The sequence below is a fragment of the Pseudomonas sp. VMV1 genome (genome assembly GCF_056790235.1).
In genome coordinates, this window is the sequence record NZ_JBXGSE010000002.1 from 167,747 (window position 1) to 223,774 (window position 56,028).

The following is a 56,028-nucleotide window of genomic DNA, read 5'->3' on the forward strand; positions in this document are numbered from 1 at the left end:
CTGCTCGCCGCGCAGCTGCCAGGGGCTGACCAGGCCGTCGGCCTGGCGAAAGCCGATGCACTGGTGATCGACCAGGTCGGTCGGGGTCTGGGGTCGGCCATGCTGGGCAAGATAGGCCGGAGCGGCGCAAAAGACCTGGCGCTGGGTACCGAGGAAGCGATGCCCCAGGCTGGCCGGCCAGGCATCGGAGCCGCCGATGCGCACCAGGATGTCGATGCCCTCGTGCACCGGATCGACGAAGCGATCGGCGAACGACAGATCCGGTTGCAGCAGGGGATAGCGGTGCAGCAGCTCCAGGATCAGCGGCAGTACGTGCAGGCGGCCATAGGAAGCGGGCAGGTCGATGCGCACCCGGCCATGGGGCTCGCCCTCCTGGGCGGTCAGCCCCAGCTCGGCCTGTTCCAGCTCGGCCAGCACCCCGGTGCAGGTGCGATAGAAACTGGCGCCGGCCTCGGTCAGGCTCAGGCGGCGGGTGGTGCGCTGGAACAGCCGCACGCCCAGCCGGCTTTCCAGTCGCGCCACGCTCTTGCCGACGGCCGAACCGGTGAGATTGAGCCGCTCGCCGGCGGCGGTGAAGCTGCCGAGATCGGCCACGGTGACAAAGACGTCGAGGCCCTTAAGACGTTCGGAAGAATACAAGGGCAGTTCCTTATTGTGGAATCTGATTCCGGTGAAAGAGGAATTTATACCCAGGATACGCCGTTAATTCTCCAATAGGCTGGAATCAACCCTGAGACAAGGCACTCCCTTATCTACAGCGCCTGCGACTGCCGCAGGCTCTCTCTCAACCCTATTGGAGGTTTCATGCGCAAGGGCACTGCTCTTATCGTTGGCGTTACCGGCATTTCCGGCTACAACCTGGCCCACACCCTGGTGGCTTCGGGCTGGACCGTCTATGGCCTGGCCCGTAAACCCGTGGCCCAGGAAGGCGTCATCCCGGTCGCCGCCGACCTGCTGGATGCCGAGTCCACCCGCCAGGCCCTGGCCGGCCTGCCGATCAGCCACGTGTTCTTCTGCACCTGGACCCGCCGTGACACCGAGAAGGAAAACGTCGAGGCCAATGGCGCCATGATGAACAACCTCTGCCAGGCCCTGGCCGGCGCGCCGCTGCAGCACCTGGCGCTGGTCACCGGCACCAAGCACTACCTGGGTTCCTTCGAGGAATACGGCAGCGGCAAGGCCGAGACGCCCTTCCGCGAGAGCGAACCGCGCCAGCCCGGCGCCAACTTCTACTACACCCTGGAAGACATCCTCTTCGCCGCCGCCGAGCAGCATGGCTTCGGCTGGAGCGTGCACCGCTCCCACAGCATGATCGGCCAGGCCAAGGGCACCAACGCCATGAACATGGGCCTGACCCTGGCGGTCTATGCCTCCCTGTGCAAGGCCACCGGCCAGCCCTTCGTCTTTCCCGGCTCCCGTACCCAGTGGGACAGCCTGACCGACGTCACCGATGCCGGCCTGCTCGCCGAGCAGCTAGAGTGGGCGGCCCTGGCACCGGCGGCGCGCAACCAGGCGTTCAACACCGTCAATGGCGACGTCTTCCGCTGGCGCTGGCTGTGGAGCGAGATCGCCGCCTTCTTCGACCTGGAGCCGGCACCCTATCCAGAGCAGCCCATGCCGCTGGAAGCGCGGATGAAGGACACGGCCCCGGCGCAGTGGCGCAAGCTGGCCGAGGAGCACGACCTGGTGGAAGCCGATGTCGACAAGCTCGCTTCCTGGTGGCACAGCGACGCCGACCTCGGTCGCGAGATCGAATGCCTCAACGACATGACCAAGAGCCGCGACCTGGGCTTCTTCGGCTATCGCGACACCCGGGCGAGCTTTCTCGACCTCTTCACCCGCCTCAGAGCCCAGCGCCTGATTCCCTGAGTCGCTCTGGATCGCCGGTTCCCGTGAACGCGGGCAGCCGGCGGTTTTCACGAGCCGTTCCGGGGGCGCAGAATGCGATTTCCTGTCGCAGGATGCGCTCCCATGCTCGAAACCCTCGCTGCCCTCGTTCCCGTCTTTAGCCCGCTCGACTGGCTGTTCATCGAAGCCATCGTGGTCCTGGCCTATCTGATCTTCGGCGTGGCCGGTTTCGGCAGCGCCCTGGTCGCAGGTCCCTTGCTCACCAGCTGGATGCCGCTGTCGCGCATCGTGCCGCTGCTGGTGATGCTGGATTTCCTCGCCTCCTTTCATAACTGGCTGCCGGATCGCCGCGCCATTGCCGGGCGCGAACTCAGGCGATTGCTGCCGATGCTGCTGCTCGGCGCCGCCCTGGGCACCTACCTGCTGATGCGCACCGATGCCCGGCTGCTGATGCTCTGGCTGGGGCTCTTCGTGGTCGCCTATTCCACCTACAGCCTGCTCACGCCCAAGGGTTTTCGCCAGCTGGCGCCGGCCTGGTCGATCCCCGCAGGTGGCGTCGGAGGCCTGTGTGGCGCGCTGTTCGGCAGTGGCGGGTTTCTCTATGCGCTCTATCTCAACGGCCGCCTGGAAGACAAGAACGCCATCCGCGGCACCCAGAGCTTTCTCATCGGCTGCAGCGCCTCCATTCGCATCGTCCTGCTGCTGATCGCCGGAGCCTACAGCGACGGCAGCCTGCTGCTACTCGCCGTCTGCCTGCTGCCGGCCATGCTGCTCGGCGGTTGGGTCGGTCGCCACCTGCAACGGCGCCTGTCCCGCGAACGCTTCACCCGGTTGGTGACCTGGCTGGTGCTGGTCTCCGGCGTGACCCTGATCGGACGGTATCTGGCGGGGTAGTCAGGCCATCCTGGGCGGAAGATCCGTAGGTTGGGGTTGAGACAGCTTCATCGTCGAAGCCCAGCGGGGCCGCACCGTGGAATGTTGGGCTTCGCTGCGCTCAGCGCCAACCTACGTCGCTGGAGACCCTGATCGGACGGTATCTGGCAGGGTAGTCAGGTCATCCCGGGGCGGAAGATCCGTAGGTTGGGTCGAGACAGCTTCATCGTCGAAGCCCAACGAGGCCGGATCCCCGCGTTGGGCTTCGCTGCGCTCAACCCAACCTACGTCGCTGATCGCGGCCATGCCGGTGCGCCGTAGCGACCGCTCCTACGGGAAACGGATACCCCCGTAGGAGCGGCCCATGGCCGCGATGCTCCTGGATCGCCATAGGATGGAAAACCTCCTGGCGTTTTCCATGACGCCTCGACGTCGGGAACTCCCAAGCCCACCTGAGTCTCCGCTCTAGAGCCCCTTTGCGGAGAACTCCCATGCTCACCTCCATCCAGGCAGGCGTATTGGACGTGACCTATCAGGTCCAAGGACCGGAAAATGGCCCGCCGGTCCTACTGCTGCACGGCTTTCCCTACGACATCCACGCCTACGATGAGGTGGCCAACGAACTGGCCGCCGAGGGCTGCCGGGTCTATGTGCCCTACCTGCGTGGCTATGGCGCGACGCGCTATCTGAGCGCCGACACCCCGCGCTCCGGCCAGCAGGCCGCCCTGGCCCACGACGTCCTGGCGCTGCTCGATGCCCTGGGGCTCGAGCGGGCGACCCTGGCTGGCTATGACTGGGGCGGTCGCGCCGCCGGTATCGTGGCCGCGCTCTGGCCGGAGCGGGTCGCGGGGCTGGTGCTGGGCGACGGCTATCCGATCCAGGACATCGCCACCGCCGCTACCCAGCCTGGCGCCCCGGAGGCGGAATTGCGCTATTGGTACCAGTACTACTTCCACGGTGAGCGGGGCCGCGCAGGCCTGGCGGCCCATCGCCGCGACTTCTGTCGCCTGCTCTGGTCACTGTGGTCGCCCAGCTGGCACTTCAGCGACACCACCTACGCGCTTACCGCCGCAGCCTTCGACAATCCCGATTTCGTCGACACCGTGATCCACTCCTATCGCCACCGCTACGGCCTCGCGCCGGATGATCCGGCCTATGCCGAGACCGAGCGCCGGCTCGCCATGCAGCCGCCCATCAGCGTGCCCACCACGGTATTGGCCGGCGCCGACGACGGCGTGACGAAGGTGCAGGGCGAAACCGTTGTAGCCCGGCATTTCCGTGGGCCTTTCCACTACGAGGTGCTACCCGACTGCGGCCACAACATCCCCCAGGAAGCGCCCGCTGCCTTCGCCGCCGCGGTAAGGGAGCGGCTTCCGTAGGTTGGCGTTGAGACGGTTCCACCGTCGAAGCCCAACGCCAGACCGCGCCGTGGACTGTTGGGCTTCGCTGCGCTCAACCCAACCTACGCTGAGAAAGGCACTCGATTCGTAGGTTGGGCTGAGACGGCTCCATCGTCGAAGCCCAACAGGTGCGGTAAAGCCAGAGCCGTGGAAAACGCCGCGCGGTTTTCCACCCTACGGAGATTCGAGCGTAGGGTGGATAACGGCGCAGCCTTATCCACGCGCACCCGGCCCTACCGTCCCAACACCTCCGGATTGGCCAGGCCGGTCGGTTCGCCGGCGAAGAAGCCCACCAGGTTGGCGAAGGCCTCGCCGAAATAGAGTTCGTAGCTGTGCTTTTCCACGTACCCCAGGTGCGGGGTGCAGAGCACCTGGGGATGGGCGAGCAGGGGATCGTCCGGCGCCACCGGCTCCTGCTCGAAGACATCCAGCGCCGCTTGGCCGGGATGCCCCCGTTCCAGCGCCGTGAGCAGGGCGCCGGGTTCGATCAGGCCGGCGCGGGCGGTGTTGACCAGCAGGGCGCTCTTCTTCATCCGCGCCAGGTCCTCGGCGCGCACGCAGCCGCGGCTGCGCTCGCTGTACCTGAGGTGCAGACTGATGACATCGGCCTCGGCGAAGAAAGACTCCTGGCTGGTCGCCGCGCGATGGCCGTCGGCTTCGGCGCGGGCGCGCGAGGCCTCGCTGCCCCAGACCAGCACCGGCATGCCGAAGGCCTGGCCGTAGCGCGCCAGGCGCTGACCGATCTTGCCGTAGCCCCAGATGCCGAGGAGCTGCCCGTCCAGCCGTTCGCCCAGGTTGACCTGCCAGCGTCCGGCATAGAGGGCGTCGATGGCCGGCTTGAGCTTGCGGCGGGCCATGAGGATCAGCGTCCAGGTCAGCTCGGCGGTGGAGACCGGCGAGCCACTGCCTTCGCACACCGCCACGCCCTGGCGAGTGCAGGCGGCCACGTCGAGGTGGGCAGTGGCCTTGCCGGTCTGGCTGATCAGCTTGAGCCGCGGCAGGTGCGCCAGCAGCTCGGCGTCGACGCGGGTGCGCTCGCGGGTCAGCACCAGGGCATCGGCGTCACGGAAGCGCTCCACCAGCACCTTGGGATCTCGTTCGGCGTCGTGGTAGAGCGTCACCTGATGCCCGGCGCGCTGGAGCAGGGGGTAGCAATCCAGGGTTTCGACGACGTGCTGGTAGTCGTCGGGGATGACGATATGCATGGCGGGCTCCGTTGTTGTTCTGGACCGCCAGTGGAGCACCTGCAAGGTCGTCCGACAAGATGGGTAGCGCGACGGTGGACAAGGCTGCGCCGTTGTCCACCCTACCGGTAGCCTGGAAAACCGCGCAGCGTTTTCCGGGACCTGTTTTTAATAAGGAATAACCAGCGGCGTACCCGCCAGGGGATTCTCGATCACCGCGCACTTGAGGCCGTACAGCGCCTCGATCAGCTCGGGGGTGACGATCTCCACCGGCGGGCCCTCGGCGAGAATCCGCCCGGCGCGCAGGGCGATGATGTGGTCGGCGTAGCGACAGGCCTGGTTGAGGTCGTGCAGCACCGCCACCAGGGTGCGGCCACCCGCGCGATTGAGGCGGCAGAGCAACTCCATCAGCTCCACCTGGTGGGCGATGTCCAGGAAGGTCGTGGGCTCGTCGAGCAGCAGCAGCGGTGTCTCCTGGGCCAAGGCCAGGGCGATCCATACCCGTTGGCGCTGGCCGCCGGAAAGGCTGTCCACCGCGCGCTCTGCCAGCTCCAGGGTATTGGTGGCTTCCAGGGCGTGCTGCACCGCCGCCTCGTCGGCATCCGTCCAGCCGGCGAAGGCCTGCCGATGGGGATGGCGCCCGCGGGCCACCAGGTCGCTGACCAAGATGTCGTCCGGGGCCACGGCGCTCTGCGGCAGCAGGCCGATGCGCCGCGCCACCTCGAGGGTGGGCAGGTCCTGGATCAGCCGGCCGTCCAGGCGCACCTCGCCGGCGCTGGGGCGGATCAGTCGCGCCAGGCTGCGCAGCAGGGTCGACTTGCCGCAGCCGTTGGGGCCGATGATGACGGTGAAACGGCCATCGGGCAGCCGCACGTCGAGATCGGCGCAGATCGGCTGGCCGCCATAGCCCACGGTCAGACGGTGGGCGGCGAGGCGGCTGGGGGAAGCGTCTTGGCTCATGAGGTCCGCCGCCATTCGCGGCTCAGCAGAAAGATCAGATAGAGGCCGCCCAGGGCGCCGGTGAGCAGCCCGACCGGAATCTGGAAAGGTGCCAGCAGCCGCTGGGCCAGCAGATCGGCGAGCGCCGTGAGGCAGGCGCCGAGCAGGGCAGGGGTGAGGATGCCCAGATCGGCGCTGCGGATCAGGCGCCGGGCCAGCTGGGGCGCCGCCAGGGCGACGAAGCCGATGGGACCGGCGGTGGCGATGGCCAGGGCCGCCAGGGCCACCGCGACGGCCAGCAGCAGATTCTGGCTGGGCAGCACAGCCAGGCCCAGGGCTCGGGCCAAGTCGTCGCCCAGCTCCAGCAGGCGCAGCCGGCGCGCCAGCCAGGCGGCCAGCGGCAGCAGCAACAGGCAGCCGGCGAGCAGGGTCAGGGTGCGGCTCCAGGTCATCATGTCCAGGCTGCCGAACAGCCAGAGCCGGGCTTCCTGGGCTTCATCCAGCTCGGCGCGGGTCAGCAGGTATTCGTTGAGGGAGGCGAGCAGGGCGCTGACGGCGATACCGAGCAGGATCATCCGTTCGCCACGGATGCCGGCCAGACCGGCGAGCCCGGCCACCAGCACCGCCGCCAAGAGACCGCCGGTGAGGGCGCCCAGCATCAGGGCCGCGCCGCCCAGTTGCAGCCAGAGCAGGGTGATGAGGGCGCCGCTGGCCGAGCCGACGGTAAAGCCCACAAGGTCCGGACTCGCCAGCGGATTGCGCGCCAGGCGCTGGAAGATGGCGCCACTCGCGCCCAGGGCCGCACCGACGCCAAAGGCTGCCAGCAGCCGTGGCAGGCGCAAGTCCAGCAGGATCAGGCGGGCCAGGGCATCACCCTGGCCCATGAGGGTGGCGACCACCCGGTGCGGCGTCGGGGCGAAGGCGCCGCCGCTGAGGGTCAGGGTGCAGATACCAATGGCTGCCAGCATGAGCAGCAACAGGCAGGCCTTGAAACGCGCCGAGCGCCGTGGCGCGAAACGATGGCGACTCAAGGGCGCACCCGGCGGGCGGAGCGGATGATCAAGGCGAGCAGCACCGGGGTGCCGAGCAGGGCACAGACGATTCCGGCCTCCAGTTCGCCCGGCAGGGCCACGCGGCGGCCCAGGGTATCGGCCAGCAACAGCAGGTTGGCACCGGCCAGGGGCGCCAGCGCCAGGATCCAGCGCCAGTTGGCGCCCACCAGCAGGCGCAGGGCGTGGGGCACCACCAGCCCCAGGAAGCCGATGGGGCCGGCCACCGCGGTGGCCGCACCGCACAGCAGCACGATGGCGACGAAGGCCAGCAGCCGTAGCTGCCCCGGCCGGGCGCCGAGGGCGCGACCCAGGTCGTCGCCCAGGGCCAGGGCATTGAGGCGGCCGCCTAGGGGGAGGCCCAGCAGCAGGCCGATCAGCAGCAAGGGCAGGATAGTGAGGGCGCCGCCCGGTGTCTGGCCGCTCAGGGCGCCTACCGCCCAGAAGCGATAGCTGTCGAACACCGCGCTATCGAACAGGGTGATGATGCCGGTGCAGGCGTTGAGACTGGCGCTGAGGGCGATGCCGGCGAGGATCAGCCGCAGCGGCTGGCCGCGAGCTGGCGCGCTGCCGCCGAGCAGATAGACCAGGCCGGCGGCCAGGGTTGCCCCCAGCAGGGCACAGGCCAGGCGCGTCGGGGCATCGTCCAGCCCCACCAGCGACAGCCCGGCCACCACGGCGAAGGCCGCCCCGGCGTTGATGCCCAATAGCCCGGGATCGGCCAGGGGATTGCGGGTCAGGGCCTGCATCAGGGCACCGGCCAGGCCTAAGGCGGCGCCCACCAGCAGCCCGAGTAGGGTGCGCGGCAGCCGCAGTTCCCAGAGCACCACGGCATCGGTGGAACCATCGGGCGCGAAGAGCAGGTGCAGGAGGTGCGCCGCCGACAGCGGCCGAGCACCTATGCCCAGGCTCGCCACCACCGCCAGCGCCAGGACGATCAGCAGCAGGAGCAGCACCAGGGCGCCTCGGGCAGAGGAGGCACCCTGGGTAACAGGCGTGACGCGGGCCGGCTGGGTCATGCCACCCCCAGAGCGGTAGCGACCGTCGTTACCACCTGGCGCGCGGCCAGAGGGCCGGCATTGAGGTAGAAGGCGTCGGTATCCACGCGAATGGCCCTGGCCTCGCGCACCGCTTCCAGCCGGGGCCACAGCGGCTGCCGCGCCAGGCTGGCCAGGGCGGTGCCCTGCTCGGCATAGAACAACCAGTCGGCGTCGGCCAGATCCAGCAACTCGGCGCTGACATCCCGCGAGGTACCCTTGAAGCGCTGGGCCGCCGGGCGCGTCACGCCCATGGCCTGCAGCAGCCCACCGGCGAAGGAGTCCGCCCCCATCAGGCGCAGCCGGGCACCACTGGAAAACAGCAGGGAGGCGGAGGGCGGCTGTGTCCCCAGGCGCTGCGTCATGCCGGCGAGATCCCGGTCCAGATCCGCCAACAGGCGCTCCGCTTGTTGCCGCCGCCCTAGGGCATCAGCCAGCAAGAGGAAGTCCGGCCGCCAGTTGCCACCGGTGCCGCGCGCCACCACCGTGGGGGCGATCCGCGAGAACAGCTCCAGGCCGCCGGCCTTGAGCACGGTGCGGTTGAGCACGATCAGATCCGGCGCCAGTCGCGCCAGGGCTTCGAGATCGGGCGCCTGGCGACTACCCAGGTCGACCATGGCCTCCAGCTCCGGCGCGCGGCTGGCAAAGGTGGTGCGCAGATAGCTGGGTGCCAATTCGCGATTGTCCACCCGAGTGGTGCCGGCCGGGATCATGCCCAGGCTCAGGGCGGCGTCCAGCTGGCCGGTGGAAATCACCGCCACCCGCTGGGGTGCGCGGAGGAGGGTGGTGCTACCCACCACATGCTCTACCTGTCGTGGAAACTCGCCATCGGCGACCGCCGCACGCGCGAACACCCGACCGGGCAGGCCGGCGAGCAGGGCGGTACCGGTGGCAAGCTGGAGAAAGGCGCGACGATCGAGCATGACGGGGACTGGCTGAAGACCGAAAGAGGCCCGCCAGGCGGGCCGAGGCGCCGTGACGGGGCGGCTAGGATAGAGCATCACCTCGGGGCTGGCACTCGCTACGGAAGCCAGGCCGCTCCGACCGGCCACCCTCCGCCCCTCTCTACATGGAAGAGGGTGGGGGTGACGGTAGGCTTCTAGCGGATCGCGGCCATGGGCCGCTCCTACAGGCGATGCATCCCTGTTCGTAGCGTGGAAAACCGCGAAGCGTTTTCCACGGGATTGCACATGGCGACCAGTGGCTGGGGCTGCGCCCTCAGCCACCCTAGGGGCAGTGCTCCTGCTTTACGCTTTGTCGCCCTCTCCCCCTGGGAGAGGGCTGGGGTGAGGGAACGGCCGATCAGAAACTCACCGTGGCACTCAACCGCGCTGTTCGCGGCTCACCCACCGCCACCTGCAGCGGGCTGTTGGCGCTCGACGGGTAGTACTCTTTGTCGAACAGGTTGTCGACGTTCAGCTGCAGCCGCGCCTGGTAGCCGGTCACCGGCAGGTCCCAGCGCAGGAAGGCGTCGGCCACGGTGTAGCTGCTCATGTAGAAGCTGTTGGCCGCATCGCCGGCCCGTTCGCCGACGTAGCGGGCACCGCCACCGAGGTGCCAGCCACCCAGGTTGGACGGCATCTGCAGGTGGTGGGTCAGGTAGAGGCTGCCGCTGTGCTTGGGCGCCTGGGGCAGGCGATTGCCCTCGTTGCTGGGATCGTCGAGCACCTCGGTGTGATCGTAGGCATAGGTGGCGATCATGTCCCAGCGCTCGGCCAGGCGACCGGTGAGATCCACTTCCACCCCGCGCGAACCCACTTTGCCGGCGGCCTCGCTGATACTCAGGCCTCCCACGGTGCGGGTGGTCACCACATTCTTTTTCTCGATGTCATAGAGCGCGACGTTGAGGTTAAGGCCCGGCGTCAGGTCGTACTTGGCGCCCACCTCGACGCTGCGGCCCTCTTCGGGCTCGAAGGTGGTGCCGCGGTCGTCGACCGTGGTGTTGGGGACGAAGGAGCGGCTGTAATTGCCATACAGCGACAGCTCATCGGTCGCCTTGAACACCAGACCGGCCAGCGGCACGACGGCATGATCGCGCTTGTCCAGGTTGACCACATGGGTGCTACCCAGGCCCTGGGCGGCATACTGGTCGAATTGCTGATAGCGGCCGCCCAGCACCAGGATCCAGCGGTCGTTCAGGTGCCAGTTGTCCTTGAAGTACAGGGAGGTCGAGTCCAGATCGCTGTCCTGATCGCTCTGGGCGGCGCTGAGCTGGCTGGGCGCCGCCAGGTTGCCGTACACCGGTGCGAAGATATTGATGTTGCGGCGAGACGCCGCGTTGTTGCGATAGGTCTTGCCGCGGTACTGGCTGCTTTCTTCGTGATCGATGCCGACCAGCAGGTCGTGGCGCTGGCCGAACAGCTCCTGGCTGCCGATGAAGTCCCAACTGGTGTACTGGGTCTCGTAGTCGTAGTCGGCGCCGTTGCCGGCGCGCAGCAGGTTGCCATTGGCGGCCAGGGAGATGGGCTGGGCGAAGTTCAGGCTGTACCTGTCATTGTTCCAGGCGTAGATCAGCCGGGTCTTCCAGTCGTCGCTGAGTTGGTACTCGAAGCGCGCACTGGCGGTCTCGGTGATGCCATCGCCCTTGGCCCATTTCTCATCCAGCCGCTTGTTGTAGTCGACGTTGGCCGGATGCCCGTCGACGAATACCGTGCCGCGATCCACCGGGCCGCTGTAATCGTTGTAGGAGTAGGCCAGGGTCAGGCTGGCACGCTCGCCGGTCCAGGACAGCGACGGCGCCACCAGGCTGTGCTGGCTGACACCATAGTTGCGCCAATAGTCCTCGCTCTGGCGTTCGGCGATCAGTCGATAGGCCAGGCCGGTGTCGCCGATCGGTCCGGTGGTATCCAGGCCCAGGTTGCCGCCACCCTCGCTGTAGGCCGAGCCGCTCAGGGTGGTAAGCGGCTGGTACTGCGGTTGCTTGCTGACCACGTTGATCAGGCCACCGGGTTCGAGGGCGCCATAGAGCAGAGAGGCCGGCCCCTTGAGCACCTCGACCCGCTCGGCAGTGGCGTCGAAGTTGTGCGACAGGCTGGAACGTACCCCGTCTCTCAGGATGGAGCCATCGGCATTGGTACCGAAGCCGCGCTTGACGAAGCTGTCCTTGGTGCCTGCCAGGGTATTGCTCTGGGTCACGCCACTGATGAACTTCATGGCGTCATCCAGGCTGCGCACCTCGAAGTCGCCGAGGGTCTCGGGCGTCACCACCTGCACCGACTGCGCCTCTTCCTTGATCGGCACGTCGCTCTTGCTCGCGGTCGAGGCGCGGGTCGCGCGATAGCCCTGGTCGGCCTCGCTGGCCCTGGCGGAGATGTCCATGGGGGCGAGGGCGGTGTCAGCCGCCGCCAGCAGATCCGAACTGGTCGCCAGGGCCAGGGTACTGAAAGCGAAGGGAGCGAAACGGCGAAGGGCTCTGGGCGGCGTGTTCAAGGGCGTTCTCGGGAGGGGCAGGAAAAGTGGCGGCGATTCTAAAGTGATAGTCATTCTCAAGTAAATCGAATCCTCCGACCGTTGGTGTCAGGCGCGTTGCTGCCCATCCCCAAGCGCAGGTATAATGTCGCGCTCCTAAATTTTCCCGCCCGGGAGCGCCCGCCATGCTGCGCATCAGCCAAGAAGCCCTGACGTTCGACGATGTTCTCCTCATCCCCGGCTATTCGGATGTCCTGCCGAAAGACGTCAGTCTCAAGACCCGCCTGACCCGTGGCATCGAGCTGAATATTCCCCTGGTGTCCGCCGCCATGGACACCGTGACCGAGTCCCGCCTGGCCATCGCCATGGCCCAGGAAGGCGGCATCGGCATCATCCACAAGAACATGACCGTCGAGCAGCAGGCCGCGGAAGTCCGCAAGGTCAAACGCTTCGAGGCCGGCGTGGTGAAGGACCCCATCACCATCGACGCCGACGCCAGCGTCCGCGATCTGTTCGACCTGACCCGCCTGCACAACATCTCCGGCGTCCCGGTGATCTCCGGCCGGGACCTGGTGGGTATCGTCACTTCTCGCGACGTGCGCTTCGAGACCCGTCTCGACGTGCCGGTGCGCGAAGTCATGACCCCCAAGGATCGCCTGGTCACCGTGCGCGAAGGCGCCGACAAGCAGGAAGTCCGCGAGCTGCTGCACAAGCACCGCATCGAGAAGGTGCTGATCGTCGACGAAGCCTTCGCCCTCAAGGGCATGATGACCGTCAAGGACATCGAGAAGGCCAAGGCCTACCCCAACGCCAGCAAGGACGATGCCGGTAGCCTGCGCGTCGGTGCCGCCGTCGGTACCGGTTCCGAGACTCCCGAGCGCGTGGCCGCGCTGGTCGCCGCTGGCGTCGACGTCATCGTGGTCGACACCGCCCACGGTCACTCCAAGGGCGTGATCGAGCGCGTGCGCTGGGTCAAGGAAACCTACCCGCAGGTGCAGGTGATCGGCGGCAACATCGCCACCGCCGAAGCCGCCAAGGCCCTGGCCGATGCCGGCGCCGACGCGGTCAAGGTCGGCATCGGCCCGGGCTCCATCTGCACCACCCGCATCGTCGCCGGTGTCGGCGTGCCGCAGATCTCCGCCATCGCCAACGTCGCCGCCGCCCTCGAAGGCACCGGTGTGCCGCTGATCGCCGACGGTGGCATCCGCTTCTCCGGCGACCTGTCCAAGGCCATCGTCGCCGGTGGCTACTGCGTGATGATGGGCTCCATGTTCGCCGGTACCGAAGAGGCCCCGGGCGAGGTCGAGCTGTTCCAGGGCCGCTCCTACAAGTCCTACCGTGGCATGGGCTCCCTGGGCGCCATGTCCCAGACCCAGGGTTCCAGCGACCGCTACTTCCAGGACTCCGCCTCTGGCGCCGAGAAGCTGGTACCCGAGGGCATCGAAGGCCGCGTCCCCTACAAGGGCCCGCTGGCGGCGATCATCCACCAGCTGATGGGCGGCCTGCGTGCCTCCATGGGCTACACCGGTTGCGCCACCGTCGAGCAGATGCGTACCAAGCCGCAGTTCGTGCGCATCACCGGCGCCGGCATGGCCGAATCCCACGTCCACGACGTGCAGATCACCAAGGAAGCGCCTAACTACCGCGTTAGCTGATTCCTAATCTGTTGTTCTTATCGTTGCGATTCGGGGCTGTCTAGACAGCCCCGAATCGTCTGAACCTAGTGCTATCGAGACCTGGCCATGTCCCAAGACATCCACGCCCACCGCATCCTCATCCTCGACTTCGGCTCCCAGTACACCCAGCTCATCGCCCGCCGCGTGCGCGAACTGGGCGTCTATTGCGAGCTGCACCCCTTCGACATGGACGACGCCGACATCCGTGCCTTCGCTCCGCGCGGCATCATCCTGGCCGGTGGTCCCGAGTCGGTCCATGAGGCCGGCAGCCCGCGCGCGCCCAAGGCGGTGTTCGACCTGGGCGTGCCCCTGTTCGGCATCTGCTACGGCATGCAGACCATGGCCGAGCAGCTCGGCGGCAAGGTCGAAGGCTCCAACATCCGTGAATTCGGCTATGCCAAGGTCGACGTGGTCGGCAAGAGCCGCCTGCTCGACGGCATCCAGGACCACCTCGACGACGACGGCGTGCTCGGCCTGGACGTCTGGATGAGCCATGGCGACAAGGTCGGCAAGCTGCCGGAAGGCTTCCACATCGTCGCCAGCACCCCGAGCTGCGCCATCGCCGCCATGGGCGACGACGAGCGCGGCTGGTACGGCGTGCAGTTCCACCCCGAGGTGACCCACACCAAGCAGGGCGGGCGCATCCTCTCGCGCTTCCTGAAGGACATCTGCGGCTGCGAAGCCCTCTGGACCCCGGCCAACATCGTCGAGGACGCCATCGCCCAGGTGCGCGCCCAGGTCGGCAGCGCCAACGTGCTGCTGGGCCTCTCCGGCGGCGTCGACTCCTCGGTGGTCGCGGCCCTGCTGCACAAGGCCATCGGCGAGCAGCTGACCTGCGTCTTCGTCGACAACGGCCTGCTGCGCCTGCACGAGGGTGACCAGGTGATGGCCATGTTCGCCGAGAACATGGGCGTCAAGGTGATCCGCTCCAACTCCGAGCAGCGCTTCCTGACCAACCTGGAAGGCGAAGCCGACCCGGAGAAGAAGCGCAAGATCATCGGCCGCACCTTCATCGACGTCTTCGACGCCGAAGCTAGCAAGCTCGACAACATCAAGTTCCTGGCCCAGGGCACCATCTACCCCGACGTCATCGAGTCGGCCGGCGCCAAGACCGGCAAGGCCCACGTCATCAAGTCCCACCACAATGTCGGCGGCCTGCCCGAGGAGATGAACCTCAAGCTGGTCGAGCCGCTGCGCGAACTGTTCAAGGACGAGGTGCGCAAGATCGGCCTGGAACTGGGGCTGCCCTACGACATGGTCTACCGCCACCCCTTCCCGGGTCCGGGCCTGGGCGTGCGCATCCTCGGCGAAGTGAAGAAGGAATACGCCGACCTGCTGCGTCGCGCCGACGATATCTTCATCAGTGAACTGCGCAAGGCCGACTGGTACCACAAGGTCAGCCAGGCTTTCGTCGTCTTCCAGCCGGTGAAATCCGTCGGCGTGGTCGGCGACGGCCGCCGCTACGCCTGGGTCGTCGCCCTGCGCGCGGTGGAAACCATCGACTTCATGACCGCCCGCTGGGCCCATCTGCCCTACGAGCTGCTGGAAAAGGTCTCCAACCGCATCATCAACGAAATCGACGGCATCTCCCGCGTCACCTACGACGTCTCGAGCAAGCCGCCGGCGACGATTGAGTGGGAGTGATCCCGCGTCCGGCATAGACCGGTACGTCTAGCAGAAGAAACCAAAAGCCCGCGTAATTGCGGGTTTTTGGTTTTTGGTTTTTGGTTTTTGGTTTTTGGTTTTTGGTTTTTGGTTTTTGGCTTTTGGCTTTTGGCTTTTTGATGAGGGTGAATCCTGGCAGGCTCTACGAATTGCGCCGCACGGCCAGCGATCATACGTCGAGCGCGCCACAGGAGTGTCTAGACTCTTAGGTGGAAAGTTGCATCTGACTTGACCAGCCATTTGCATCGGATGTGACTAACCCCACGGGTAGGTCTTGACCGGCAGGAATCGACCCAAAGCAGCCGTTAGCGTAGGGCGGCTAGCGGCCAGAAGCGGACGTCGACCAGCGCCCGCTACCGAGCCGTAGCTTCCGTACAGGTGGATGCTCGCCTGAGGTGTGCGAGGTAAAATCGGAAGCCACATCCAGTAGGCCTGAAAGATCGTAACGCATGCCTTCCTACTACCTGCGGTTGAGTCGTATACAAGACACGGCGGATTTATGTCGTATCTCAGCTGAGGCACGCTTGCGCTACAGGGCTTTTCCGTCTCTTGCGCACATCGCTGAGACACCTGCATTGTCACCTGCAAGGCTTGAAGCCTGTCGTGTCGTGGTTGCGCTCGATAGCGAGAGCCAGAAGATACTTGGATTTGTCGCAATGCGGGTGCTGGACGAGCTTTTGTATCTAGACAACATATCCGTCGAATCGAGTGCTTCAGGGATGGGCATTGGGGCAACGCTGCTTTCGGTAGTCATAGAGCATGCTAAAAGCCTTGGGGTTCGCGCGGTAAGTTTGACGACCTTTCGTGAGCCTCCTTGGAATGGGCCTTGGTTCCGAAAGCACGGATTTTTTACGATGCCCGCTGCTTGCATAGGTGAAGGATTAAAACAGGTTATGGCTCGCCAACGGCTAACCCTGGATGCCACAACCCGAGAAACGTTATGGCGCATCCTATGCGATTGATAAGCGAATCATTCCAGGCACCCTAGGACTTATTTGCCATCCGCTCAACGCACTCAGGAGAGCGGCAGCCTGTCATCACTAGCTGTAGAGCGCCAAAGCTGTCATTGCCTTAGGGCGGCTAGCGGCCAAAAGCGGACATTCTCGCCCGCTTCTGACATTGCTATTAAGCCAAAGTCAGCTCGCTACTCTTGATGTTCGCGATAGGCCCCAAGATCGAGGCGTCAAACTCATCTAGAGGTTCTTTTCTGGCTAGCCGCTGCGGCAGATCCGGGTTTGCAAGCGCAGCCTTTCCGATTGCAATGATATCGGCACCTTCCTCCATCACGGATGACGCATGCTCAGGCGTATGCAAGCCACCATTTGCAATCAACGTCACCTGCGGGGCATAGCGACGAGAGAGAGAGACTAGGGTGCTCTGGCCGGAAGGAAATGCCGGTTTCCAGGCTTCGTGTTCCGTGACGTGAACGAAGTCCACTCCAGCATCGTTGAGTGAGCCAAAGATCACATCAGCAGCCTGCTCTCCCTCGGCCCATTTGTGCTCGTAATCATTGACCTTGCTCTGCGAGATTCGAACGCCCACGGGCACAGTGCCTACCGCCTTCCTCACCGCTTTTATCACTTCGAGGGTCAGGGAGATTCGAGCCTGTACGGAGCCGCCCCAACGGTCGTTACGTTGATTTGTGTAGTCAGTGAGGAATTGATCAAGCAGGTATCCGTTCGCTCCGTGGATTTCGATGCCATCGAAATTAGCGGATTCGATGGCCAGGGTTGCAGCCCGAGCAAAGCCCTCGATGGCGTCGGCAATATCTTCTTCTTTCATGGCGCGGGGTAGGGGGTACTGACCCTCGCCGTAGTAAAACTTCATCTGTTCTCCTTTCGGGCGCAGTGCCGAGGGTGCAGCCGGAGCGTCGACGAAGCGGTTGCCCTGGCTGAGGGCCCCTGCGTGCATGATCTGCGCGAAGACTGCACCGTGGTGAGCGTGGATACTGTCGGTAACTGCTCGCCAAGCCTGTGCCTGCTGATCATCGGTAATGCCGGGCTGGAAGGGGTAACCCTGCGAGTGCTTTTGATCGGTATAGATGCCTTCCGTAATGACCAGGCCAAAGCCTCCTCGGGCAAAACGCTCGTAGTACCGAGCCATTTCCTGGGTTACGTGACCTGTCTCGGTGGCGCTGACGCGCGTCATTGGAGCTACCGCCAAGCGGTTCCTCAACAAGCGGCCTGCAATATCATATGGAGTTAGAGTTTGTGGGTTAGGCATCGTCGTATCCTCTCTGTGCTTTTTTGCCGATCAAGGCAAGGTGAAAAGGCTAGACATTGATGACGGTAATGGGAATCGGGCGAACCGGATAAGGCGCTTTAACAGAAAGCGATACAAACATGCAGATTTCAGACGTTGAAGTGTTTGCGGCTATTGCTGAAAGCTACAGTCTTTCTGGTGCGGCTCGGCGACTTGGGCTGTCTCCCATGACCGTGTCACGGCGGCTTGCTTCTCTTGAGCAAGAGTTGGGTGTGCGATTGGTGCACCGCACCACTCGCTCAGTTTCGCTCACGCCTGAAGGGGAGGTTTTTCTGCCATTTTCAAAGACGCTTGTCAGCGCGAGCGAGGCGGCGAGAGTCGCCCTGAAGACAAACGCAGGAACTGCCAGCGGCGTGTTGAAGGTGACTGCGCCGACAGTGTTCGGCCAGGCCGTCGTCATGCCGCTTATCTCGTCATTGCTGGCCGAACATCCTGCGCTGCAAGTCGACCTGCACCTTTCGGACAGCATCGTGGATATTGTTAGCCTGGGAATCGACGTGGCCATTCGTATCGCGACCCTGCGCGATTCCGCTTTGGTTGCTCGCCCGCTGGCTCCCAATCCCCGCGTGCTGTGCGCAAGCCCCGCTTACCTAGAGCAGCACGGCGTGCCTAGGACGTACGACGACTTGTACCGCCATCGCTGCATAGCGCTTCACGGTATGCCGCATTGGCCTTTCGTACGGGAAGGGAAAATAGTCGGCTTCAAAGGTGAAAGCGTATTTTCTGCGAATAGCGTCGAAGCAGTACGCACCGCGAGCAAACAGGGGCTGGGGTTAGCAATGCTCACCTATTGGGATGTTCGTGACGATATTGAGAAGAGCAGCTTGCGGCTAGTGGAGCTGGACGACGCTACTCCCGAGCAACTCTTTATCACTGCTGTGCTTCCAACCCGGCAACAGGTACCGCATCGTGTACGTATTTTCCTCGACCAGCTAGAGGCATCCCTGAGCCGTCCGAAGTGACCGCTATTGGCCGGTAGCTGCTCACCGCCAACGTCCGCTATGGGTCGATAGCTGTCGCTTGTCGACGTCCGCTTCTTGTCGCCAGCAGCCATGGGCTGATCACATCACGGTATTCATGTTCTAGGCCCGGCGGGCCAAGTGTGTCGCGTAAGCGAGTATGTCTCTATCGGCTTTCCGGGGGCTTCAGGATTGCAGGGTTAAGCCCATGCTCAACGGCCTAACCTAAACTTCTTGAAGATTCTGAATGAAGTGGCATGAGTGCCTAAGTAACCCAAGCAGAGCAAGGTGTTGAGGGGTACGGTTGTGAACGGGCGTGGCTGAACCAGAGGTCGCTGCCTGGACAAGAGCTCGCGTCGCACCTGATACCTTTGCGAATCAAACCGCCAACACCTCAGCCAAATGCTCCCCTTCCAACCAACCCCTGATATCACTCGCGCGCATAGGCTTGGCGAACAGATAGCCCTGGGCCCAAGTACAGCCTAGATTCTTCAGCGCCCCCAGTTCCGCAGCGGTCTCCACCCCTTCCACGATGCATTCCAGCTGCATGTCCTGGCACAGGGCGATCAGGGATTTGACGATCTTAAAGCTGGCCGGGTCGAGGTGAAGGTCGGTGACGAAGGTGCGGTCCACCTTCAGTTTGGTCAGCGGCAGGGCGTGGATCTGGCTGAGGCTGGAATAGCCGGTGCCGAAGTCGTCGAGGGAGATGCCGCAGCCCAGTTCGCGAAAGCGGCTGATGGCGCGCTGGGTCTGGGGCAGGTCCTGGATAGCGGCGGTTTCGGTGATTTCCAGGTCGAGGCAGGCCGGGTCGAAGCCGCGGTGCTTGATCAGTTCGACGATCTGCTGGGCCGCCTCTTCCGAGCCGCAGTCGTGGGCGGAGAGGTTGAAGGCCAGGCGGATGCCCGTGGGCCAGCGCACGGCCGCGTTCAGGGCCTTGCTCAGCAGGGGCAGGGTGAGGCGATTGACCATGCCGACGCGCTCGGCGGTGGCGATGAAATCACCCGGTGGCACGTTGCCCAGCTCCGGGCTTTCCCAGCGCGCCAGGGCCTCGAAGGCCACCGTCTGCTTGCTGTGGATGTCCACGATGGGCTGGAAGACCATGTAGAACTCGCGCTCCAGGTCGGCTCGGCGCAGGGCCTGTTCGGTCAGGCCTTCACGATTGAGTTGCTGGCGATGGGCGGTGCTGAACAGGCAGGCCGTGCCGGGGCGGTGGCGCTTGCTCTGGTACAGGGCGTAGTCGGCGTGTTCATAGACGTCCGTGGCGGTAAAGGCTTGGTCGGGAAAGGTCGCGATGCCCAGCGAGCCACTGATCTGGATGGGCATGTCCACCAGCAGGAAGGGCTCGCGCAGGCTGGCGCAGACCTTTTCGCCAAAGGTCCGCAGCTGCTCGTCGTTCAAGACCCGGGTGATGATGAGGCTGAATTCGTCGCCGCCCAGGCGGGCCAGGTGGACGTCCTCGTCGAGCCGTCCGCTCAGGCGCTGGCCGACCTGATAGAGCAGCCGGTCGCCCACGCTATGGCCATAGATATCGTTGACCGGCTTGAAGCCGTCCAGATCGATCAGGCCCACGGCCAGGCGGGTCCCCTGCGCGCGCGCATCGGCCAGCAGGCTATCGAGGCGGGCAAAGAACTGCCGGCGGTTGGCGAGGCCGGTCAGGCTGTCCTGGTTGGCGAGCTTGAGGTTTTCCTCGCTGAGCTTGGCTGTTTGCGCCTGCATGTTCACCAGGCGGGTGAAGTCACCGTACTGCGCCTTGAGGATGACCAGCATGGCGATGGACACCAGCAGGACGTCGATCGCCGTGGCCACGAAGGTGCTGATGGTGGTGGAGGCGAAGAACACCACGAAGGCGGTGTTGACCACGGCGGTGGTGGCCAGGGCCGCAGGCAGCAGGTGCATCATGCAGAAGATGCAGCCGATCACGGTGATCGCCATGTAGAAGCCCACATGCGCCTGGGTATAGCTGTCGCCATAGGGAAACAGTGCCAGCGCCCAGGCGGTGAAGGCCGAGGCCACGATGGGCGCGAGCCTGTTGGTGCGCTTCAAGGCCGTCAGCATCTGCGCCGGACTGCGTGGCTGATTGCGCGTGCGGAACCATTCGGCCGCCCGGATCACGCCGAAGAGGGTCATGATCAACGGGCAGTAGAGTACCAGCCAGCGTGGCGCGACGGCGTAGTGGGTGCCGGCCAGCATCAGGGTGTTGGTCAGCAGGATGAAGTACATCATCGGCAGCTGGCGCGACAGCGCGAGGTATTGCGCCTTGACCAGGCCGGGATTGTCCTTGGGCACGGACATCAGGACGCGCACGCCGAGCAGGATTCTCTTCATCGGGCAATGCTCTGAAAATACGACCAGGTAACCAACTGCACGGATATCCTTTCCAGCCTGGGCGGAGCAGGGTTGAAGGCTGCGCTCATGGGAGGGTGTCGGCTGGCGCTTGGATTTCTGCAACCTTGGCGACTAATGGCACTTTGATCTTGTTCGAGTTGCCAATCGTCATAGTTATAGGCGAGGCGAGCGCCGGTGAACAGCCTGGACGATTGCCGGCGACCAAACGCTTGGCGTAGACCTCCAGTGGTCGTTCAGCAGTGAAAACAGGGGCGCCTGGCCGGTCCGCCTGAGTAGTCGGGAACGGGACGCAGCCTTGTGCTCAGCTCTCCCGCGCAGGAGCGGCCAGGTCGGTGGTGATGGACCTCAACGAAAAGCCCGCCATTAGGCGGGCTTTTTCAGGTTCGGGACGCTCAGCCCAGCTTGGTCAACAGGGCATCCGCCGCCGCTTCCGAACTGGCTGGATTCTGGCCGGTGACCAGATTGCCGTCTTCCACCACGAACTCGCCCCAGTCCGCGCCTTTCTCGTAGCGGGCGCCGAGCTTCTTGAGTTCGTCTTCCACCAGGAAGGGCACCACGTCGGTGAGTTGCACGCCGGCTTCTTCGCTGTTGGTGAAGCCGGTGACGGTGCGACCCTTGACCAGCGGGGTGCCATCGGCTGCCTTGACGTGGCGCAGCACGCCGGGAGCGTGGCAGACCAGGGCGAAGGGCTTGTTGGCCTGGGCGAAGGCTTCGAGCAGGGCGATGGAATCGCGCGATTCGGCGAGGTCCCAGAGCGGGCCGTGGCCGCCGGGATAGAAGACGCTGTCGTAGTCCTCGGCCTGCACCTCGGCGAGCTTGACGGTGTTGGCCAGGGCCTGCTGCGCCTCGGGATCATTCTTGAAGCGTTCGGTGGATTCGGTCTGGGCGTCGGCGGCGTCGCTCTTGGGATCCAGCGGCGGTTGGCCGCCGGCGGGGGAGGCCAGGGTGATCTCGGCACCGGCGTCCTTGAAGACGTAGTAGGGAGCAGCGAATTCTTCCAGCCAGAAGCCGGTTTTCTTGCCGGTGTCGCCGAGCTGGTCATGGGAGGTCAGGACCATCAGGATCTTCATCGCGCGTTCCTCGTGTTCGAAAGGGTATCGCTAGACAGACCCTGGGTCCCTGCTGTGAGTGCCCGACTTCTTCGGCAAGCCACGAATACCTCACAGAAGCAGCCGGCGAGCCGCCCGGTTGGGGCGGCTGTGCCGTTCCGGGGAGATCAACCCCAGCCGAGGGTACCGCCCGGCTCATAGCGCTCACGGGCGGAGACCGTGCTGGCGACGTCATCGAGGTTATGAACGCCTACCAGTTGGATCAGGGAATCAAGGTTGTCGACCTGGCCTTCGTAGCCGGCATCACGGAAGACATAGGTGTCCTGGCCGTAGTGGAAGACTGCGGCATTGACCAGGCCGGTGGTGGACTGGGTCACGGTGTTGAGCGCGGCGAACAGGCTGGTCGCCTTCGCCAGGGCGGCGTCCTGGATGGTGACCACGGCTTTCTCGTCGTACACCGCGAAGCCGAAGATGATGTGGTCATCGTTCGCGTTGTAGTCGGTGACCGTCACATGGTTGGCGGCCAGGGAACGGTTGGCGGCGGCGCTGCTGCTGCCATCGAAGTTGACCAGACTGGGATCGAGGGTGAGGTAATCGGGCCCTTCGCCCAGCGTAATGGTGGCCCCGTGGCCGTAGCTGCCGCTCAGGTTGGCGTTGTGGGCGGCCACGCCCTTGGTGAACAGCAGGTCGACGTAATCGTTGCCAGCGCCGGCGTTGATGATGACGTCTGCCTGCTGGATATGGGCGCTGATATGGTCGCCACCGGCGCCGGTATCGACGGTGATGGCCTTGACCCGTGAGTGGGCGAGAGAGGTGACGCTTTCCAGTTCCGCGGCGGCGATGGTGCTGACGCTCACCGAGTCACGGCCGCTGCCGGTGATCACGCTCTTCAGGAAGGCGCTCTGGCTGGCATAGGTGTAGTCATGGCCTTCGGTGTAGCCATGCAGGAAGTCAATCGATAGGCCGGCAGTGGAGGTAGAGCCGTCGAAGGTCTGCAGGCCATCGAAGTTGTCCAGGGTGATCAGATCGCTTTCATTGAACTGATTGGTCGGCACGTCGGTGAGGCTGACGGTCAGCTTGGCGATGCTTGAATCCAGGGTGCTATCGCTGGCGGTGGCGCCGCGGGTATGGCCGTCGAGGCGGGTGACCTGGTCTTCCCAATGACCGGTCAGGGTCAGTTCGCTCAGGGTCGAGCCGGCCGCATAGTGCGGGCCCTTGGCATCGAAGGTCTTGGCGAAGCCTACCTGCTCGGGGGCGGCATTGATGTCGAGCGTGAGACGCGGCTGGCTGTGGAAGGCGTAGTAGGTGACGCCATCAGCGGTGCCGGCCGGCTTGGCGGGCGCGGCGGCCAGGGGCGCCTTGGCGAAGGCAGAGGTGAAGAGAGGAGCGGCGGTGTCCAGGGGATTCTTGTAGGTCATGGCGGTCATCCTTAATGCATGTCAGGCCGAGCGCTCGCTGGACACGTTCTCGCGCAAGGCAAGACGTTTCTGACAGCTGAACGTCACGCCGACAGTGCCTAGCTTTTCACGGAGCTACAGCGAACCACACCGCAATTTCATCGGGCCACTAGTGGCACGCCGCCAAACGGTAGTGCGCTAAAAGTTCAATAGACTGACGAATAGGACGACCAGCAGCGCGATCAGTACCGGGGACCAGCGGGTACGCAAGAGCAGCGCCAGGGCCAGCGCGGCCAGGGCGACGTCCAGCAGGCCGTGGATGGCACCCGTCCAGACCGGATCGTAGAGCGCCGCCAGCAGCAGGCCGACCACGCCGGCATTGAGCCCGGTTAATGCGCGTTGCCAGCCGAGGTGCTGGCGCAGGCTCTGCCAGAAGGGCAGGGCGGCAAGCAGGAGGAGGGTGCCGGGCAGAAAGATCAGCAGGGTCCAGAGCAGGCCGTTGAACCAGGCGGGGAGCGCCGAGGGCACCAGGGCGCCAAGGTAGGCGGCAAAGGTAAACAGCGGTCCGGGCACGGCCTGGGCGAGGCCATAGCCGGCCAGCACCTGGCCATCGCTGACCAGGCCAGTGGGGACCACCACCGCCTGCAGCAGCGGTAGCACGACATGGCCGCCGCCGAACACCAGGGCGCCGGCGCGGTAGACGCCCTCGCCTAGGCTACCCCAGGCGGGCAACAGCAGAAGCGGCAGCAGGAACAGCAGCAGGGCGACGACACCCAGGCGCCGGGAGGGTCCCATTTGTAGGACCAGGGCCGGCGGCGTGGCAGTCGGCGCCAGTGCCAGGCGACCGACCAGGGCGGCAAGCCCCAGCCCCAGTAGCTGACCGGTTGAGCCAGGCAGCCAGAGGGTGAGACCGGCAACGATCAGGGCGACGACGCGGGGCCGGGTATCCGGGCACAGCGTGCGGCCCATGCTCCAGACCGCCTGGGCCACTACCGCCACGGCGAAAACCTTGAGGCCATGCACCGCCGCCGAGTCGGCCAGCTCTGGATAGCGGGCGAGACCGAGGGCGAAGAGGATCAGCAATAGCGCGGAGGGCAGGGTGAAGCCTAGCCAGGCCGCCAGCAGGCCCCAGCCCCTAGCGCGGCCCAGACCCAGGGCCATGCCGACCTGGCTGCTGGTGGGGCCGGGCAAGAGCTGGCAGAGGGCGACCAGCTCGGCGTAGGCGGGCTCGTCCAGCCAGTGCCGACGAGCGACGAAGGCCTGGCGGAAATAGCCCAGGTGGGCGATGGGGCCGCCAAAGCTGGTGCAGCCCAGGCGCAGAAAGATCAGGAAGACCTGCCAGGCGCTGTCCTTATCGCAAGCAATGTCGCGCATGGCGGCCCCGATCAGCCGCGCGGCGCGGCAGGCGGTACCACCACCTCGCCGTCTTCCTTGACGAAAGGCCCGCGCTGCGGCTCGGGCAGGATCTCCAGCACCTGCTCCGAGGGCCTGCAGAGCCGGGTGCCCAGTGGCGTCACGACGATGGGTCTGTTGATCAGGATGGGATGGCGCAGCATGGCGGCGATCAGCGCCGCGTCGTCCAGTTGCGGATCGTCCAGCCCCAGCTCGGCGTAGGGCGTACCCTTCTGGCGCAGCAGGTCGCGCACGGGCATGCGCAGGTCCGCGATCAGCCGTTCCAGCTGCGCCCGATCGGGCGGTGTCTCCAGGTAGCGGATGACCGTCGGCTCGACGCCGCTGTTGCGAATCAGGCCCAGCACGTTGCGCGACGTGCCGCAGGCAGGGTTGTGATAGATGGTGATGTCGCTGCTCATGGGCGGTCTCGACGGGAGGAAAGGGCGCCACGTTCGTACCAGCCGCGTGAACCGTTCACCAGGCGGACGACCAGCAGCATCAGGGGCACCTCGATGAGGACACCCACCATGGTAGCCAGGGCGGCTCCCGAGTGGAAGCCGAACAGGCTGATGGCGGCGGCCACCGCCAGTTCGAAGAAGTTGCTGGCGCCGATCAGCGCCGAGGGACAGGCGACGCTGTGGCTCTCGCCCACCAGGCGATTCAGCCAGTAGGCCAGCGCCGAATTGAACAGCACCTGGATCAGGATGGGCACGGCCAGCAGGGCGATAACCAGCGGCTGCGCCAGGATGGCCTCGCCCTGAAAGGCGAACAGCAGCACCAGGGTGGCCAGCAGCGCCGCGATCGAGAGCGGCCCCAGGCGAGCCAGGGTGCGGTCGAAGGCGGCCTGGCCCTGGCGCAGCAGCGCGCGCCGCCAGAGCTGGGCGAGGATGACCGGCAGCACGATGTAGAGGACCACCGAAATCAGCAGGGTGGCCCAGGGCACCGCGATCGACGACAGCCCCAGCAGCAGGCCGACGATGGGGGCGAAGGCGAACACCATGAGGGTGTCGTTCAGCGCGACCTGGGACAGGGTGAACAGCGGATCGCCCTGGGTGAGCCGACTCCAGACGAAGACCATGGCGGTGCAGGGCGCCGCCGCCAGCAGGATCAGGCCGGCGATGTAGCTGTCCAGCTGCTCGGTCGGTAGCCAGGGGGCGAAGAGCTGGCGAATGAACAGCCAGGCGAGCAGGGCCATGGAGAAGGGCTTGATCGCCCAGTTGACGAACAGGGTGACGCCAATCCCGCGCCAGTGATGACGTACCTGGCCCAGGGCGCTGAAATCCACCTTGAGCAGCATCGGCACGATCATCACCCAGATCAGCAGGCCGACCGGCAGATTGACCTGGGCCAGCTCGATCCGGCCGATGAAGCGGAACAGGCCCGGTGCCAGCTGGCCGAGGGCGATGCCGGCGACGATGCAGAGCGCCACCCAGAGGCTGAGGTAACGCTCGAAGGTGTTCATGGCGGGTGCTGCCGGTGGGCAGGCGTGGGGACTGTGCATGGCGGCGGGCCTGGTCGGATGATCGGTGGATGGGTGCGGGTCGGCGGATCAGCAGGCACAGCGCGGCGATTCGCTGACCACGCAGTCGCCGCCGGCGCAACAGTGCTCGGTCAGATAGCCGAGCAGGGCATTCATGTGCTCGTAGGCCGCCCGATAGATCAGGTTGCGTCCCTGGGACTCCACCGTGACGAGACCGGCGTTGGCCAGTTCCTTGAGGTGGAAGGAGAGGTTGCTGCGAGCCACCTCGAGCTGGTCGGCCAACTGGCTGGGCATGAGGCCGGCCGTGCCGGCGACCACCAGGGCGCGGAAGACCCTCAGGCGCTGGGCATGGGCCAGGGCGGCGAGGGCGGATACGGCGAGTTCTTCCTGCATGATTCGATAATTCAATGATCGTTGAATTATCGAATCATAAGGCGTGGCGGCCGCCTGGTCGAGCCCTGCTCAGCGACGCAACCGCCGGAGCGCTTCCAGCACCTGCTGCAGCGGGCGGCTCAGGGGTTTGTCGCGGCGCAGCACCAGGGCCAGGGTGCGGGTCAGGGGCGGCGCCAATGGCTGGACCCTCAGGCCGTGGCGATGGTGCTCGGTGGCCACGGCGATGCCGGGCACCAGGCTGTAGCCGAGGCCGGCGGCCACCAGTTCCTTGAGCGCCTCGATGCTGCCCAGCTCCATCACTGGCCGGCTGGCCTGGCCGGCGCGGCGGAACCAGTCGTCGATCAGCAACCGGGTGCTGCTGCCGGTCTCGAAGGCCAGCAGCGGCGCCTCGGCCAGTTCCGCCGGGGCCAGCGCACCTGTCGGTAACGGACTGGCAGGCGGGAGCAGGGCGACGAAGGCATCCTCCAGCAGCGGCTCCACCTGCAGGTTGCGGCCACTGGCGGGCAGGGTGACCAGGCCCAGGTCGAGGCGGTTGTCTTCCACCGCCCGCAAGACGTCCAGGGTGTTGCCGGTGCTGACCCGCACGTCCAGCTGGGGAAAGCGCTGGCGCAACTGGCCCAGCAGCGGCGGCAGGAGATGGATGCAGGCGGTTGCGCCAGTGCCGATGGCGACCCGTCCGCTGACCGTCTCGCCATGGCTGGCCAGGGCCTGCAGGGCCTGGTCCACCGCCGTCTGGATCTGTTCGGCGTGGTCCAGCAGCAGACTGCCCGCGGCGGTGGGCTTGAGTCCCCGTCCCAGGCGTTCCAGCAGCTTGAGACCCAGGCGCCGTTCCAGCTGGCGGATCTGCAGGCTGACCGCCGGCTGGCTCAGCCCCAGGCGATCGGCCGCGGCGGAAAAGCTGCCGGTGGTGACGACCTGAACGAAGGTCTGCAGCTGGGTGAGGTTGAGATCGGCCATGCCAAGGTTTCGCTTATACCGGTGATAACCGAGCATAGCTTTATCTTTGGCTGGCCGTCCCGGCATGATCGCTTCATCGACCCCGCGAATGGACCTCTCCCGTGAACACCGCTCTGCAGTTGCGCGATGCCACCCCCGCCGATCTGCCGGCCATCCAGGCCATCTATGCTGAACACGTGCTGCGCAGCTGCGCCAGTTTCGAGCTGGAGCCGCCGGACCTGGCCGAGCTGGAGCGCCGGCTGGCAGCGGTGCGCCAGACCGGGCTGCCCTACCGGGTGGCCGAACGGGACGGCGCGGTGGTGGGCTATGCCTATGCGGTGCTCTATCGCCCGCGACCCGCCTATCGCCATACCGCGGAAGACTCGGTGTACGTGCGTGAAGGTTTCGGCGGCCAGGGCATCGGTCGGCGGTTGCTGGAAGAGGTGGTCGCGGCCTGCACGGCGGCGGGCTTTCGCCAACTGGTGGCGGTGATCGGCGACAGTGCCAACCAGGGCTCCATCGCCCTGCACCAGCGCCAGGGCTTTCGCATGGTCGGTACCTTCGAGGCGGTGGGCTTCAAGCACGGCCGCTGGGTGGACACGGTACTGATGCAGCTAAGCTTGGGCGAAGGCGATCGCACCCCGGGTACGCGTTGATGACGCCGATGCCGAGCGACCGCGCCATCTGGCAGCTGGGGCTGATGCAGCTGTTGGCCTGGGGCCTGGCCTTCTATCTGCCCGGGGTCTATGGCCCGGCCATGGCGGCGGGGCTCGGCTGGGACGCGCGCTGGGTCTATGGCGGCTTTTCGCTGGCGATGCTGACCATGGGGCTGGTGTCGCCCTTCAGTGGCGCGGTGATCGAACGCCTGGGTGGCTGCCGCACGCTGCAGCTCGGCCTGGTGCTCGATGCCCTGGGCTGTCTGGGTCTCGCGGCCGCTCAATCGGCGCCACTGTTCTACCTGGCCTGGGTGACCCTGGGCGTGGGCATGCGGTTGTCACTGTACGACGCCGCCTTCGCCACCCTGGCGCGGCTGGCAGGGGAGCGCTCGCGGGCAGTGATGGTGCGCATCACCCTGCTCGGCGGCCTGGCCTCGGCGGTGTTCTGGCCCCTGGGCCACTGGCTGCTGGAGGTGCTTGGCTGGCGCTTGGGCCTGGTGGTCTATGCCGGCATCGCCCTGGCCGGCCTGCTGTTGCTCGTGCCGCTGCCCAATGTCCGCGGACGTTTGCCCAGTGCCGAGTTGCCGCCCGCGGTGGCGGGGGGTTCGCCACGCCTGGCTGGGGTGCTGTTCGCCACCGGGATGGCGTTGATCGGCTTTCTTTCGGCGGGGCTCTCGGCCCATCTGCCGGCGCTGCTGGCCGAGCGGGGCGTGCCGGTCGGCGTGGCCGCGCTCTGGGGCATCGGCCAGGTTTGCGCACGGCTGGCGGAACTGGCGTCCGGACAGCGGCTGTCAGCGCGCCAGCTCAATCTGCTCCTGGGTCTGGGGCTGCCGCTGAGTTTCGCCCTGGCCCTGGCGAGCGATGGTCATCTTCTGCTGACCGCCGGCTTCGTCTTTCTCTATGGCGCGCTCAATGGCCTGGTGGCGGTGCTGCGCGCCAGCCTGCCGCTGGAGCTGTTCGACCGGGCGCTCTATGCGCGACTCACGGGGAAGTTGTTGGCGCCGAGCTTCCTGCTCTCGGCGGCCGCACCCTGGTGCTATGCCCTGGCGCGGGAGAGCTGGGGTGACCGTGGCCTGCTCGGGCTGTGCCTGCTGGTCAGCCTGGGGGTGACCCTGGCCGCCGTGGGGCTGCTGGGGCGACGGCGTCCGGCTCCGGCCTGAGGCGGGAGCCAGGGCAGGGCTCAGTTCAGTCGACGGGCGAACTGACCCACCGCACCCACCACGCGCTGGGCACCGTCCTGGATCTCGGTGATGCGGGTGCCAGCGGCGTTGGCCAGCTGCAGGCCCTGTTCCGCCTGATGCTTGCTGGCGGCCATGTTGGCCACGGCGGTCTGCGCCAGCTGCTGGTTCTGCTGCACCACCCCGACGATCTCCTCGGTGGCCTTGCTGGTGCGACCGGCCAGTTGGCGGACCTCGTCGGCCACCACGGCGAAGCCACGGCCTTGTTCACCGGCGCGGGCGGCCTCGATGGCCGCGTTGAGGGCCAGCAGGTTGGTCTGCTCGGCGATGCCGCTGATGGTCTTGACGATGGTGCTGATGACCAGCGACTGCTCGCCCAGGGCCTCGATGCCATTGGAGGCCACCTGCAGTTCCTCGGCGATCTTGCGCATCACCGAGACGGTGTCCTGCACCACCTCGGCTCCCTGACGGGCGCTCTCGTCGGTCTGCTGGGAGATGTCGAAGGCCACCTTGGCCGCTTCGGCCACCGCCTGTTCCTGCTCCACCTGCTCGGTGATGACGGTGGCGAATTTCACCACCTTGTACAGCTGGCCACGGGTGTTGAGCACCGGGTTGTAGGAGGCTTCCAGCCAGACCGTGCGGCCGTGGCTGTCGATCCGCTTGAAGCGGCTGGCGATGAATTCGCCGCGGTTCAGTCGCGCCCAGAACGCCTGGTAATCGGCGGAGTTGGCTTCCTCGCTGGTACAGAACAACCGGTGGTGCTTGCCCTGGATCTGCTTGAGCGAATAGCCCATGCCCTGCAGGAAGCGGTCGTTGGCGGTGAGCACCTCGCCGGCCAGGTTGAATTCGATGACGGCGGTGGAGCGCAGCAGGGCGTTGATCAGGCCGGAGTGCTCGGTGGAGGTCTCAACCTGCTCGGTACGATCGTTGGCGAAGCAGATGGTCTTGTGGATCCGGCCCTGGGTGTCGCGCAGCGGCTGCCAGGTCGAATAGAGCCAGGCCTCCTGGCCATTGGAGCGCAGCAGGCGATACATGCCACTGGTCTGGGTGCCTTGACTGAGGGCGCTCTTGAGGTCGCGGTAGCAGGGCAATTGTTTGACGTATTCGGGAATGAAGGCGTCCAGCGGACGACCGACCACATTCTCGGGGCGGTAACCCATCTCGCGGCAGAAGCGCTCGTTGACGCGCTCGATGTTGCCACGGTCATCGACAGTAAGACTGAGTGCCTGGCTTTCGAAGCCGGCGTGCAGTTGACGCAGTTCGGCGACCTCGGCCCGTAGTTGGGCGAGCTCGGTCTTCAGATGGCGATTGAACATGGCAGGACACCGACAGAAGTGAAAGTATGACTTCTACTACTTCGACGGTGCCTGGATTTTCTGAAGGGGAAGGCCGCGACTTTCGACTAAAGCCGTAGCCTCAGCCTTGGCGGCTGGCGATGAAGCGCCGGAAGACTTCCAGGGTGGCTTCGCTGACGTGGTGCTCCATGCCCTCGGCATCGCGGCGGGCAGTGTCGGCGTCTACCCCAAGGGTCAGCAGGAAGGTCTCGACCACATGGTGGCGCGCGCGGCTGGCTTCGGCCAGGGCTTCGCCCTCGGGCGTCAGGAAGACCCCGCGATAGGGGCGCTGCACGATCAAGCCGGCGGCGGCCAGGCGCTTGAGCATCTTGGCCACGGTGGGCTGGGCGACGCCGATGCGCGCGGCGATGTCCACCTGGCGCGCTTCACCTCCGTCCCGGATGAGATCGGAAATGAGCTCGACATAGTCTTCGATCAGCTCCTGACGATGCGCCTCGCGGACCTGTTGAAAACCTTCCATATGAATGGATGGATCGACCAACCGATTCAGCAGTTCGTCGTCCTTTGTCATGTTGCCCACCTGAATGACCTTCTCCGCAAGAGCCAAGGCGCTTCGGAGGGAAGCGCTCGGGCGCCATTTTGACCGAGTTGCCGGCGAATACCAAAGATTCCTTCGCCAGTGGGCGTTATCGACGGATGAGATAGAGATTTTTTATTGCTGGATGTGTGAATTTTAGCCTAGGCTAAATTCTCCAAAGGGTAGTCCTACCTTGCCGAACGAGTCAGCCATGAAAGAATCCGCCAGCTACGTCGAACCTGCCTGGCAGGAGCCTTCGTCGTCCGCCCGGCCCAGCCTGGGGCGGATGAATGCCAGTATTCCGGTGCCCGAAGGCGGCAGCTGGTTTCGCCGGCTGCTGGCCTTCGTCGGCCCGGGCTACATGGTCTCGGTGGGCTACATGGACCCGGGCAACTGGGCCACGGACCTCGCGGGTGGCTCGCAATTCGGCTACCTGCTGCTATCGGTGATCCTGCTGTCCAATCTGATGGCCATCCTGTTGCAGGCCCTGGCCGCGCGCCTGGGCATCGCCACCGGGCTGGATCTAGCCCAGGCCTGCCGCGCCCGTTATTCGCGTCCGGTCAGCCTGCTGCTGTGGCTCGCCTGCGAGATCGCGATCATCGCCTGCGACCTGGCCGAGGTGATAGGCACGGCCATCGCCCTCAATCTGCTGTTCGGCATTCCCCTGATGTGGGGCGCGATCCTCACGGCGCTCGACGTCTTTCTCATCCTGTTGTTGATGAACCGCGGCTTTCGCTGGCTCGAAGCCTTCGTCATCGCGCTGCTGACGTTGATCTTCGTCTGCTTCGGCGTGCAGATGGTGCTGGCCCAGCCGTCCCTGGCCGCGGTGTTCGACGGCTTTCTGCCCAAGGCGGAGATCGTCACCAACCCGGCCGCGCTGTACCTGGCCATTGGCATCATCGGTGCCACGGTGATGCCCCATAACCTCTATCTGCATTCGTCCATCGTCCAGACCCGCGCCTATCCGCGAACCGAGGAGGGGCGGCGCATGGGGCTGCGCTGGGCGGTGGCCGACAGCACCCTGGCGCTGATGCTGGCGCTGTTCGTCAACGCGGCCATCCTCATCACCGCCGCGGCCGTGTTCCACAGTGCCGGTCGTACCGACGTGGCCGAGATCCAGGACGCCTATCACCTGCTGTCGCCGATGCTGGGCGTGGGGATCGCCTCGCTGCTGTTCGCGGTCGCCCTGCTGGCGTCGGGCATCAACTCCACCGTAACCGCGACCCTGGCTGGCCAGATCGTCATGGAAGGCTTTCTTTCGCTGCGCATCCCCGACTGGGCGCGGCGTCTGATCACCCGCGGTATCGCCGTCATCCCGGTGGTGGTGGTGACCGGTCTCTATGGCGAGAGCGGCACGGCCAAGCTGCTGGTGCTGAGCCAGGTGGTGCTGTCCATGCAGCTGCCCTTCGCGGTGATCCCGCTGGTGCGCTTCGTCTCGGATCGCCAGCTGATGGGCTCCTTCGTGATCAAGCGCTTCACGGCGGTGCTGGCCTGGGCGGTGGCGGGGCTGATCGTGGTGCTCAACGTGAAGCTGCTGGCCGATATCCTGATGGGCTAGCAGACATCTGAGGTCAGACGACCTTTGGTGGCTCTGGAATGCTGGTTTGGGAACTTGTGAAAGCGCGAGGGTATCCATCCGTTACCACAATAACTTCTTCCCATGATCCTTCCGGAGCACCTGCCATGTCCTACGACGCCCACCAGACACCTGCCTACCCGGCCACCCGGGCCACCGCCCCCCTGCTCAAGCGCATTTCCTGGAGCTCGATCATCGCGGGCGTGGTCATCGCCCTGACCGTCTCCTTGCTGCTCAGCCTGTTGGGCACGGCCATCGGCACCGCCTCCATCGATCCGCAACAGGAAGCCAATCCGCTGGATGGCCTGGGCAAGGGCACCGGCATCTGGGTCGGTGTCAGCGCCGTGGTCTCGGTCTTCATCGGCGCCTGGATCGCCGGTCGCCTGGCGCAACGCGAAGGCGCGCTGCACGGCATCCTGGTCTGGGCCACCGTGACCCTGGTCAGCGTCTATCTGGTGTCCAGCGCCGTGAGTGGCGTGGTGCGCACCGGCGTCAACGTGGCGGGCAGTGGCCTGTCGATGATTGGCAGCGGCCTGTCCCAGGCGGCCCCGGCCCTGACCAACCAGGTTCAGGATCAGCTGCGTCAGCAGGGTATCCAACTCGACCTGGGTGATCTGCAGAACGAGCTGGAAACCGCGCTGCGTCAGACCGGCAAGCCCGCCCTGCAGCCGCAGAATCTCCAGCAGCAGGCCCAGGGTGCCAAGCAGGATGCCAAGAACACTGCCCAGAACAGCGCCAACAACCCGCAGCAGACCGATGACCAGCTCAATGCCTTGCTGGATCGTCTGCAGCAGCGTGGCGACCAGGCCTGGAACGCCGCCGATCGCCAGGCCCTGGTCAACCTGATCAAGGCCCGTACCGGCAAGAGCGACGCCGAGGCCAATGCCATCGTCGACAAGGCTCAGCAGACCTATCAGCAGGCCTATGCCAAGTATCAGGAGCTCAAGGCCGAGGCCGAGCAGAAGGCTCGCGAAGCCGCTGACGTGGCCGCACGCAAGGTTTCCCAGGCCAGCTGGGTGCTGCTGATCAGCCTGGTGGTGGGCGGTATCGTCGCGGCCATCGGTGGTGCCCTGGGTCGTCGTACCCAGCCCGTCAACAAGGTAGTCGCTGGCTAAACGCGACCGCTAGCGGACCCCTTCGGGTCCTGCCGTTGGACGAGATGCCCGGACCTGAAAAGGTTCGGGCATCGTCGTTTCCGGGCGGGCGGTTTTCGCTACCGGTCCGGCCGCAACACCCGGGCGAGCAGGTCGAGGCACAACGGCATGGCCGGACGCTCGGCACCAAACAGGGTGCGATAGATCAGCGGGGCGACCAGGCCGTCGAGCAGGGCGTCCAGACCTGGCGCCGGCTCGCCGCGTAACCGGGCGCGTTCGAGTATCAGCTCCAGGCGTTCCCGGGTCGGTTCGGTGCAGCGCACCGCGCAGCCCGGATCGGTGGCGGCCAGGGCATCCCTGAGCATGGCCTGGCCAGGCGTCGAGGCGAGGTCGTCCACATAGTGTTCCAGCCAGCGTTCGAGGTCGCCTCTCAGGCTGCCGGTGTCCTCCGGCGGCTGGTCGGGGCGCAGGCGCTGCAGGTCGACATCGGCCAAGAGGCTAGGCAGGTTGCCCCAGCGTCGATAGAGCGTGGAAGGGGTAACGCCGGCGCGGGCGGCGATCAGGGGCACCGTCAGGGCGTCTCGTGGCTGCTCTCGCAACAGCGCCAGGACGGCCTCGTGAATGGCTTGCTGGACGCGGGCACTGCGGCCGCCGGGACGAGCTTGCTTGGTGGTCATGGCGACAGGATACCCGTCCCTTAACGCAAACGCATTGCTTTTGGTACGCAAAGGGCTCAGGCTTTAAAGCAATTAATTAGCGTTAAGGGATAGGCATGGTCTCCGCGAATGGCTCTTCCACCGCCCGCCTGATCCTGCTGGGCGGGGTGCTCTTTACCTTCCTGGCGGCTTCCAGTGCGCCAACGCCGCTCTATGCCAGCTACCAGCAGGCCTGGGGCTTCTCCACCTTCTGGCTGACCTGGGTATTCGCCGTCTATGCCTTCACCCTGCTCGCCGCCTTGCTGGTGGGTGGGCGGCTGTCCGATCACCTGGGTCGACGCCCGGTGATCCTAGCGGCGCTGGTACTGGAGATGGGCGCCATGCTGCTGTTCCATCAGGTACAGGGCCTGGCGGATCTGGTGCTCGCCCGCGCCCTGCAGGGGCTGGCGACCGGTATCGCCACCAGCGCCCTGGGCGCGGCATTGCTCGACGTGGATGCCGGACGCGGCCCCTGGCTGAACAGCCTGGCGCCCCTGCTGGGCATGGCCGGCGGCGCCCTGGGGTGCGGCCTGCTGGTGGAGTTCGCGCCCGCTCCGCTGCAGCTGGTCTATCGGCTGTTCCTGGCGCTCTTCCTGGTGCAGGGCCTGTTGCTGTTGCGCCTGCCCGATCCCCTGGCGCGCCGGCCCGGGCTGCTCGCCGCGCTCCGGCCTCAGCTGGCGATACCGCCCCAGGCGCGTGCCATGCTGTGGCGGATCTTGCCGCTGGAGTTGGCGGTCTGGGCGGTGGGCGGTTTCTATCTCTCGCTGATGCCGGGGCTGATCAAGACGGCCACCGGCACCTCCTCGATCCTGGTGGGCGGGGTAGTGGTGGCCGGCCTGACCCTGACCGGCGCCGCCAGCCTGCATGGCCTGCGCCACTGGCCCGCCGCGCGGCTGCTGCGCCTGGGCGCGGGCACCCTGGTGGCCGGTCCGGCGCTGCTCTGGCTGGCGGTGGCCAGCGGTCAGCTGGGGCTCTTCGCCCTGGGTACCCTGGTAACTGGAGCGGGCTTCGGCAGCGGCTTTCTCGGCGCCACCCGCAGTCTGCTGCCCCTGGCCGAGCCGGCCCAGCGAGCCGGCCTGCTGGCGGCCTTCTATGTCTTGAGCTACCTGGCCTTCTGCCTGCCGGCCCTGGCGGTCAGCACCCTGGTGCCCTGGCTGGGCCTCAGCGGGTCCGCTCAGCTCTACCTGGCGGGGCTGATCCTGCTGGCGTTGCTGGGGGTGCGCAACAGCCTGTCGCGCGCCTGCGTCCAGCCAGGCTAGAGCCGGATGTCGGCCGGGCCCTGGATGGCCCGTTCGACGGGCCTGCCGGTGGCGCGCTCTTCGTTGGAAAAGCCGTCATGGTCGGCCAGGGGACCGAAGTCGATGCCGGTCAGCTGCTCGATGCGCAAGACGCTGCACTGGTAGGTGCGCAGGCGGCCAAAGGCGATGGATAGCGCGTCCAGCTCCCGGCGCTGGTCGATGAGGTAGGCACTGGCGGAGGGCTTGCCGTCGTCACCGAGATAGGCCACCACCTTCCAGAAGGCCTCGGGAATCCGGGCGTCGCGATAAACCCGGTCGTCCGGGCGCAGCACCGGGCCGCTGAAGATGGTGATGCGTGCCTGCCAGCGCTGGGTGTTGTCGAGCAGATAGTCTTCCAGCTCCAGCCAGGTCTGTTGGTTGAAGGCGGCCATCTGCGGGGCGCAGTTGGTGAAGTGGAAGGTGTCTTGGTTGGCCTGGATGGCCGCAGGGCCCCAGTTGGGATCCTGGCGGCGCACCAGATGACCCCGGTCGAGCAGGTTGTCGGCATAGAGCGCCTCGCCGAGCTGGGCCTCCAGCGGCACCCGACCGTCATAGGCCCAGGCATCGCGGCCGCGCTTGACCTCCACCTGCTGACCGCCATCGATATTGACGCCGACCCAGAGCGCCATTCGCCGGCTGCGCGAGAGGGTCACGGAAAAGTGGGTGTAGTCCAGACGGTCAGCGGAGGCGGGCAGGGGATAGACATCGCTGGCCAGGGCCGCGCCCGGGTGCGGCCAGGGGACCAGGAAGCCGCCGAGAAAATCGGCCTGGTAGCCCATGCGATCCGTCAGGCTGACGGCGGGCGTGATGCGGGGTTCGGCACGCAGGCCGGGCAGGGGCTCCGGCAGCAAGGGACGCAGATCGGCGAGACGAGGACGATAGGCGAGATCGACGGCAGGGGACTGGCTGGACATGGGAAACCACGGGCGGCGAGGGGCGAACCACCAGCGCAGCACGGTCAGGTTACCGGACGATGACGGCGGTCAGCGAAGTGGTATGCACAGGCGCTAGCTGGCAAACTCGTTCGCGACCTAACGATTCCCCTTTAAGATCTTGTGAGTGAACCGCCCATGACGCTATCGCTGTTTTTCCCCTTTGCCCGTCAGAGCGTCTGGCTGCTCGGCGTGCCCGGTCTGCTCCTCACCGGTGCCGCCCTGGCCAGTCAGCAGTCCGATGCCAAGGGCTTCGTCGAAGACGGTGACCTGACCCTGCTCTTGCGCAACTACTACTACCTGCGCCAGAACGAGGGTGACGGCCATGGCGCCGAGGCCCGCAACAGCCGCGACCCGCGCAGCTGGACCCAGGCGTTCCTGCTCAACTACACCTCGGGCTTCACCCAGGGCACCGTGGGGGTCGGGGTGGACGCCTATGGCTACCTGGGCCTCAAGCTGGATGGCGGCGACGGCCATGCCAACACCCCGAACATGCCGGTGGACGGCGACGGCAGCCAGCGCAGCGAATTCAGCAAGGGCGGCGCGGCGGTCAAGCTGCGCGTTTCCAACACCGTGCTCAAGTACGGCGACCAGCAACCCACGGCGCCGGTACTGGCGGCGGGTGGCAACTGGCTGTTTCCCCAGACCGCACGCGGTTGGAGCCTGGTGAGCCAGGAGGTCGATCACCTGGTGCTGGAAGGCGGCCACTTCACCGCCGCCACGGCGCCGCGCACCACCGGCTCGGACGGCGGCATCTTCGCCGGTTACGCGGGGGTCGAGGCAGCCTCGGCCAGCTATGCCGGGGGCGTCTACAAGTTCAGCGATCATTTCAGCGCCTCGCTCTACGCCGGGCACTTCGAGGACGTCTGGGACCAGTACTACGGCAACCTCAACTATGTACTGCCGCTGGCCGCCGGGCGGAGTCTGACCCTCGACGCCAACCTCTATCGCACCCTGGACGCTGGCAGCGCCAAGGCCGGCAGCATCGCCAACACCGCCGGCTCGCTGGCTGCCGCCTTCCAGACCGGCGCCCATACCTTCACCCTGATCCACCAGCGCATCCACGGTGACCAACCCTTCGACTACGCAGTCTTCGGGGCGCCGCTGCCGGGTTCCTTCGGTGATTCCATCCTGCTCGGCAACTCGATGCAGTTCTCCGACTTCAATGGTCCGGGCGAGCGCAGCTGGCAGGTACGCTACGACCTGGACATGGAGAGCTACGGCGTACCGGGGCTGAACCTGATGGTGCGGCATACCCGCGGCAGTGGCATCGACGGCACCCGGATGGCGGCGGACTCGGCCTATGCCGGGCTCTATGGCGATGGCGACAAGGAGCACGAGACGGATCTGGAGGCCAAGTACGTCCTGCAGGACGGCCCGGCCAAGGACCTGAGCTTCCGCCTGCGCCAGGCCTGGCATTCCGGCAGTCAGAGCACCGGCGGCACCGTGGCCGAGACGCGGCTGATCACCGAGTATCCGCTGAATATTCTCTGATACCGCTGAGTGGTGGGCAAACCGCCGTAGGTTGGCGTTGAGCGCAGCGAAGCCCAACGGTGCCGAGGTCACGCTCGGCTTGTTGGGCTTCGGCGATGGAGCTGCCTCAGCCCAACCTACGGCACCAGGCAAACCGCCGTAGGTTGGCGCTGAGCGCAGCGAAGCCCAACGGTGCCGAGGTCGAGCTCGGTTTGTTGGACTTCGGCGATGGAGCTGCCTCAGGCCAACCTACGCAGCAGGGATGCCGCCTGGGGTGGATAACGGCGGCGCCTTGTTCGCGTCCAGGTGCAGGGGGGAACAGTGGAAAACGCGGTGCGGTTTTCCACGCTACGGACGCCCTGGCAGCGCGATACCAGGGGACAAGCCGCCATCCGCCCCCTCTCCCTCGGGGAGAGGGGTGGGGTGAGGGTCGCCCCCATCAACGGCGCCAGGGTATAGCGCGGAACATTGGACTTCGGCCATGGAGCCATCTCAACCCAGCTAAGCTCAACACTCCCACAACCTCAACCAATTGCCACCTTTGGCCATCGGCAGCCCTCACCCTGGCCCTCTCCCAGAGGGAGAGGGGGTGACTCGGTGTGAGCAGGTGTCTCGTAGGTTGGCGCTGAGCGCAGCGAAGCCCAACGGTGCCAAGGTCATGCCCGGATTGTTGGGCTTCGGCGATGGAGCTGCCTCAGCCCAACCTACGGCATGAGGTAAACCGCCGTAGGTTGGCGCTGAGCGCAGCGAAGCCCAACAGCCCCTCAAGCCTTCGCCCGCGACTCCTCCAGCAGCCGCTCGATCTCGCCATGCAGGCGCTCGGTGGCACCGGCGCGGTCGATCCACCATTCGGTGGACCAGACGCGCAACAGCGTCCAGCCCAGGCCTTCGAGGATGGCGCTGCGGGTCTTGTCGCGGTCGCGGGCGGTGGCGGCACTGTGATAGGTGGCGCCGTCGCATTCGATGCCGACGAGATAGTCGCCCGGCCGGTCGGGATGGACGATGCCCAGGTCGATACGGAAGCGCGAGACGCCGATCTGTGGCACCACCTGCCAGCCCTTGGCTTCCAGCGCCTGGGCCACGGCTTCTTCGAAGGGCGAGTCGTGCCCGCCCAGGGAACCCTTGACCGCAGCCGCCAGGGCCTGGGGCCCCCGCTGCGCGAATTCCAGGAACAGCTTGAGATCCCGTACCGCGCGGGCGTTGGTGCGGTTGAGGTCGATCAGCCCCGGATCGAAGGAGGAGAACACCAGCATCTCCCGTCGCGCCCGGGTCACGGCCACGTTGAGGCGACGCCAGCCGCCGTCCTTGTTCAGCGGACCGAAGTTCATCGACATCGTATTGGCGCCCGGCTCGGTGGGACCGAAACCGATGCCGAGCATGATCAGATCGCGCTCGTCGCCCTGGACCGTTTCCAGGTTCTTGACCACCACCGGCTCGGCCAGGTCTTCGGCGAAGTGCGCCTCGATCTCCGGGTGCTGCTGGCGCGCGCGGTCGAGCAGGTCGGTGACCAGCCGCTGCTGTTCGCTGTTGAGGGTGATGATGCCCAGGCTGAGGCCGGCAAAGGCCGGATCGAGCAGGCGCTTGACCGCTTCGGCGACCATGGCCTGGGCCTCGATGGCATTGTGGCGGCCCTTGCCCTTGGCGTAGACGCCGTTGACCCGTCGCCATTCCACCGCGCTCGGACGGATCTCCGGCGCGGGAAAGGTGATGAGCTTGCCGTCGTAGTAGTGATGGTTGGAAAAGGCGATCAGGCTCTCGTGGCGACTGCGGTAGTGCCAGTTGAGACTGTGGCTGTAGATGCCGGCGCCCAGGCATTCGTCGAGGATGCTTTCCAGGTCTTCGGCGGTGTCGTCCTCGCCGGCGGCGCGGTCGAAGAAGCGGGTCGGTGGCATCTGCCGGGGGTCGCCGGCGATCACCACCTGCACGCCCCGGGCGATGGCGCCCACGGCGTCCCAGGGAGCGATCTGCGAGGCTTCGTCGAAGATCACCAGGTCGAACAGGCCGCCATCCGGAGGCAGGTACTGGGCGATGGACAGCGGGCTCATGAGCATGCAAGGCGCCAGTCGCGCCAGGGCGTCGCCCATTTCCAGGGCCAGCTGGCGCAGCGGCTTGTGCCGGCGCTGCTTCTGCAACTCGTGTTTGAGCACGGCGAAGCCGCCGCCCTGGCGCGCCGCGTCGTTCTTCGGCGGCAGCCCATGGCAGAGCAGGGCGCGGATATGGCGCACGGCCAGATTCTGCAGCCGGTCGTCCAACCGGCGATAGGCCTGGATGTCGCTCTCGTGCTCGGCCGGGACGAAATCGCGCAGCAGCGGCTCGGCGTCCAGGGCGGTGGCGGCGAACCAGCGGGCATAGGCAGTCTCGAACAGGGCCGGAAGGTCGTCGGCCGCGGCGGTCGTGGCACGGGCGATCAGCGCCGTCAGGCCCAGCGCCTCGGCTTCCTCGCGAACGCGTTGCCAATCGCACCAGGCCTTGAGCCGGCCCGGCTGACGCAGCAGCGCGGCGGCGGTGCGCACCAGCTCGGCGGCGGCGGTATCACCGGCCAGTCCCGCCTGCGCGGCGAATGCCTGGCGAGCGGCTTCGGCCGCATCCAGGGCCTCGGCGAAGGCATTGCTGGCCGGGGCCAGGGTGGTGTCCTCCGGCTGATCCTCGGGATGCTGCAACCGGCGCGCTGCCGCCTGGCGCAGGGCCAGCAACTGTTCGGGCGTTTCCGCCAGGGTTGGCAGCGCGGTGCCGAGCCGCTCGGCCAGGGCGCGACGGGCGAGCAGGGCGTCGAGGTCGCTGGTGACGCCTTGCCAGCCGCTGATGCTGCCAAGGGTGGGCGCCAGGTCGTCCAGCTCGGTAAGCAGGGTACGCTGGCGGCGCAGCCGCGGCAGGTCGGCAGCTACATCGGGTTGGCCCTGGGTTTCGCCCTGGCGGGCGAGGTCCTGGGTGACCTGCCGCTGGGCGCGGCTGGCGAAGATCCAGAAGCGGCGGCCGGCGGCGTCCCAGGCGGTTTCCAGCTGGGTCAGGGCGACGCGGCGACAGGCTTCGGCGGCATAGGGTACCGACAGCTCGCGCTCCAGTGCCTGGTAGTCCGCCAGCAATTCCAGGGCGCGTCCCAGGTGACGCTGGCGCTCGGCGGCGCCAGGGCCGAAGGCGAAGGCGAGGTCCTGGCCGGCGGCGCTTTGCAGCAGTTCGGCGAACTCCAGCAGGCGGCGAGGCGCCACCTGGTCGGCCAGCGGCAGGCCGAGGAGGTCACGCAGGCGTTGCCGCGCCTGCTGGAGGTCGTGTTGGGTGTCGCGCAGGCGTTCGGCAGCGGTGACCAGGGCGTCCTGCCAGGCGTTGGACCAGGGATGCGCCGGCAAGAGGGCGAAATCCGCCGCCAGGCTGCGCCCGGTCTCGGCATGCAGGGCCAGGCGGCGTACCGCGGTGCGTAGTTCGGCCAGGGCCTCGGCGTCGTGGGCATCGGCCTGGGACCATGCCAGGCGTGAGGTATCGGGGGCAGCGTCGCGCAGGACGCGGCCAATGCTCTGCTGCAGGGTCAGGCCATTGGGCCAGCGGCGGTGCAGGCGCTCCACCACTGCGTTGAGACGATCCCGCAGGCGCTCCACCTCGGCGGCCTCGACCAGCCATTCCTCTTCATCGAGGCCGTCGCGGGTGTCCCAGGCGCGCTCCAGCTGCTTGAGCACCTCGGCCTTGGAGGCCTTGCTCGAATGCAGTTCCAGGCAGAATTCGCCGAGCCCCTGGGCCTCCAGGCGGCGATACACTACGTCGAGGGCCGCACGCTTCTCGGCGACGAACAGTACCCGCCGCCCAAGCGCCAGGTTGTGGGCGATCATGTTGGCGATGGTCTGGGACTTGCCGGTGCCGGGCGGGCCGTCGAGGACGAAATCCTGGCCGCTGGCCGAGGCCAGTACCGCCGCCAGTTGCGAAGAATCCGCCGGCAACGGGGTGAAAAGTTCGGCCGGGGTCACCTGGCGATCCAGCTCGCGCTCGCGAGGAAAGCTGCCGCCGCTGAGGTAGGCGCCGGATTCGGTGGTGCGCTCCAAAAGGTGCCGCACTAGCGGGCTTTCCATCAGCTGGTCGCTGCGCTCGGTGAGGTCCTTCCACATCAGGTACTTGGCGAAGGAGAACTGACCGAGCAGCAGCTCGCTGCTCACCTCGAAGCCGGGCAGGTCGCGCACCGCGCGGCGGACCTTGGTCCAGATCCCGTCCACATCGATGCCGTTGCCATCCCCGGGCAGGGGGCCATCGAGCCCGGGAATGTCCAGGTCGAAATCGTGGCGCAGCAGTTCCAGCAGGGTGAGGTTGAAGCGTGGTTCGTCCTCGAACAGGTGCAGGGTGATGCCGCTGGCAGCGCTCTGCCGTTCCAGGCGCACCGGCAGCAGGATCAGCGGGGCACGGTAATGCTTGGGATCGTCGGCGGCCTTTTTCCAGCGCAGGAAACCCAGCGCCAGATAGAGGGTATTGGCACCGCCCTCGTCGAGATCGCTGCGGGCACGCCGATAGAGCTCCACCAAGGCCGCGTCCAGCTTGGTCGCATCCAGGGGAGCGACCACCTCGCCGCGGGCCAGGGCACCGCGGGCGTACTCGTCTTGCAGGTTCTCGTGTTCACGCGCCTCGTGCAGCACCGCGTCGCGACCGCTTACCGCCAGGTCCGGCAACGGCACCAGGCGCAGCGCCCGGCCCTCGGCCAGGCGATCTTCCAGCGCCGCCGGCTCGGGGCAGAGCAGGGGCACGCTGCGGGCGTTTTCCGGCACGTGCAGCAGGCGGTTGCGGGTGGTGAGGTCGAGCAGCTTGCGCTGCCAGAGCGCCAGACGACCGACCGGGGTGGTGGGCGCGGCCTCGACGTCCACGTCGAAGGCTGGCAGCGGTGGGGCCTCTTCCAGGGCTTCGCCCGGCAGCAGCAGGCCGTCCAAGGGGGTGGGGAGCTGTCCGGGCACCGCCAGTGGGCGGATGCGTTGCAGGCGGGCGCGACGGATGTCCAGGGCCAGCACGAAACTGTCGTCGTCCAGCTGGCGCTCGGCCAGTTGCACCGCCTGGCTGAAGGACGGCGGCGGGGAGGCGGTGGCCTGGGTGGTCTCGAATACCAGCAGGTCCTTGAGCGCCACCCGCTTGCGCACCGGCTCGGCGTCGTCGGTGAGCAGCTGGGCGAATTCCTGGGGCTGCAGCCAGACCCCGGCGAAGGCATGGCCGTGGGTGATCACCAGCAGCGGGTTGAGACCGGCCTGTTCCAGGGCCGCGCAGGCGAGCAAGGCGAGATCCAGGCAGGTGGCCAGGCCACCGTCGAGGATGGCGCCCGGCGTGCGAATCTTCTGGCCCTGGCGCTCGAAGCTGGCCGGCGGCACTGCGTAGGTCAGCTGCAAGCCGCACAGGGCCGACCAGAGTGCCGAACTGAGCTCCCAGACCCGGCGGCGCGACTCCCCCTCGTAACCATCCAGCGCCGTGGACTTGCCGGCGCGACGCAGGACCTCGGCGGCAGCGCCCAGCAGGCGATCCACCGCCGGATCGTTGGGCATGACGAAGGCCGCCGCCAGTTCCGGCATGCTGTCCACGCCGCCCCACTGGTTACGGGCCAGCAGCTCGACCGGATAGCGCCGCGTCTGCAGGATCTCGTCACCTTGGCGCACCGTGAAGGTCAGCTGGGCGACCAGGCTTTCCTGGAGGCTGCCGAGCAGAGCGGCGTCGAATTCGAGGTCGCGATCATCGAGATAGAGGGTGCCCTGGGGATCGAGGCGCTCCAGGTGCCAGGTGCGCGGCACCACGAAAGCCGGCTCGGCGGTCACCGTGAGGCTGAGGTCGGCCAGGGGTTCGGGGCCGCTGTGGGTGAGGCGCAATTCACGCAGCACGGGCACCGCGTTCTGGTGCGCCGCGAAGCCGATCTTGCCGGCCAGCACCAGTTCGACATCCACGCTCATCGCCTACCACCCTTGCTTATTGCCTAAGGTAGATGAATGTACAGTAGTGGGCGGGTCGATGCAGCCCATAGCCGTCCTGGGCAAGCGGAAAAAGTCCTTTGGTGACGGGCGGTTGCGTGGTTTGAGCGGCAGGTCGCGGTTCAGGCGGCCGGGGTCGGGAAGACCAGGCTGAAATGGATGCCCCGTGCATCCTGCTCGACCTCGGCGCGCCCACCATGCAGACGCATGATCGCGGCGACGATGGCCAGGCCCAGGCCGTTGGAATCATGGGGCTGATGGCGGGACGGGTCGGCGCGGTAGAAGCGATCGAACAACCGTTGCAGGTGTTCCGGCGCCAGGGCAGGCCCCGCATTGCTGACGCGGATGCGCCCGCCGTCCGCCTGCAGCTGGATCTCGCCATCTGGCTCGGCGTAGCGGATGGCATTGGCCACCAGGTTGCTCAGGGCGCGGCGGAGCATGAGCGGATCGGCGATCACCTCACCGCCGCCTGCCACGACGAGGCGCAGGCTGCGCTCGTCGGCCGGGCCTTCGAAATAATCGGCGATGCGCGTCAGCTCCTCGGCCAGCTGCAGCGGTTGCGGCGTCAGTACCGCCTGGGCGTCATCGGCGCGGGCGAGGAAGAGGATGCTTTCCACCAGCCGCGAGATGCGCTCCAGCTCCTCCAGGTTGGAGGCCAGCAGCGTCTGGTATTCCTCGGTGCCACGCACCTGGCGCAGGGCGACCTCGGTATGGCCCATGAGGGCATTGATCGGGGTGCGGATCTCGTGGGCGAGGTCAGCGGAAAACTGCACCAGCCGACCATAGCCGTCGGCCAGCCGCGCCAGCATGGCGTTGTAGTTTTCCACCAGCGGTTGCAGCTCGCGTGGAGCATCGGCCAGTTCCAGGGGGGCGGCCAACCGGGTTGGAGTGATGCCACCGGCATGGCGGGCGATGCGCCGCAAGGGGGCCAGGCCCCGGCGCAGCAGCAGATAGCCGAGCCCGGCGGTAGCCAGGAAGGCCAGGGTCACGGCGCCGAGCAGCCCCAGACGGAAATCGGCCAGGGTGGTGTCCTCGTTGCGCAGCACATGGGCGGCGGTCAGTTCCACCGGTCCCTCGGGGGTATTCACCGCGACCCGGGCCGCACGCCAGCGAGTACCGTCGGCCAGCCGCCCTTCGCGCAGGTCGGCCCGGGTCGGCCGCCGGGTCTGGGGGATGACGATCAGGTCGGGAAGGGCGATCTGCAGCGGGTTGGAGGCGATCACCGGCTTGGCGCCCGGCGTGCCGATGAGAAAGACGTCCTGCTCGTTGCCCAGCATATTGGCGAACAGCTGCGGACTGCGGCCCAGGGTCTCCAGGGACAGGTCGGCACTGAGCAGGCTGCGAAAGTGCGCCAGGCGACCGAGCAGGGCGTAGTCGGCGCGCTCCAGCACGGTACGTTCCAGGCTGTGGTAGAGAAAGGCGCCCGCGCCGCCCACGGCGAGCAACGCCACCAGGGCGAAGCCCAGGGTGGCGCGCAGGATCAGCGAGGGTGACCGCGCGCTCAAGGCCGTACCTCGCAGACGTAGCCGATGCCGCGCACGGTATGGATCAGCTTGACCGGGTAGGGGTTGTCGACCTTGGCGCGCAACCGCTTGATGGCTACGTCCACCACGTTGGTGTCGCTGTCGAAGTTCATGTCCCAGACCTCGGCGGCGATCAGGGTGCGCGACAACACCTCGCCCTCGCGCCGCAGCAGCAAATGCAGCAGGGCGAACTCCTTGTTGGTCAGGACGATGAGATCGTCGCCACGGGTCACCCGCCGCCGCAGCAGATCCAGCTGCAGATCGGCCAGGTGGAAGTGCTCGGGCTCGCGCACCACGCCGCGGCGCAGCAGGGTGCGGATGCGCAGCAGTAGCTCGACGAAGGAGAAAGGCTTGACCAGGTAGTCGTCGGCGCCCAGCTCCAGGCCGCGGATGCGATCCTGCAGGCCGTCGCGGGCGGTAAGGAAAAGCACCGGCACGTCGTGCTTCTTGCGCAGGACTTCCATGATCTGCCAACCGTCAATGCCGGGCAGCATGACGTCGAGGATGACCAGGTCGTAGCGGCCGTCCAGCGCCAGGTGCAGGCCATCGGCGCCGTGCTGGGTCCAGTCGACCGCGTAGCCGGATTCACCAAGGCCCTTCTTCAGGTACTCGCCGGTCTTCTGGTCGTCTTCGATGAGGAGAATGTGCATGGCGTAATGGTAGGGCCTCCGGTCGCTTCGCTGGGTGACATTTTTGTCATTCGCCGGTCATCTTGCTGACCCCCCACGCGTCGCACTGTGGCGGGGCGATTCCCTATCCCAGGAGGTTTCATGCGTACCCAGACCCTGCTCCGTGGTTCCCTTGCCCTGCTGCTCGCCAGCAGTGCCCTGCTGGCCCAGGCCGCGCCCATGCCCACCGTCAAGCCCATGCGTGGCACCGTGGACAGCGTCCAAGGCGACACCCTGGCCTTCACCACCCGCAATGGCGCCCACCAGACCCTGATGCTGGACGACAAGACCAGCTACCGCGCCGTGTCCAAGGCCAACCTGGATCGCATCGAAGCCAACAGCTTCATCGGCTCCGCCGCCACCCCCCAGCCCGATGGCACCCTCAAGGCGCTGGAGGTGACCGTGTTCGAGGCCAGCCTGCGCGGCTCCGGTGAAGGCCACTACGGCTGGGAAAACGCCGACGGCAGCACCGGCACCATGACCAACGGCACCGTGGGCGAACTCAAGAAGGCCAACGGCCGTACCCTGACCGTGCAGTACAAGGGCGGTGAAAAGCAGCTGGTGGTACCGGAAGACGTGCCCATCGCCTATGTCGAGAAGGGCGACCGCAGCCTGCTCAAGCCTGGCGCCAAGGTGGTGCTGTTCCCCGCCGAAGATGGCAAGCACGCCAAGGGCGTGGCTGTCGGTAAGGACGGTTTCACCCCGCCCATGTAAGACCCCCCCGCGGTCGCCTGATTAGGATGGCGACCGCCTCCATCTCGCGGTGAAGAGGGAAATGCCATGACCACCTCGCGACGGCGTCTGGTGCACCGCTGGCCGGTGCGCCTCACCCATTGGCTCAACGCCCTGGCGATGCCCTGCATGTTCATGAGCGGCTGGGCGATCTACAACGCCTCGCCGCTGTTCCCCTTCACCTTTCCCGCCTGGGCGACCCTCGGCGGTTGGCTGGGCGGCGCCATCGCCTGGCACCTGGCGGTCTTCTGGCTACTGCTGGCGAACGGCCTGATCTATCTGCTCTATGGCCTGTTCAGCGGCCACTTCCGGCGGGATTTCCTGCCGCTGTCACCGCGCGCCATCGGCCGTGATTTCGCAGCGGCCGTGCGCCTGCGTCTGGGGCATCACCTCGGCACCTACAACGCCGTGCAGCGTCTCCTCTACTGGGGCGTGCTGGCCCTCGGGGTGCTGGTGGTGCTCTCCGGCCTGGCGATCTGGAAACCGGTGCAATTGCAGGGGCTGGCGGCCCTGCTCGGCGGCTTCGACACCGCCCGCTACGTGCATTTCTTCGCCATGGCCGGCATCGGCGCCTTCGTCGTCGTACACCTGGCCCTGGTCATCCTGGTCCCCCGCACCCTGCCGCCGATGATCACCGGTCGGGCGCACGAGGAGGTTAACGATGAGTCGGCGTGAACGCCTGCGCCTGGAACCGGCGCAACAGCGGCAGGTGGAGAATCTGCAACGACGCCTGCTGCTCAAGCAGGGCCTGACGGTGGGTGCCCTGGCCATGCTCAGCGGCTGCAACCTGCAGGACGGCGACAGCGTCGACAAGGTGCTCTGGTCCATGTCGCGCTTCAACGACCGGGTGCAGGCCTGGCTGTTCGGTCGCGAGCGCCTGGCGCCGACCTATGCCGCCAGCCAGATCACCGATCCCTTTCCCTTCAACGCCTTCTACCCCGAATACAATGTCCCGGAAGTCGACCTGAGCGATTACCGCCTGGAGGTCTCCGGCCTGGTCGCCAACAAGCAGGCCTGGACCCTCGAAGACCTGCGCCGCCTGCCGCAGCGCGCCGACATCACCCGCTTCATCTGCATCGAGGGCTGGAGCGCCATCGGCCAGTGGGGTGGGGTGCCCCTGCGTACCTTCCTCGAACGCATCGGCGCCGACACCACGGCCAAGTACGTCGGCTTCAAGTGTGCCGACCGCTACTACTCCAGCATCGACATGGCTTCGGCGCTGCACCCCCAGACCCTGCTGGCGCTGGACTTCGGCCAGGTAGCGCTGCCGCCGGACTACGGCTATCCGCTGCGCCTGCGAGTGCCCACCAAGCTCGGCTTCAAGAATCCCAAGCACATCCAGGCGCTGTTCGTGACCAACGACTATCCTGGCGGGTACTGGGAGGACCAGGGCTACAACTGGTTCAGCGGGATCTAGCCTGGTCTGAAGAGTCCCTCGTCCAGCGACGGTGCAGACTGGTCTCCAGGAGCGGAACCCCGGCCCGGAGGTAGAGTCGAGATACCACCATCCTCTACCGGGAGCTCCCCCTCATGTCCGCGCATCCCTCGATCGGTTTCATCGGCTTTGGCGCCATGGCTCAGCGCATGGGCGCCAACCTGCGCGAGGCCGGCTATCCGGTCCGCGCCTACGCCGAGCACCAGCAGGACGGCGAGCGCCACGGCACGCCCATGGAGCCGCTGGCGACGCTGCTGCCCCAGGCGGAAGTGGTGATCGTCTCTCTGCCCAACGACGCCATTCTCGAACAGGTCCTGCTCGGCGCCGACGGCGTCCTCGCCCGTCTGGAAAGCGGTCGCCTGCTGATCAACACCAGCACCAATTCGCCTGCGCTGTCGCTGCGCCTGGAAGCCGCTGGTCGTGCCCGTGGCATCGCCGTGGTCGAGGCGCCGGTGTCCGGCAGCACGCCCGAGGCGGAACAGGCGCAACTGGTGGTCCTGGCCGGCGGCGAACCCGAGGCCGTGGAGCGTGCTCGGCCGATCCTCGAAACCCTGGGCAAGACCGTGCATCACGTCGGTCCGACCGGGCAGGGCGCGGCCATCAAGCTGGCCATCAACGGCCTGATGGGCGCGGGTCTCGCCGCCCTGGCCGAAGCCCTGGCCTATGCCACCCGCGCCGGTCTCGATGCCGAGGTGCTGTTCGAGGTGTTCGGTGATCTGGCAGTGCTCTCGCCCCACCACCAGCGCAAGCTGGCGGCCCTGCGCGAGGGCGACTTCGCGCCGCAATTCCCCGCCGCCCTGATGCACAAGGACATGGGCCTCCTGCTGGCCGAACTCAATGCCACCTTCCAGGGCGCGCCGACGCTGGCCGCCGCGGCGCAGCAACTGGCGCTGGGTGCCGAGCTGCATCCCGACGCCGACTACGTCATCACGGCCGATGTCCTGCTGGAAGAGGCCGAGGACGCCGCCACGCGCTGACGCCTGGCTTTCCCCCTTCCGGGACGACGTCTAGACTGATCCGGTCCGTCGTCCCGGAATTCCCGCCGCATGACCGCTACCGGCACCGCCGTACCCCACTTCTGGCGTGATCCTGCGCTGCCCTTTCTCGAAGCCCGTTCCATCCAGGACGGTCGCGCACTCTGCTATGCCCCCCATTCCCACGAGACCTTTTCCATCGGCACCGTGCTGGGTGGGCGCAGCCGCTATCACAATGGACCGACCCGCGAACTGGTAGGGGCGGGTACCCTGGTGCTGATGAATCCCGGCGACGTCCATGCCTGCAATCCCCAGGGCGAGGACGCCTGGCGCTATCGCATGCTGCATGTGGACGCTGGCTGGCTGGCCGAGCTACAGCGCCCGGGCGCCGAGGACTTCCAGCCGCTGGCCGTGCAGCTGTCCCAGGACGACCGGCTGTACGCCGGATTGGAAGCACTGCATGCCTGCCTGGTCGATCCCGATAGCCTTGCCCTGCAGCGCCAGAGCCAGGCACTGCTGTATTTCGAATCCGTGCTGGCCCGACTGGGGCGCACGCCCATCGCCGCCGCGCGGGAGCGTGAGGATCGCCGCTTGCGCCGCGCCGCCGAGTTTCTCGATGCCCACTGCGGTGAGGGCGTCAGCCTGGACCAGCTGAGCCAGGTCGCGGATCTCTCGCCCACCCAGCTGATTCGCAGCTTCCGCCGGCGCTTTGGCCTGACCCCCCATGCCTATCTGATCGATCGCCGCATCCGCCTGGCGCGACAACGGCTACGCCAGGGCGAGGAGCTGGCCGAGGTCGCCCTGGCCACTGGTTTCGCCGACCAGGCCCACCTGCAGCGCACCTTCAAGCGCCTGGTGGCGGCCACCCCTGGTCAGTACCGCGCCGCTTCAACCCTCCCACAGCAGGGAGGCGGCGCATAGCACCAGCAGCGCCGCAAGGACGCGATTCAGCAGCCGCAGCCGCGCGGCCGTCAGGGATCGCCCTCGCAGCCATTCGCCCGCCACCGCCCAGCAGGCGAGCGAAGCGAAGCAGATCACCAGATAGAGGCCGGCGAACAGCGCCAGGCGTCCGCGATCCTCGCCAACGAACAGTGCCACGCCGGCGGCCGCAGCCAGCCAGGCCTTGGGATTGAGCCACTGCAGCAGGACGCCGTCGCGAAAGCCCGGGCACTGCCGCGTCTGTCCAACGCCCAGGTCGCCGGAGGCCCGCGCCAGCTTCCAGGCCAGGTACAGCAGGAAGAGCGCGCCGGCCACGCGCAAGACCCAGAGCAGCATCGGCCAGGTTTCCAGCACCTCATGCAGGCCAAGGCCGACCGCCACCAGCAACAGCACGAAGCCCAGGGTGGCACCCGCAACGTGCCACAAGGCTGGACGCCAACCATGGGTAAGGCCGGTATTGAAGCCGACCAGGTTGACCGGGCCGGGCGAGAGAGAGGCGACCAGGGCAAAGGCGGCCATGGAGAGGATCAGGGTCATCTTGAGGTCTCGTCGATTGAGGACACCTGACGCTAGCGAGCGTGACCACTTGCCGTATTGAAGAAAATGACCTTCGATGCCGACGAAAGGTGGGAATTCACGGCGTTTCGCTGACGTCCATTACAGCGAGCCTTGGCTCCCCCGGTGGTTTCAACGTCGCTGTCGGCCACCGGGGCTTTCCCTTTCTGTGTCCTGCCTCGCTAGGGCGCGACGGGCAGGGTGAACTTGAAGGTGCTGCCCTCGCCCAGAGCACTGACGACGCTCAGTTCGCCCCCATGGGCCTCGACGATGCCCTTGGCGATGTACAGGCCCAGGCCGTGGCCGGTGGGATTGTCTTCCTGAACGTGCCAGAACCGCTCGAAGACCCGCGCCTGCTGAGCCTGATTCATGCCGCGGCCATTGTCGGTCACGCTGATCTCGGCCAGGGTGCCGATGCGCTGCATGCTGAGCTGCACCAGGCCACCCGGTGCGGTGAACTTGATGGCATTGCCCAGCAGGTTCATCAGTACCTGGAAGATGCGCTCGGCCTCCACCAGTACCTGGAGATCCGGGTCGACCGCATACTCCAGGCTGATGTTCTTGATCTCCGCCAGCGGACGCGACAGCAGGATGGGCTGAGCGCAGACGTCTGCCAGACGCGCGGGTTTCAGGTCCAGGGCGAGTCGATCCGATTCGATCTTCGACAGGTCCAGCAGATCGTTGATCAGGGCATTCATGCGATTGGCGGCCGTCTCGATCACCTCCAGCGAACTGGGCAGACGATCATCGCCCAGCGCCAGCTTTTCCAGCATGCGGTGGATCATCCCCACCTTCATCAGGATAATGGTAATGGGGCTGCGCAGGTCATGGGAGACGGCCGCGACGATCTCGTCGCGCAGCCGCACCGCCTGGCGTTCACGCTCCACCTGACGCGCCAGATCCAGCTCGACCGCCGAGCGGCGCAAATCCTTGGCGGCGAACAGATCGGAAGGCCGCCAGCGCTCGGAGCGCAGCCGTACCAGTTCCTTCCAGGCATCGAAGGAGCGCCGTGGATGGGGATAGTTGAGGCCTGAGCCCGAGGCGGACGTCGTGGGTTCCAGCTTGGCAGGATTGCCGCTCCAGACCACGGTGGTCACGATCTCGGGGCGGAACCAGAGCACCAGATTACGCACCGGCTTGGGCAGTGACAGCGCCAGCACACCGCTGGCCCGGTCACTGTAGCGCCGCGCGTCCGGCAGTTCGTCGGTCAGGCAGCGGGTCGCATAGATGCCCGAGGCATCCATTTCCGCGGTGACCCAGGCCGCGAGCATACGGATGTCTTCCGCACTCGGGCATTCACCCAGGGTGCAGAGTTCTTCCTCCACCAGGACCGCGGCACCGGTGGCATCCACCAGTTCCAGCAGATCCGTCGCCCGTTCGCAGAGACCGCTGAGCACCTCGCCCTTGCTGTCGCACATGCCCTGGATCAGCGCGGCCAATTGCGCTTCACGGGCGTCGATCTCGCGCTGGACCTGACGATTCTCCAGCGCGCGGATCATCAGCGAGACCAGCACCCCCACCGACCGGCAGGCCATGCGCGTGCGATAGGGAAGGTACAGGGGATCGCGGTGGCCACAGCTGATCAGGCCCCAGAGCTTGTCATCGCTGATCAGTGATACGCTCATGGAGGCGCGCAGGCCCTGATTGCGCACGTACTGGCAATGGATGGGCGATACGCTGCGCAGCACGGCATGGGTCAGGTCGATGGGATCCTTGGTGGTGCCATGCAGGAAGGCCGGTATCAGCGGCACCGCCTCGTAATTGGCGTCTGGAATGTTGCGAATCCAGTTCTCGTGATAGAGGGCACGTGCCTGAGCGGGAATGTCGGCAGCGGGGAAGTGCATGCCCAGATAGCTGTCGATGTCCTCGACGCGGCTCTCGGCCACCACCTGACCATCGCCACCGTCGTCGAAGCGATAGACCACCACCCGGTCGAAGCCGGTCAAGGCCCGCACTTCACGCACGGCGCCTTCGCACAGTTCCGGCAAGGTACGCGCCTGCTGCAGGCGCGCCAGGGCGCGGGCCAGGCCGGCCGGTTCGACGCCACCATGATCGTCCGGCTCGAACTCCATGAAGACCAGGCCATGGCTGCGATGCAGGATCACATCCATGTCGCGGGTCGGGCGCGTCCAGGCCAGCGGGTTGACCTCTTCCAGATGCTCCAGGGTCAGGGCGTGCTGCACCTGTTCGAACAGCTCGGACGGCAGGGTCTGCGCCAGAGGCTGATTCAACAATTCGCTTTCCGCTTTGCCCAGCAGGTCGGTCAGGTTGCGACTGATGTGCTTGATCAGCTGCTCTCTTTCGTCGAACGCGAGGAGATAACCGTGCGCCTGGATAGCGCCTGGAATGCGGATCGGCTCGCTTTCGCAGCTTTGCAGCGACTGACCGGAAGGTGCAGCAATCATGCGACTGTCTCAAATGAACTCTTGAATAGGACCTTGTGCCGACGCACCTGTTAGCGTCAGGTCGGTTAATAGCCGTCTATGTGATATAGATCACATCTTGCCAGACGTCATTTCACCTCATTATTTCATCTGTATTGTTCGATAACCATTGGTGCGATCACTTTATAATGGGTGATCGCGCCTGCATCATCGACAGCCTGACCGGTTCCGCTGGCAGCGGTATCATGGCGCCTTTTACCAGAGTCCCATCATGGCCCGCTTTCGCCCCTTGCCCATCATCGACCGCAGTCAGGATGACCTCTTCATGCGGGAAGCCCTCGCGCTGGCGCAGCAGGGAGCGGCGCAAGGCGAGGTCCCGGTGGGGGCAGTGGTAGTCCTCGACGGCGAGATCATAGGTCGTGGCTTCAATCGCCCCATAGGCGCTCACGACCCCAGCGCTCATGCGGAGATGCAGGCCATCCGTGACGCCGCTGCTCGTCAGGCCAACTACCGTCTGCCGGGAGCCACCCTCTATGTCACCCTGGAACCCTGCGGCATGTGCGCCGGCCTGATCGTCCACAGTCGTATCCAGCGCCTGGTCTTTGGCGCCAGCGAACCCAGGGCCGGCATGGCGCAGAGCCGCGGTCGCTTCTTCGAGCAGGATTTTCTCAACCACCGGGTGCTGGTGGAGGGTGGGGTGCTGGCCGAGGCCTGTGGCCAGGTGCTGACCGAGTTCTTCCGGGCGCGGCGCAATTCGGTGCCTGGCGAGGGTTAGGCGGCCAGTTCGCGCATCCGCGTCAGCACCGCGTTCAAACCATTGCTGCGCGACTGCGACAGTTGTCGCTCCAGGCCGAGTTCACCCAGCCAGCCATGGATGTCGAGGCGGCCCAGCTCCTCGCGGGTGAGACCGTTGGCGCGCACCAGCACCACGGCGAGCAAGCCCTTGAGTACCCGGGATTCGCTGCTGGCGCGAAAGAAGTGCCGCTCGCCCTGGGCTTCATGGGTCAGGCGCACCCGGCTTTCGCAGCCCTGCACCAGATCCTCGTCGCGGTCTTCCAGTACCGCCGGCAGGCGCTCGGCCCATTGCAGCAGGAGGCGCGAGCGCGCTTCCCAGCCCTTGGCGATGACGAAGGCACGGCGGGCTTCCGCCGCATCGGGAAGCAGATTCATCGCAAGAGCTCCAGGGCGTTGTCCAGCGCGGTAAAGAAACGCTGCAGGTCGTCGGCATCGTTGTACAGGCCCAGGGATACCCGCAGTGCGCCGGGTGTATTCAGGGTCTGGAACAGCGGCATGGCGCAGTGCTGACCGGCGCGCACCGCGATGCCTTGCTCCCCCAGCAGGTGGGAAAGGTCGCCAACATCCACGCCTTCGACCTGGAAGCAGGCCAGGGCGATCTGGGGCTCGCCCAGGATGCGGATGCCGTCACGGGCGGCAAGGCCGGCCAACAGCTTCAGACTCAGCGCCTGCTCGTGGCCGCGGATGAGACTTTCATCCTGTCCCTGCAGCCAGTCGACCGCCGCGCCCAAGGCGATGGCCGCGCCTATGGGCGGCGTACCCGCCTCGAAGCCCATGGGGGCGGTGTGAAACCGGGCCTCAGTGAAGCTGGTGTGCTGCACCATCTCGCCACCGAATTGCCAGGGCTTGAGCTGCGCAAGGCGGTCGGCCTTGCCCCAGAGCACGCCGATGGCCTCGGGGGCATAGAGCTTGTGGCCGGAAAAGACATAGAAGTCGGCATCGAAGTCACCCGGACGGTGGCGGCCATGGACTGCGCCCTGGGCGCCGTCCACCACCAGCCAGGCCGGTGAAAGTTCTCGTGCGAGGGCGGCGAGCTCCACCAGCGGCTGCCAGGTTCCCAGCACATTGGACAACTGGCTGACCGCGACCAGCCGGGTTCTGGGTCCCAGCAGCGCCTTGGCGGCCTCCAGATCCAGATGACCGCTCGGCGTCAGGGGGATCACCCTGAGCTGCAGCCCCTTGCGCCGGGCCAGCTGCTGCCAGGGCAGCAGGTTGGCGTGGTGCTCCAGGGCGCTGACGAGGATCTCATCACCCGCGGCGAAGCTGTCTTCCAGGCCGTAGGCCAATAGATTGAGCGCCTCGGTCGCCCCTCGGGTCAGCACCACCTCCTGCGGCGAGGCAGCGCCCAGCCAGGCGGCGATCCGCCCCCGGGCGCCTTCGTAGGCCGCGGTGGCGCGCTCGGCCGTCCAGTGCTGGGCCCGGTGCACATTGGCCGCGCCCAGGCTGTAGCTGGCCAGCAGGGCGTCCAGCACCACCTGGGGCTTCTGGGCCGTGGCGGCGCTGTCGAGGTAGGTGATGCCGTCGGCGGCGAAAGCGGTGAAAGCCGGAAATTCGGCTCTCCAGGGGGAGGGTAGCGACATGGCGACAGCTCCGGGGTAGCCCGCGCGCGGCGGGCTGCCCGGTTATGGACTCAGTTGTGCGCGTGCAGCGCTTCGTTGAGTTCGATGGCAGTCTTGTTGGTCTTGCATTCGACCGCGCCGGTTTCCGAGTTGCGGCGTAGCAGCAGGTCGCTCTGACCGGCCAGCTCGCGTGCCTTGACCACCCGCACCAGCTGGTTCTGGTCGTCCAGTACCGCCACCTTGGTGCCCGCGGTCACATAGAGACCCGATTCCACGGTGCAGCGATCGCCCAGCGGAATACCGATGCCAGCATTGGCGCCGATCAGGCAGCCTTCGCCAACGCTGATGATGATGTTGCCGCCGCCTGACAGGGTGCCCATGGTGGAGCAGCCACCGCCCAGATCCGACCCCTTGCCGACGAAGACACCCGCGGAGACACGGCCTTCGATCATGCCCGGGCCGGCGGTACCGGCGTTGAAGTTGACGAAGCCTTCGTGCATCAC

The 56,028-nt window shown here is 66.3% G+C and carries 47 protein-coding genes (2 of these 47 only partly in view); 19 read left to right on the forward strand and 28 right to left on the reverse strand.

From position 1 onward, the window contains the following. A protein-coding gene (locus ACUCV0_RS06290) for a LysR family transcriptional regulator (protein ID WP_313650087.1) crosses the window boundary here: on the reverse strand, positions 1–639 show its 5' portion. It extends 294 nt beyond the left edge of the window; only the first 639 of its 933 coding nucleotides appear in the window; it begins with the start codon at positions 637–639; its stop codon lies beyond the left edge, outside the window. Positions 640–804: 165 nt separating this feature from the next. On the opposite strand from ACUCV0_RS06290, the gene ACUCV0_RS06295 reads away from it, so the two are divergent. The 3 genes from ACUCV0_RS06295 to ACUCV0_RS06305 all read left to right on the forward strand — a co-directional run bounded on the left by ACUCV0_RS06295 (position 805) and on the right by ACUCV0_RS06305 (position 4,100). Continuing rightward, entirely contained in the window at positions 805–1,869 is a 1,065-nt protein-coding gene (locus tag ACUCV0_RS06295) for an SDR family oxidoreductase (RefSeq protein WP_454253469.1), read from the forward strand. A gap of 102 nt (positions 1,870–1,971) precedes the next feature. Beyond that, entirely contained in the window at positions 1,972–2,742 is a 771-nt protein-coding gene (locus ACUCV0_RS06300) for a sulfite exporter TauE/SafE family protein (RefSeq protein ID WP_482212316.1), read from the forward strand. A gap of 470 nt (positions 2,743–3,212) precedes the next feature. Further along, entirely contained in the window at positions 3,213–4,100 is an 888-nt protein-coding gene (locus ACUCV0_RS06305; protein ID WP_482212317.1) for an alpha/beta fold hydrolase, read from the forward strand. A gap of 254 nt (positions 4,101–4,354) precedes the next feature. Here the strand turns inward: ACUCV0_RS06305 and ACUCV0_RS06310 are convergent, their stop codons facing one another. From ACUCV0_RS06310 to ACUCV0_RS06335, 6 genes are all read right to left on the reverse strand, one after another. Further along, on the reverse strand, positions 4,355–5,326 hold the full coding sequence (locus ACUCV0_RS06310; RefSeq protein ID WP_482212318.1) for a D-2-hydroxyacid dehydrogenase family protein: 972 nt from the start codon (positions 5,324–5,326) through the stop codon (positions 4,355–4,357). Positions 5,327–5,473: 147 nt separating this feature from the next. Further along, positions 5,474–6,280 (reverse strand): ABC transporter ATP-binding protein, encoded by an 807-nt coding sequence (locus tag ACUCV0_RS06315; protein WP_482212319.1) that lies wholly within the window; start codon positions 6,278–6,280, stop codon positions 5,474–5,476. Then, a complete protein-coding gene (locus tag ACUCV0_RS06320; RefSeq protein WP_059315780.1) occupies positions 6,262–7,275 on the reverse strand; it encodes a FecCD family ABC transporter permease in 1,014 nt (337 codons plus the stop codon). The genes ACUCV0_RS06315 and ACUCV0_RS06320 overlap by 19 nt, the downstream gene beginning before the upstream one ends. Continuing rightward, positions 7,272–8,249, reverse strand: coding sequence for a FecCD family ABC transporter permease (locus ACUCV0_RS06325; RefSeq protein WP_482212581.1), 978 nt, complete (start codon positions 8,247–8,249; stop codon positions 7,272–7,274). The genes ACUCV0_RS06320 and ACUCV0_RS06325 overlap by 4 nt, the downstream gene beginning before the upstream one ends. A 59-nt stretch (positions 8,250–8,308) precedes the next feature. Next, the gene (locus ACUCV0_RS06330) at positions 8,309–9,253 is read right to left on the reverse strand and encodes an ABC transporter substrate-binding protein (protein WP_482212320.1); all 945 of its coding nucleotides are present in this window, start codon (positions 9,251–9,253) and stop codon (positions 8,309–8,311) included. Between the two features lie 379 nt (positions 9,254–9,632). Continuing rightward, entirely contained in the window at positions 9,633–11,759 is a 2,127-nt protein-coding gene (locus ACUCV0_RS06335) for a TonB-dependent siderophore receptor (RefSeq protein WP_482212321.1), read from the reverse strand. Positions 11,760–11,923: 164 nt separating this feature from the next. Between ACUCV0_RS06335 and guaB the strand changes: the two genes are divergently transcribed. The 3 genes from guaB to ACUCV0_RS06350 all read left to right on the forward strand — a co-directional run bounded on the left by guaB (position 11,924) and on the right by ACUCV0_RS06350 (position 16,041). Next, entirely contained in the window at positions 11,924–13,393 is a 1,470-nt protein-coding gene (gene guaB / locus ACUCV0_RS06340; protein ID WP_059315777.1) for an IMP dehydrogenase, read from the forward strand. A gap of 87 nt (positions 13,394–13,480) precedes the next feature. Further along, positions 13,481–15,058: a glutamine-hydrolyzing GMP synthase gene (guaA, locus tag ACUCV0_RS06345; protein WP_482212323.1), complete on the forward strand. Its 1,578-nt coding sequence runs from the start codon at positions 13,481–13,483 to the stop codon at positions 15,056–15,058. Positions 15,059–15,528: 470 nt separating this feature from the next. Beyond that, on the forward strand, positions 15,529–16,041 hold the full coding sequence (locus tag ACUCV0_RS06350; RefSeq protein ID WP_187980057.1) for a GNAT family N-acetyltransferase: 513 nt from the start codon (positions 15,529–15,531) through the stop codon (positions 16,039–16,041). A 163-nt stretch (positions 16,042–16,204) separates the two neighbouring features. Here the strand turns inward: ACUCV0_RS06350 and ACUCV0_RS06355 are convergent, their stop codons facing one another. Next, positions 16,205–17,302: an oxidoreductase gene (locus tag ACUCV0_RS06355; RefSeq protein WP_280305955.1), complete on the reverse strand. Its 1,098-nt coding sequence runs from the start codon at positions 17,300–17,302 to the stop codon at positions 16,205–16,207. 119 nt (positions 17,303–17,421) lie between these two features. On the opposite strand from ACUCV0_RS06355, the gene ACUCV0_RS06360 reads away from it, so the two are divergent. Continuing rightward, positions 17,422–18,303 (forward strand): LysR family transcriptional regulator, encoded by an 882-nt coding sequence (locus ACUCV0_RS06360; RefSeq protein ID WP_482212324.1) that lies wholly within the window; start codon positions 17,422–17,424, stop codon positions 18,301–18,303. Positions 18,304–18,678: 375 nt separating this feature from the next. On the opposite strand, the gene ACUCV0_RS06365 is transcribed toward ACUCV0_RS06360, so the two are convergent. From ACUCV0_RS06365 to ACUCV0_RS06400, 8 genes are all read right to left on the reverse strand, one after another. Next, the gene (locus ACUCV0_RS06365; RefSeq protein ID WP_482212325.1) at positions 18,679–20,625 is read right to left on the reverse strand and encodes a putative bifunctional diguanylate cyclase/phosphodiesterase; all 1,947 of its coding nucleotides are present in this window, start codon (positions 20,623–20,625) and stop codon (positions 18,679–18,681) included. Between the two features lie 413 nt (positions 20,626–21,038). Then, positions 21,039–21,716: a type 1 glutamine amidotransferase domain-containing protein gene (locus ACUCV0_RS06370; protein WP_482212326.1), complete on the reverse strand. Its 678-nt coding sequence runs from the start codon at positions 21,714–21,716 to the stop codon at positions 21,039–21,041. Between the two features lie 146 nt (positions 21,717–21,862). Continuing rightward, positions 21,863–23,113 carry a hypothetical protein gene (locus tag ACUCV0_RS06375; protein WP_482212327.1) on the reverse strand — a complete coding sequence of 417 codons (1,251 nt, stop codon included), beginning with the start codon at positions 23,111–23,113 and terminating at the stop codon, positions 21,863–21,865. A 177-nt stretch (positions 23,114–23,290) separates the two neighbouring features. Further along, complete coding sequence (gene chrA, locus ACUCV0_RS06380) at positions 23,291–24,466, reverse strand: chromate efflux transporter (protein WP_482212328.1); 1,176 nt, start codon at positions 24,464–24,466, stop codon at positions 23,291–23,293. Positions 24,467–24,477: 11 nt separating this feature from the next. Further along, positions 24,478–24,903: an arsenate reductase (glutaredoxin) gene (gene arsC, locus ACUCV0_RS06385; protein WP_482212329.1), complete on the reverse strand. Its 426-nt coding sequence runs from the start codon at positions 24,901–24,903 to the stop codon at positions 24,478–24,480. After that, on the reverse strand, positions 24,900–25,946 hold the full coding sequence (arsB, locus tag ACUCV0_RS06390) for an ACR3 family arsenite efflux transporter (RefSeq protein ID WP_482212582.1): 1,047 nt from the start codon (positions 25,944–25,946) through the stop codon (positions 24,900–24,902). The genes arsC and arsB overlap by 4 nt, the downstream gene beginning before the upstream one ends. 87 nt (positions 25,947–26,033) lie before the next feature. Continuing rightward, positions 26,034–26,357: an ArsR/SmtB family transcription factor gene (locus ACUCV0_RS06395; RefSeq protein ID WP_280305967.1), complete on the reverse strand. Its 324-nt coding sequence runs from the start codon at positions 26,355–26,357 to the stop codon at positions 26,034–26,036. A 69-nt stretch (positions 26,358–26,426) separates the two neighbouring features. Further along, positions 26,427–27,350: a LysR family transcriptional regulator gene (locus tag ACUCV0_RS06400; protein WP_482212330.1), complete on the reverse strand. Its 924-nt coding sequence runs from the start codon at positions 27,348–27,350 to the stop codon at positions 26,427–26,429. Between the two features lie 65 nt (positions 27,351–27,415). Between ACUCV0_RS06400 and ACUCV0_RS06405 the strand changes: the two genes are divergently transcribed. Together ACUCV0_RS06405 and ACUCV0_RS06410 are read left to right on the forward strand one after the other, a co-directional pair. After that, positions 27,416–27,949 carry an N-acetyltransferase family protein gene (locus tag ACUCV0_RS06405; protein WP_482212331.1) on the forward strand — a complete coding sequence of 178 codons (534 nt, stop codon included), beginning with the start codon at positions 27,416–27,418 and terminating at the stop codon, positions 27,947–27,949. Further along, the gene (locus ACUCV0_RS06410) at positions 27,949–29,109 is read left to right on the forward strand and encodes an MFS transporter (RefSeq protein ID WP_271655635.1); all 1,161 of its coding nucleotides are present in this window, start codon (positions 27,949–27,951) and stop codon (positions 29,107–29,109) included. The genes ACUCV0_RS06405 and ACUCV0_RS06410 overlap by 1 nt, the downstream gene beginning before the upstream one ends. Before the next feature lie 20 nt (positions 29,110–29,129). Here ACUCV0_RS06410 and ACUCV0_RS06415 read toward each other — a convergent pair whose 3' ends face one another. Together ACUCV0_RS06415 and mntR are read right to left on the reverse strand one after the other, a co-directional pair. Continuing rightward, positions 29,130–30,443, reverse strand: coding sequence for a methyl-accepting chemotaxis protein (locus ACUCV0_RS06415; RefSeq protein WP_059315764.1), 1,314 nt, complete (start codon positions 30,441–30,443; stop codon positions 29,130–29,132). A 100-nt stretch (positions 30,444–30,543) separates the two neighbouring features. Next, positions 30,544–30,993, reverse strand: a complete 450-nt coding sequence (gene mntR, locus ACUCV0_RS06420) for a manganese-binding transcriptional regulator MntR (protein ID WP_059315763.1) — start codon at positions 30,991–30,993, stop codon at positions 30,544–30,546. 217 nt (positions 30,994–31,210) lie between these two features. Here mntR and ACUCV0_RS06425 point away from each other — a divergent pair, with 217 nt between their 5' ends. Together ACUCV0_RS06425 and ACUCV0_RS06430 are read left to right on the forward strand one after the other, a co-directional pair. Then, positions 31,211–32,557 carry an Nramp family divalent metal transporter gene (locus ACUCV0_RS06425; RefSeq protein WP_059315762.1) on the forward strand — a complete coding sequence of 449 codons (1,347 nt, stop codon included), beginning with the start codon at positions 31,211–31,213 and terminating at the stop codon, positions 32,555–32,557. 125 nt (positions 32,558–32,682) lie between these two features. Further along, positions 32,683–33,690 carry a hypothetical protein gene (locus ACUCV0_RS06430; RefSeq protein WP_271655633.1) on the forward strand — a complete coding sequence of 336 codons (1,008 nt, stop codon included), beginning with the start codon at positions 32,683–32,685 and terminating at the stop codon, positions 33,688–33,690. Between the two features lie 98 nt (positions 33,691–33,788). Here the strand turns inward: ACUCV0_RS06430 and ACUCV0_RS06435 are convergent, their stop codons facing one another. Next, the gene (locus ACUCV0_RS06435; RefSeq protein ID WP_059315760.1) at positions 33,789–34,346 is read right to left on the reverse strand and encodes a TetR/AcrR family transcriptional regulator; all 558 of its coding nucleotides are present in this window, start codon (positions 34,344–34,346) and stop codon (positions 33,789–33,791) included. Between the two features lie 95 nt (positions 34,347–34,441). Between ACUCV0_RS06435 and ACUCV0_RS06440 the strand changes: the two genes are divergently transcribed. Beyond that, positions 34,442–35,623: an MFS transporter gene (locus ACUCV0_RS06440; protein WP_482212332.1), complete on the forward strand. Its 1,182-nt coding sequence runs from the start codon at positions 34,442–34,444 to the stop codon at positions 35,621–35,623. Here ACUCV0_RS06440 and ACUCV0_RS06445 read toward each other — a convergent pair. Beyond that, entirely contained in the window at positions 35,620–36,555 is a 936-nt protein-coding gene (locus ACUCV0_RS06445; RefSeq protein WP_059315758.1) for a DNA/RNA non-specific endonuclease, read from the reverse strand. The two genes, ACUCV0_RS06440 and ACUCV0_RS06445, sit on opposite strands and share 4 nt — an antisense overlap. Positions 36,556–36,711: 156 nt before the next feature. Between ACUCV0_RS06445 and ACUCV0_RS06450 the strand changes: the two genes are divergently transcribed. Then, positions 36,712–38,067 (forward strand): OprD family porin, encoded by a 1,356-nt coding sequence (locus ACUCV0_RS06450; RefSeq protein WP_482212333.1) that lies wholly within the window; start codon positions 36,712–36,714, stop codon positions 38,065–38,067. 743 nt (positions 38,068–38,810) lie between these two features. On the opposite strand, the gene proA is transcribed toward ACUCV0_RS06450, so the two are convergent. The 3 genes from proA to ACUCV0_RS06465 form a co-directional block, all read right to left on the reverse strand. Next, a complete protein-coding gene (gene proA, locus ACUCV0_RS06455; RefSeq protein ID WP_482212334.1) occupies positions 38,811–43,943 on the reverse strand; it encodes an anti-phage protein ProA in 5,133 nt (1,710 codons plus the stop codon). A 140-nt stretch (positions 43,944–44,083) separates the two neighbouring features. After that, positions 44,084–45,466 (reverse strand): heavy metal sensor histidine kinase, encoded by a 1,383-nt coding sequence (locus tag ACUCV0_RS06460; protein WP_482212335.1) that lies wholly within the window; start codon positions 45,464–45,466, stop codon positions 44,084–44,086. Further along, entirely contained in the window at positions 45,463–46,134 is a 672-nt protein-coding gene (locus ACUCV0_RS06465) for a heavy metal response regulator transcription factor (RefSeq protein WP_059315754.1), read from the reverse strand. Before ACUCV0_RS06465 ends, ACUCV0_RS06460 begins: the two co-directional genes overlap by 4 nt. A 120-nt stretch (positions 46,135–46,254) precedes the next feature. Here ACUCV0_RS06465 and ACUCV0_RS06470 point away from each other — a divergent pair, with 120 nt between their 5' ends. From ACUCV0_RS06470 to ACUCV0_RS06490, 5 genes are all read left to right on the forward strand, one after another. Continuing rightward, a complete protein-coding gene (locus tag ACUCV0_RS06470; RefSeq protein WP_017640014.1) occupies positions 46,255–46,866 on the forward strand; it encodes a hypothetical protein in 612 nt (203 codons plus the stop codon). A gap of 66 nt (positions 46,867–46,932) precedes the next feature. Next, positions 46,933–47,559, forward strand: a complete 627-nt coding sequence (locus ACUCV0_RS06475) for a cytochrome b/b6 domain-containing protein (protein ID WP_017640013.1) — start codon at positions 46,933–46,935, stop codon at positions 47,557–47,559. Beyond that, a complete protein-coding gene (locus ACUCV0_RS06480; protein ID WP_017640012.1) occupies positions 47,546–48,301 on the forward strand; it encodes a molybdopterin-dependent oxidoreductase in 756 nt (251 codons plus the stop codon). The genes ACUCV0_RS06475 and ACUCV0_RS06480 overlap by 14 nt, the downstream gene beginning before the upstream one ends. Before the next feature lie 113 nt (positions 48,302–48,414). Beyond that, entirely contained in the window at positions 48,415–49,296 is an 882-nt protein-coding gene (locus ACUCV0_RS06485; RefSeq protein WP_059315753.1) for an NAD(P)-dependent oxidoreductase, read from the forward strand. 69 nt (positions 49,297–49,365) lie between these two features. Continuing rightward, complete coding sequence (locus ACUCV0_RS06490) at positions 49,366–50,214, forward strand: AraC family transcriptional regulator (RefSeq protein ID WP_059315752.1); 849 nt, start codon at positions 49,366–49,368, stop codon at positions 50,212–50,214. On the opposite strand, the gene ACUCV0_RS06495 is transcribed toward ACUCV0_RS06490, so the two are convergent. Together ACUCV0_RS06495 and ACUCV0_RS06500 are read right to left on the reverse strand one after the other, a co-directional pair. After that, on the reverse strand, positions 50,182–50,769 hold the full coding sequence (locus ACUCV0_RS06495; RefSeq protein ID WP_313648610.1) for a LysE family transporter: 588 nt from the start codon (positions 50,767–50,769) through the stop codon (positions 50,182–50,184). The two genes, ACUCV0_RS06490 and ACUCV0_RS06495, sit on opposite strands and share 33 nt — an antisense overlap. A gap of 200 nt (positions 50,770–50,969) precedes the next feature. Next, positions 50,970–53,192, reverse strand: a complete 2,223-nt coding sequence (locus ACUCV0_RS06500; protein WP_059315750.1) for an ATP-binding protein — start codon at positions 53,190–53,192, stop codon at positions 50,970–50,972. 250 nt (positions 53,193–53,442) lie between these two features. Here ACUCV0_RS06500 and tadA point away from each other — a divergent pair, with 250 nt between their 5' ends. Beyond that, positions 53,443–53,946, forward strand: coding sequence for a tRNA adenosine(34) deaminase TadA (gene tadA / locus ACUCV0_RS06505; RefSeq protein WP_059315749.1), 504 nt, complete (start codon positions 53,443–53,445; stop codon positions 53,944–53,946). On the opposite strand, the gene ACUCV0_RS06510 is transcribed toward tadA, so the two are convergent. The 3 genes in view from ACUCV0_RS06510 to dapD are tightly spaced (at most 50 nt apart) and all read right to left on the reverse strand, a layout consistent with a single transcriptional unit that may run on beyond the window. Then, on the reverse strand, positions 53,943–54,341 hold the full coding sequence (locus ACUCV0_RS06510; protein WP_059315748.1) for a SufE family protein: 399 nt from the start codon (positions 54,339–54,341) through the stop codon (positions 53,943–53,945). The genes tadA and ACUCV0_RS06510 overlap by 4 nt on opposite strands. Further along, on the reverse strand, positions 54,338–55,546 hold the full coding sequence (locus ACUCV0_RS06515; protein WP_059315747.1) for an aminotransferase class V-fold PLP-dependent enzyme: 1,209 nt from the start codon (positions 55,544–55,546) through the stop codon (positions 54,338–54,340). The genes ACUCV0_RS06510 and ACUCV0_RS06515 overlap by 4 nt, the downstream gene beginning before the upstream one ends. Before the next feature lie 50 nt (positions 55,547–55,596). Continuing rightward, positions 55,597–56,028, reverse strand: the 3' end of a protein-coding gene (gene dapD, locus ACUCV0_RS06520; protein ID WP_059315746.1) for a 2,3,4,5-tetrahydropyridine-2,6-dicarboxylate N-succinyltransferase. It continues 603 nt past the right edge of the window; only the last 432 of its 1,035 coding nucleotides appear in the window; its start codon lies beyond the right edge, outside the window; the stop codon is at positions 55,597–55,599.

What these genes read in the sequence shown, in the direction of transcription:
- ACUCV0_RS06315 (WP_482212319.1), bottom strand. Translation starts at nt 6,280, where the DNA reads ATGGCGGCGGACCTCATGAGCCAAGACGCTTCCCCCAGCCGCCTCGCC.
- ACUCV0_RS06425 (WP_059315762.1), top strand. Translation starts at nt 31,211, where the DNA reads ATGAAAGAATCCGCCAGCTACGTCGAACCTGCCTGGCAGGAGCCTTCG.
- ACUCV0_RS06500 (WP_059315750.1), bottom strand. Translation starts at nt 53,192, where the DNA reads ATGATTGCTGCACCTTCCGGTCAGTCGCTGCAAAGCTGCGAAAGCGAG.
- ACUCV0_RS06410 (WP_271655635.1), top strand. Translation starts at nt 27,949, where the DNA reads ATGACGCCGATGCCGAGCGACCGCGCCATCTGGCAGCTGGGGCTGATG.
- proA (WP_482212334.1), bottom strand. Translation starts at nt 43,943, where the DNA reads ATGAGCGTGGATGTCGAACTGGTGCTGGCCGGCAAGATCGGCTTCGCG.
- ACUCV0_RS06350 (WP_187980057.1), top strand. Translation starts at nt 15,529, where the DNA reads ATGCCTTCCTACTACCTGCGGTTGAGTCGTATACAAGACACGGCGGAT.
- ACUCV0_RS06450 (WP_482212333.1), top strand. Translation starts at nt 36,712, where the DNA reads ATGACGCTATCGCTGTTTTTCCCCTTTGCCCGTCAGAGCGTCTGGCTG.
- guaA (WP_482212323.1), top strand. Translation starts at nt 13,481, where the DNA reads ATGTCCCAAGACATCCACGCCCACCGCATCCTCATCCTCGACTTCGGC.
- ACUCV0_RS06365 (WP_482212325.1), bottom strand. Translation starts at nt 20,625, where the DNA reads ATGAAGAGAATCCTGCTCGGCGTGCGCGTCCTGATGTCCGTGCCCAAG.
- ACUCV0_RS06395 (WP_280305967.1), bottom strand. Translation starts at nt 26,357, where the DNA reads ATGCAGGAAGAACTCGCCGTATCCGCCCTCGCCGCCCTGGCCCATGCC.
- ACUCV0_RS06490 (WP_059315752.1), top strand. Translation starts at nt 49,366, where the DNA reads ATGACCGCTACCGGCACCGCCGTACCCCACTTCTGGCGTGATCCTGCG.
- chrA (WP_482212328.1), bottom strand. Translation starts at nt 24,466, where the DNA reads ATGCGCGACATTGCTTGCGATAAGGACAGCGCCTGGCAGGTCTTCCTG.
- ACUCV0_RS06300 (WP_482212316.1), top strand. Translation starts at nt 1,972, where the DNA reads ATGCTCGAAACCCTCGCTGCCCTCGTTCCCGTCTTTAGCCCGCTCGAC.
- ACUCV0_RS06310 (WP_482212318.1), bottom strand. Translation starts at nt 5,326, where the DNA reads ATGCATATCGTCATCCCCGACGACTACCAGCACGTCGTCGAAACCCTG.
- arsB (WP_482212582.1), bottom strand. Translation starts at nt 25,946, where the DNA reads ATGAACACCTTCGAGCGTTACCTCAGCCTCTGGGTGGCGCTCTGCATC.
- ACUCV0_RS06330 (WP_482212320.1), bottom strand. Translation starts at nt 9,253, where the DNA reads ATGCTCGATCGTCGCGCCTTTCTCCAGCTTGCCACCGGTACCGCCCTG.
- ACUCV0_RS06465 (WP_059315754.1), bottom strand. Translation starts at nt 46,134, where the DNA reads ATGCACATTCTCCTCATCGAAGACGACCAGAAGACCGGCGAGTACCTG.
- ACUCV0_RS06475 (WP_017640013.1), top strand. Translation starts at nt 46,933, where the DNA reads ATGACCACCTCGCGACGGCGTCTGGTGCACCGCTGGCCGGTGCGCCTC.
- ACUCV0_RS06295 (WP_454253469.1), top strand. Translation starts at nt 805, where the DNA reads ATGCGCAAGGGCACTGCTCTTATCGTTGGCGTTACCGGCATTTCCGGC.
- ACUCV0_RS06305 (WP_482212317.1), top strand. Translation starts at nt 3,213, where the DNA reads ATGCTCACCTCCATCCAGGCAGGCGTATTGGACGTGACCTATCAGGTC.
- ACUCV0_RS06485 (WP_059315753.1), top strand. Translation starts at nt 48,415, where the DNA reads ATGTCCGCGCATCCCTCGATCGGTTTCATCGGCTTTGGCGCCATGGCT.
- tadA (WP_059315749.1), top strand. Translation starts at nt 53,443, where the DNA reads ATGGCCCGCTTTCGCCCCTTGCCCATCATCGACCGCAGTCAGGATGAC.
- ACUCV0_RS06440 (WP_482212332.1), top strand. Translation starts at nt 34,442, where the DNA reads ATGGTCTCCGCGAATGGCTCTTCCACCGCCCGCCTGATCCTGCTGGGC.
- ACUCV0_RS06375 (WP_482212327.1), bottom strand. Translation starts at nt 23,113, where the DNA reads ATGACCTACAAGAATCCCCTGGACACCGCCGCTCCTCTCTTCACCTCT.
- ACUCV0_RS06435 (WP_059315760.1), bottom strand. Translation starts at nt 34,346, where the DNA reads ATGACCACCAAGCAAGCTCGTCCCGGCGGCCGCAGTGCCCGCGTCCAG.
- ACUCV0_RS06400 (WP_482212330.1), bottom strand. Translation starts at nt 27,350, where the DNA reads ATGCTCGGTTATCACCGGTATAAGCGAAACCTTGGCATGGCCGATCTC.
- ACUCV0_RS06370 (WP_482212326.1), bottom strand. Translation starts at nt 21,716, where the DNA reads ATGAAGATCCTGATGGTCCTGACCTCCCATGACCAGCTCGGCGACACC.
- ACUCV0_RS06355 (WP_280305955.1), bottom strand. Translation starts at nt 17,302, where the DNA reads ATGCCTAACCCACAAACTCTAACTCCATATGATATTGCAGGCCGCTTG.
- ACUCV0_RS06515 (WP_059315747.1), bottom strand. Translation starts at nt 55,546, where the DNA reads ATGTCGCTACCCTCCCCCTGGAGAGCCGAATTTCCGGCTTTCACCGCT.
- ACUCV0_RS06360 (WP_482212324.1), top strand. Translation starts at nt 17,422, where the DNA reads ATGCAGATTTCAGACGTTGAAGTGTTTGCGGCTATTGCTGAAAGCTAC.
- ACUCV0_RS06510 (WP_059315748.1), bottom strand. Translation starts at nt 54,341, where the DNA reads ATGAATCTGCTTCCCGATGCGGCGGAAGCCCGCCGTGCCTTCGTCATC.
- ACUCV0_RS06495 (WP_313648610.1), bottom strand. Translation starts at nt 50,769, where the DNA reads ATGACCCTGATCCTCTCCATGGCCGCCTTTGCCCTGGTCGCCTCTCTC.
- ACUCV0_RS06430 (WP_271655633.1), top strand. Translation starts at nt 32,683, where the DNA reads ATGTCCTACGACGCCCACCAGACACCTGCCTACCCGGCCACCCGGGCC.
- ACUCV0_RS06480 (WP_017640012.1), top strand. Translation starts at nt 47,546, where the DNA reads ATGAGTCGGCGTGAACGCCTGCGCCTGGAACCGGCGCAACAGCGGCAG.
- ACUCV0_RS06470 (WP_017640014.1), top strand. Translation starts at nt 46,255, where the DNA reads ATGCGTACCCAGACCCTGCTCCGTGGTTCCCTTGCCCTGCTGCTCGCC.
- ACUCV0_RS06445 (WP_059315758.1), bottom strand. Translation starts at nt 36,555, where the DNA reads ATGTCCAGCCAGTCCCCTGCCGTCGATCTCGCCTATCGTCCTCGTCTC.
- guaB (WP_059315777.1), top strand. Translation starts at nt 11,924, where the DNA reads ATGCTGCGCATCAGCCAAGAAGCCCTGACGTTCGACGATGTTCTCCTC.
- ACUCV0_RS06415 (WP_059315764.1), bottom strand. Translation starts at nt 30,443, where the DNA reads ATGTTCAATCGCCATCTGAAGACCGAGCTCGCCCAACTACGGGCCGAG.
- mntR (WP_059315763.1), bottom strand. Translation starts at nt 30,993, where the DNA reads ATGACAAAGGACGACGAACTGCTGAATCGGTTGGTCGATCCATCCATT.
- arsC (WP_482212329.1), bottom strand. Translation starts at nt 24,903, where the DNA reads ATGAGCAGCGACATCACCATCTATCACAACCCTGCCTGCGGCACGTCG.